The 56,063-nt window shown below is 50.1% G+C and carries 69 protein-coding genes, 1 rRNA gene and 1 other annotated feature; of the genes, 1 reads left to right on the top strand and 69 read right to left on the bottom strand.

Annotated elements, in window-relative coordinates; translation table 11 throughout:
* Positions 1-129: 129 nt before the first annotated feature.
* The 60 genes from truA to EV294_RS28795 form a co-directional block, all read right to left on the bottom strand.
* On the bottom strand, positions 130-876 hold the full coding sequence (gene truA / locus EV294_RS29090) for a tRNA pseudouridine(38-40) synthase TruA (RefSeq protein WP_132313344.1): 747 nt from the start codon (positions 874-876) through the stop codon (positions 130-132).
* 389 nt (positions 877-1,265) lie between these two features.
* Entirely contained in the window at positions 1,266-1,631 is a 366-nt protein-coding gene (gene rplQ / locus EV294_RS29085) for a 50S ribosomal protein L17 (RefSeq protein WP_091190749.1), read from the bottom strand.
* Positions 1,632-1,679: 48 nt separating this feature from the next.
* Positions 1,680-2,624, bottom strand: coding sequence for a DNA-directed RNA polymerase subunit alpha (locus tag EV294_RS29080; RefSeq protein WP_015847197.1), 945 nt, complete (start codon positions 2,622-2,624; stop codon positions 1,680-1,682).
* A gap of 126 nt (positions 2,625-2,750) precedes the next feature.
* Positions 2,751-3,146: a 30S ribosomal protein S11 gene (rpsK, locus tag EV294_RS29075; protein WP_015847198.1), complete on the bottom strand. Its 396-nt coding sequence runs from the start codon at positions 3,144-3,146 to the stop codon at positions 2,751-2,753.
* Between the two features lie 20 nt (positions 3,147-3,166).
* Entirely contained in the window at positions 3,167-3,535 is a 369-nt protein-coding gene (gene rpsM / locus EV294_RS29070; RefSeq protein ID WP_015847199.1) for a 30S ribosomal protein S13, read from the bottom strand.
* 18 nt (positions 3,536-3,553) lie between these two features.
* On the bottom strand, positions 3,554-3,667 hold the full coding sequence (gene rpmJ, locus EV294_RS29065) for a 50S ribosomal protein L36 (protein ID WP_003333770.1): 114 nt from the start codon (positions 3,665-3,667) through the stop codon (positions 3,554-3,556).
* Between the two features lie 45 nt (positions 3,668-3,712).
* A complete protein-coding gene (gene infA, locus EV294_RS29060) occupies positions 3,713-3,928 on the bottom strand; it encodes a translation initiation factor IF-1 (RefSeq protein ID WP_015847200.1) in 216 nt (71 codons plus the stop codon).
* A gap of 2 nt (positions 3,929-3,930) precedes the next feature.
* Positions 3,931-4,212 (bottom strand): KOW domain-containing RNA-binding protein, encoded by a 282-nt coding sequence (locus tag EV294_RS29055; protein ID WP_015847201.1) that lies wholly within the window; start codon positions 4,210-4,212, stop codon positions 3,931-3,933.
* A 6-nt stretch (positions 4,213-4,218) separates the two neighbouring features.
* On the bottom strand, positions 4,219-4,977 hold the full coding sequence (gene map, locus EV294_RS29050) for a type I methionyl aminopeptidase (RefSeq protein WP_132313342.1): 759 nt from the start codon (positions 4,975-4,977) through the stop codon (positions 4,219-4,221).
* Positions 4,977-5,627, bottom strand: coding sequence for an adenylate kinase (locus EV294_RS29045; protein ID WP_132313340.1), 651 nt, complete (start codon positions 5,625-5,627; stop codon positions 4,977-4,979). The genes map and EV294_RS29045 overlap by 1 nt, the downstream gene beginning before the upstream one ends.
* A gap of 89 nt (positions 5,628-5,716) precedes the next feature.
* Positions 5,717-7,018 carry a preprotein translocase subunit SecY gene (secY, locus tag EV294_RS29040; protein WP_132313338.1) on the bottom strand — a complete coding sequence of 434 codons (1,302 nt, stop codon included), beginning with the start codon at positions 7,016-7,018 and terminating at the stop codon, positions 5,717-5,719.
* The gene (gene rplO / locus EV294_RS29035; RefSeq protein ID WP_015847205.1) at positions 7,019-7,459 is read right to left on the bottom strand and encodes a 50S ribosomal protein L15; all 441 of its coding nucleotides are present in this window, start codon (positions 7,457-7,459) and stop codon (positions 7,019-7,021) included. It lies immediately after the preceding gene.
* Between the two features lie 44 nt (positions 7,460-7,503).
* Positions 7,504-7,683 carry a 50S ribosomal protein L30 gene (rpmD, locus tag EV294_RS29030; protein ID WP_015847206.1) on the bottom strand — a complete coding sequence of 60 codons (180 nt, stop codon included), beginning with the start codon at positions 7,681-7,683 and terminating at the stop codon, positions 7,504-7,506.
* Positions 7,684-7,696: 13 nt separating this feature from the next.
* On the bottom strand, positions 7,697-8,194 hold the full coding sequence (rpsE, locus tag EV294_RS29025; protein WP_015847207.1) for a 30S ribosomal protein S5: 498 nt from the start codon (positions 8,192-8,194) through the stop codon (positions 7,697-7,699).
* A 30-nt stretch (positions 8,195-8,224) separates the two neighbouring features.
* A complete protein-coding gene (gene rplR / locus EV294_RS29020; RefSeq protein WP_132313336.1) occupies positions 8,225-8,593 on the bottom strand; it encodes a 50S ribosomal protein L18 in 369 nt (122 codons plus the stop codon).
* Positions 8,594-8,654: 61 nt separating this feature from the next.
* On the bottom strand, positions 8,655-9,197 hold the full coding sequence (rplF, locus tag EV294_RS29015) for a 50S ribosomal protein L6 (protein WP_132313334.1): 543 nt from the start codon (positions 9,195-9,197) through the stop codon (positions 8,655-8,657).
* Positions 9,198-9,227: 30 nt separating this feature from the next.
* Positions 9,228-9,626, bottom strand: coding sequence for a 30S ribosomal protein S8 (rpsH, locus tag EV294_RS29010; RefSeq protein WP_015847210.1), 399 nt, complete (start codon positions 9,624-9,626; stop codon positions 9,228-9,230).
* Positions 9,627-9,657: 31 nt separating this feature from the next.
* Complete coding sequence (locus EV294_RS29005; RefSeq protein ID WP_015847211.1) at positions 9,658-9,843, bottom strand: type Z 30S ribosomal protein S14; 186 nt, start codon at positions 9,841-9,843, stop codon at positions 9,658-9,660.
* Positions 9,844-9,869: 26 nt separating this feature from the next.
* Positions 9,870-10,412 carry a 50S ribosomal protein L5 gene (gene rplE / locus EV294_RS29000; RefSeq protein ID WP_091190722.1) on the bottom strand — a complete coding sequence of 181 codons (543 nt, stop codon included), beginning with the start codon at positions 10,410-10,412 and terminating at the stop codon, positions 9,870-9,872.
* Positions 10,413-10,443: 31 nt separating this feature from the next.
* The gene (gene rplX, locus EV294_RS28995; protein ID WP_208403667.1) at positions 10,444-10,797 is read right to left on the bottom strand and encodes a 50S ribosomal protein L24; all 354 of its coding nucleotides are present in this window, start codon (positions 10,795-10,797) and stop codon (positions 10,444-10,446) included.
* A 68-nt stretch (positions 10,798-10,865) separates the two neighbouring features.
* Positions 10,866-11,234: a 50S ribosomal protein L14 gene (gene rplN / locus EV294_RS28990; protein WP_015847214.1), complete on the bottom strand. Its 369-nt coding sequence runs from the start codon at positions 11,232-11,234 to the stop codon at positions 10,866-10,868.
* Between the two features lie 48 nt (positions 11,235-11,282).
* The gene (rpsQ, locus tag EV294_RS28985; RefSeq protein ID WP_015847215.1) at positions 11,283-11,546 is read right to left on the bottom strand and encodes a 30S ribosomal protein S17; all 264 of its coding nucleotides are present in this window, start codon (positions 11,544-11,546) and stop codon (positions 11,283-11,285) included.
* Between the two features lie 58 nt (positions 11,547-11,604).
* On the bottom strand, positions 11,605-11,805 hold the full coding sequence (gene rpmC, locus EV294_RS28980; RefSeq protein ID WP_091190718.1) for a 50S ribosomal protein L29: 201 nt from the start codon (positions 11,803-11,805) through the stop codon (positions 11,605-11,607).
* Positions 11,795-12,229, bottom strand: coding sequence for a 50S ribosomal protein L16 (gene rplP, locus EV294_RS28975; protein WP_015847217.1), 435 nt, complete (start codon positions 12,227-12,229; stop codon positions 11,795-11,797). Before rplP ends, rpmC begins: the two co-directional genes overlap by 11 nt.
* A 2-nt stretch (positions 12,230-12,231) precedes the next feature.
* The gene (gene rpsC, locus EV294_RS28970; protein ID WP_015847218.1) at positions 12,232-12,894 is read right to left on the bottom strand and encodes a 30S ribosomal protein S3; all 663 of its coding nucleotides are present in this window, start codon (positions 12,892-12,894) and stop codon (positions 12,232-12,234) included.
* A 13-nt stretch (positions 12,895-12,907) separates the two neighbouring features.
* The gene (gene rplV, locus EV294_RS28965; RefSeq protein ID WP_015847219.1) at positions 12,908-13,243 is read right to left on the bottom strand and encodes a 50S ribosomal protein L22; all 336 of its coding nucleotides are present in this window, start codon (positions 13,241-13,243) and stop codon (positions 12,908-12,910) included.
* Positions 13,244-13,285: 42 nt separating this feature from the next.
* A complete protein-coding gene (rpsS, locus tag EV294_RS28960) occupies positions 13,286-13,564 on the bottom strand; it encodes a 30S ribosomal protein S19 (protein WP_127497498.1) in 279 nt (92 codons plus the stop codon).
* A 66-nt stretch (positions 13,565-13,630) separates the two neighbouring features.
* Positions 13,631-14,461: a 50S ribosomal protein L2 gene (rplB, locus tag EV294_RS28955; protein ID WP_132313332.1), complete on the bottom strand. Its 831-nt coding sequence runs from the start codon at positions 14,459-14,461 to the stop codon at positions 13,631-13,633.
* Between the two features lie 17 nt (positions 14,462-14,478).
* The gene (gene rplW / locus EV294_RS28950; protein WP_127497493.1) at positions 14,479-14,772 is read right to left on the bottom strand and encodes a 50S ribosomal protein L23; all 294 of its coding nucleotides are present in this window, start codon (positions 14,770-14,772) and stop codon (positions 14,479-14,481) included.
* Positions 14,772-15,395: a 50S ribosomal protein L4 gene (rplD, locus tag EV294_RS28945; RefSeq protein ID WP_132313330.1), complete on the bottom strand. Its 624-nt coding sequence runs from the start codon at positions 15,393-15,395 to the stop codon at positions 14,772-14,774. Before rplD ends, rplW begins: the two co-directional genes overlap by 1 nt.
* 27 nt (positions 15,396-15,422) lie before the next feature.
* Positions 15,423-16,046, bottom strand: coding sequence for a 50S ribosomal protein L3 (gene rplC, locus EV294_RS28940; RefSeq protein WP_132313328.1), 624 nt, complete (start codon positions 16,044-16,046; stop codon positions 15,423-15,425).
* 39 nt (positions 16,047-16,085) lie between these two features.
* Positions 16,086-16,394: a 30S ribosomal protein S10 gene (gene rpsJ, locus EV294_RS28935; protein WP_006676490.1), complete on the bottom strand. Its 309-nt coding sequence runs from the start codon at positions 16,392-16,394 to the stop codon at positions 16,086-16,088.
* A 415-nt stretch (positions 16,395-16,809) separates the two neighbouring features.
* Positions 16,810-17,604 (bottom strand): ABC transporter ATP-binding protein, encoded by a 795-nt coding sequence (locus EV294_RS28930; RefSeq protein ID WP_015847225.1) that lies wholly within the window; start codon positions 17,602-17,604, stop codon positions 16,810-16,812.
* Complete coding sequence (locus tag EV294_RS28925; protein ID WP_208403675.1) at positions 17,604-18,467, bottom strand: ABC transporter permease; 864 nt, start codon at positions 18,465-18,467, stop codon at positions 17,604-17,606. The genes EV294_RS28930 and EV294_RS28925 overlap by 1 nt, the downstream gene beginning before the upstream one ends.
* A gap of 121 nt (positions 18,468-18,588) precedes the next feature.
* Complete coding sequence (locus tag EV294_RS28920; protein WP_132313324.1) at positions 18,589-19,647, bottom strand: ABC transporter substrate-binding protein; 1,059 nt, start codon at positions 19,645-19,647, stop codon at positions 18,589-18,591.
* Positions 19,648-19,828: 181 nt separating this feature from the next.
* On the bottom strand, positions 19,829-21,019 hold the full coding sequence (tuf, locus tag EV294_RS28915; protein ID WP_127497486.1) for an elongation factor Tu: 1,191 nt from the start codon (positions 21,017-21,019) through the stop codon (positions 19,829-19,831).
* Between the two features lie 115 nt (positions 21,020-21,134).
* A complete protein-coding gene (gene fusA, locus EV294_RS28910; RefSeq protein ID WP_132313322.1) occupies positions 21,135-23,210 on the bottom strand; it encodes an elongation factor G in 2,076 nt (691 codons plus the stop codon).
* A 53-nt stretch (positions 23,211-23,263) separates the two neighbouring features.
* Positions 23,264-23,734 (bottom strand): 30S ribosomal protein S7, encoded by a 471-nt coding sequence (rpsG, locus tag EV294_RS28905; protein ID WP_132313320.1) that lies wholly within the window; start codon positions 23,732-23,734, stop codon positions 23,264-23,266.
* Between the two features lie 64 nt (positions 23,735-23,798).
* Positions 23,799-24,218 carry a 30S ribosomal protein S12 gene (gene rpsL, locus EV294_RS28900; RefSeq protein ID WP_132313318.1) on the bottom strand — a complete coding sequence of 140 codons (420 nt, stop codon included), beginning with the start codon at positions 24,216-24,218 and terminating at the stop codon, positions 23,799-23,801.
* Between the two features lie 156 nt (positions 24,219-24,374).
* Positions 24,375-24,605: a ribosomal L7Ae/L30e/S12e/Gadd45 family protein gene (locus tag EV294_RS28895; protein WP_132313316.1), complete on the bottom strand. Its 231-nt coding sequence runs from the start codon at positions 24,603-24,605 to the stop codon at positions 24,375-24,377.
* A gap of 251 nt (positions 24,606-24,856) precedes the next feature.
* Positions 24,857-28,456, bottom strand: coding sequence for a DNA-directed RNA polymerase subunit beta' (rpoC, locus tag EV294_RS28890; protein ID WP_481856100.1), 3,600 nt, complete (start codon positions 28,454-28,456; stop codon positions 24,857-24,859).
* A gap of 122 nt (positions 28,457-28,578) precedes the next feature.
* The gene (rpoB, locus tag EV294_RS28885; protein ID WP_127497477.1) at positions 28,579-32,142 is read right to left on the bottom strand and encodes a DNA-directed RNA polymerase subunit beta; all 3,564 of its coding nucleotides are present in this window, start codon (positions 32,140-32,142) and stop codon (positions 28,579-28,581) included.
* A 293-nt stretch (positions 32,143-32,435) separates the two neighbouring features.
* On the bottom strand, positions 32,436-33,041 hold the full coding sequence (locus EV294_RS28880) for a class I SAM-dependent methyltransferase (protein ID WP_132313312.1): 606 nt from the start codon (positions 33,039-33,041) through the stop codon (positions 32,436-32,438).
* A gap of 101 nt (positions 33,042-33,142) precedes the next feature.
* The gene (rplL, locus tag EV294_RS28875) at positions 33,143-33,502 is read right to left on the bottom strand and encodes a 50S ribosomal protein L7/L12 (RefSeq protein WP_127497473.1); all 360 of its coding nucleotides are present in this window, start codon (positions 33,500-33,502) and stop codon (positions 33,143-33,145) included.
* Positions 33,503-33,593: 91 nt separating this feature from the next.
* Positions 33,594-34,097 (bottom strand): 50S ribosomal protein L10, encoded by a 504-nt coding sequence (rplJ, locus tag EV294_RS28870; RefSeq protein WP_015847237.1) that lies wholly within the window; start codon positions 34,095-34,097, stop codon positions 33,594-33,596.
* Positions 34,098-34,157: 60 nt separating this feature from the next.
* Positions 34,158-34,310, bottom strand: a sequence feature (ribosomal protein L10 leader region).
* Between the two features lie 19 nt (positions 34,311-34,329).
* A complete protein-coding gene (gene rplA / locus EV294_RS28865) occupies positions 34,330-35,022 on the bottom strand; it encodes a 50S ribosomal protein L1 (protein WP_132313310.1) in 693 nt (230 codons plus the stop codon).
* Positions 35,023-35,162: 140 nt separating this feature from the next.
* Positions 35,163-35,588, bottom strand: a complete 426-nt coding sequence (rplK, locus tag EV294_RS28860; RefSeq protein WP_015847239.1) for a 50S ribosomal protein L11 — start codon at positions 35,586-35,588, stop codon at positions 35,163-35,165.
* 51 nt (positions 35,589-35,639) lie between these two features.
* Positions 35,640-36,173: a transcription termination/antitermination protein NusG gene (nusG, locus tag EV294_RS28855; protein ID WP_015847240.1), complete on the bottom strand. Its 534-nt coding sequence runs from the start codon at positions 36,171-36,173 to the stop codon at positions 35,640-35,642.
* A gap of 23 nt (positions 36,174-36,196) precedes the next feature.
* On the bottom strand, positions 36,197-36,406 hold the full coding sequence (secE, locus tag EV294_RS28850) for a preprotein translocase subunit SecE (RefSeq protein ID WP_091190672.1): 210 nt from the start codon (positions 36,404-36,406) through the stop codon (positions 36,197-36,199).
* A 17-nt stretch (positions 36,407-36,423) separates the two neighbouring features.
* Positions 36,424-36,573, bottom strand: a complete 150-nt coding sequence (rpmG, locus tag EV294_RS28845; protein WP_015847242.1) for a 50S ribosomal protein L33 — start codon at positions 36,571-36,573, stop codon at positions 36,424-36,426.
* A 325-nt stretch (positions 36,574-36,898) separates the two neighbouring features.
* Positions 36,899-37,549: an RNA polymerase sporulation sigma factor SigH gene (sigH, locus tag EV294_RS28840; protein WP_015847243.1), complete on the bottom strand. Its 651-nt coding sequence runs from the start codon at positions 37,547-37,549 to the stop codon at positions 36,899-36,901.
* Positions 37,550-37,780: 231 nt separating this feature from the next.
* A complete protein-coding gene (locus tag EV294_RS28835; RefSeq protein WP_132313308.1) occupies positions 37,781-38,305 on the bottom strand; it encodes an NYN domain-containing protein in 525 nt (174 codons plus the stop codon).
* Between the two features lie 3 nt (positions 38,306-38,308).
* The gene (gene rlmB, locus EV294_RS28830) at positions 38,309-39,037 is read right to left on the bottom strand and encodes a 23S rRNA (guanosine(2251)-2'-O)-methyltransferase RlmB (RefSeq protein ID WP_041614742.1); all 729 of its coding nucleotides are present in this window, start codon (positions 39,035-39,037) and stop codon (positions 38,309-38,311) included.
* A gap of 23 nt (positions 39,038-39,060) precedes the next feature.
* Positions 39,061-39,558 carry a Mini-ribonuclease 3 gene (locus EV294_RS28825; RefSeq protein ID WP_243711833.1) on the bottom strand — a complete coding sequence of 166 codons (498 nt, stop codon included), beginning with the start codon at positions 39,556-39,558 and terminating at the stop codon, positions 39,061-39,063.
* A gap of 35 nt (positions 39,559-39,593) precedes the next feature.
* Entirely contained in the window at positions 39,594-41,006 is a 1,413-nt protein-coding gene (cysS, locus tag EV294_RS28820; protein ID WP_132313306.1) for a cysteine--tRNA ligase, read from the bottom strand.
* A complete protein-coding gene (gene cysE / locus EV294_RS28815; protein ID WP_132313304.1) occupies positions 41,003-41,665 on the bottom strand; it encodes a serine O-acetyltransferase in 663 nt (220 codons plus the stop codon). Before cysE ends, cysS begins: the two co-directional genes overlap by 4 nt.
* Before the next feature lie 551 nt (positions 41,666-42,216).
* Positions 42,217-43,680, bottom strand: coding sequence for a glutamate--tRNA ligase (gene gltX / locus EV294_RS28810; RefSeq protein ID WP_132313302.1), 1,464 nt, complete (start codon positions 43,678-43,680; stop codon positions 42,217-42,219).
* Between the two features lie 31 nt (positions 43,681-43,711).
* Positions 43,712-44,200 (bottom strand): 2-C-methyl-D-erythritol 2,4-cyclodiphosphate synthase, encoded by a 489-nt coding sequence (gene ispF / locus EV294_RS28805; RefSeq protein ID WP_015847249.1) that lies wholly within the window; start codon positions 44,198-44,200, stop codon positions 43,712-43,714.
* Positions 44,197-44,907 (bottom strand): 2-C-methyl-D-erythritol 4-phosphate cytidylyltransferase, encoded by a 711-nt coding sequence (gene ispD / locus EV294_RS28800; protein ID WP_132313300.1) that lies wholly within the window; start codon positions 44,905-44,907, stop codon positions 44,197-44,199. Before ispD ends, ispF begins: the two co-directional genes overlap by 4 nt.
* 49 nt (positions 44,908-44,956) lie before the next feature.
* Positions 44,957-46,048: a PIN/TRAM domain-containing protein gene (locus EV294_RS28795; RefSeq protein ID WP_132313298.1), complete on the bottom strand. Its 1,092-nt coding sequence runs from the start codon at positions 46,046-46,048 to the stop codon at positions 44,957-44,959.
* 150 nt (positions 46,049-46,198) lie between these two features.
* Between EV294_RS28795 and EV294_RS28790 the strand changes: the two genes are divergently transcribed.
* Entirely contained in the window at positions 46,199-46,594 is a 396-nt protein-coding gene (locus tag EV294_RS28790; protein ID WP_132313359.1) for a nucleoside triphosphate pyrophosphohydrolase family protein, read from the top strand.
* Between the two features lie 168 nt (positions 46,595-46,762).
* Here the strand turns inward: EV294_RS28790 and pssA are convergent, their stop codons facing one another.
* The 9 genes from pssA to rrf form a co-directional block, all read right to left on the bottom strand.
* On the bottom strand, positions 46,763-47,506 hold the full coding sequence (pssA, locus tag EV294_RS28785) for a CDP-diacylglycerol--serine O-phosphatidyltransferase (RefSeq protein ID WP_132313296.1): 744 nt from the start codon (positions 47,504-47,506) through the stop codon (positions 46,763-46,765).
* Positions 47,507-47,593: 87 nt separating this feature from the next.
* A complete protein-coding gene (gene disA, locus EV294_RS28780; protein ID WP_132313294.1) occupies positions 47,594-48,670 on the bottom strand; it encodes a DNA integrity scanning diadenylate cyclase DisA in 1,077 nt (358 codons plus the stop codon).
* A gap of 9 nt (positions 48,671-48,679) precedes the next feature.
* Positions 48,680-50,047, bottom strand: a complete 1,368-nt coding sequence (gene radA / locus EV294_RS28775; protein ID WP_132313292.1) for a DNA repair protein RadA — start codon at positions 50,045-50,047, stop codon at positions 48,680-48,682.
* 183 nt (positions 50,048-50,230) lie between these two features.
* The gene (locus tag EV294_RS28770) at positions 50,231-50,587 is read right to left on the bottom strand and encodes an antibiotic biosynthesis monooxygenase (RefSeq protein ID WP_132313290.1); all 357 of its coding nucleotides are present in this window, start codon (positions 50,585-50,587) and stop codon (positions 50,231-50,233) included.
* 165 nt (positions 50,588-50,752) lie between these two features.
* Positions 50,753-53,206 carry an ATP-dependent protease ATP-binding subunit ClpC gene (gene clpC / locus EV294_RS28765; RefSeq protein WP_132313288.1) on the bottom strand — a complete coding sequence of 818 codons (2,454 nt, stop codon included), beginning with the start codon at positions 53,204-53,206 and terminating at the stop codon, positions 50,753-50,755.
* A gap of 3 nt (positions 53,207-53,209) precedes the next feature.
* Entirely contained in the window at positions 53,210-54,247 is a 1,038-nt protein-coding gene (gene mcsB, locus EV294_RS28760) for a protein-arginine kinase McsB (RefSeq protein ID WP_481856099.1), read from the bottom strand.
* Positions 54,248-54,311: 64 nt separating this feature from the next.
* Positions 54,312-54,836: a protein-arginine kinase activator protein McsA gene (gene mcsA, locus EV294_RS28755; protein ID WP_132313284.1), complete on the bottom strand. Its 525-nt coding sequence runs from the start codon at positions 54,834-54,836 to the stop codon at positions 54,312-54,314.
* A 38-nt stretch (positions 54,837-54,874) separates the two neighbouring features.
* Positions 54,875-55,336 carry a CtsR family transcriptional regulator gene (locus tag EV294_RS28750; protein WP_132313282.1) on the bottom strand — a complete coding sequence of 154 codons (462 nt, stop codon included), beginning with the start codon at positions 55,334-55,336 and terminating at the stop codon, positions 54,875-54,877.
* Between the two features lie 638 nt (positions 55,337-55,974).
* Positions 55,975-56,063, bottom strand: a 5S ribosomal RNA gene (rrf, locus tag EV294_RS28745); the annotation flags it as partial.

Raw genomic sequence — 56,063 nt, 5'->3', positions numbered from 1 at the left:
TGTTAATTTCAGGTGTTGCATGCCAAGTTTGCGACAATCTTAGTCGGGGCTGTGGGAGAGCCACTAAGAAAGCACAAGTTATATTCTACTATAGATAATGGCCTAAATCAAGAAGTTATTAAATGTAAATTACATTTCTTCCGGATATTCAACCTTCATCAGCATTAATCCGTGAGGCATCGCCGTAGGGCCGGCCAAAGAACGCTTGCGGCCTTTCAAAATGCGCGCCATATCTTCCGGCTTCAGCTTTCCGTGGCCGACATGAAGCAGCGTACCCATCACGATTCTGATCATGTTATAGAGAAATCCGTTGCCTGTCATATACATATGGAGCATTTGCCCTTCACGCTCGAAATAAGCCTCGTAGATGGTCCGAACATGATGCGGCTTAGTCGAGTGTATAGACGTAAACGATGTGAAGTCATGTTCCCCAACAAGGAAGCTAAGCCCCTTCTGCATGGCTTCGACATTAAGCGGTGTAGGATGATGGAACGCATAGCGCCGGTAGAATACATCCGGAAACTTCCCCATGTCAATCGTGTAGCGATAGGTTTTCCGCTTCGCAGAACGCCGGGAGTGAAAGGCTTCCGGCACTTCATGCGCTTCGAGAATAACGATATCCTTCGGCAGACGCGTATTCAGGGCAATAGCCCAGCGCTCGGCGGGAATCGTTGATTCCGTCAAAAAGTTGAACACTTGTCCCGTTGCATGCACGCCTGCGTCCGTTCTGCCCGATCCGAGAATAATAATGTCCTCTCCGGTCAGCTTTTTGATAGCCAGTTCGATTTCCTGCTGGATGGTCCGTCCGTACGGCTGAGACTGAAACCCGTTAAAGTCCGTCCCGTCGTAGCTTACCGTCGCTGCTATATTCCTCATCCTTCATCACTTCCCCATCTGTTAACAACAAACGCAATTAACATTCAATCCCCTTAATCATTCAAAAGGGTGGTCCCTTTTCGGTCTCTCTCTTTTCTTTGCCTGTTTGAAAAGGTGTGCTATCGGGGAAGTCGTGTGCGGAATGAAAGGTTTTGTCCGGAGAAGCGTAGCGTTCGCCTTTGTTCACAGATTTCAACCGCTTAAGCGTGTTGTGATGAAGAAATCTGTGAACAACAGCGATCGGAGAACAAACCTTTCATGCAGCACACCTGACACTCCCATAGCTCTTTTCACTGCAGGCAATAAAAAAAGGTGGCCTCAAGGGTCCACCCTTTCTCACCGCGAAACGTAGCTCAACCGCTTAGAGCGGCGAGCTGATTACGCTTGTGTTACGCACGGTCAACCAGTTCCAGGTACACCATAGGCGCAGCGTCGCCACGGCGAGGTCCCAGTTTCAAAATCCGTGTGTATCCGCCCGCACGTTCCGAGTAACGGGTGGCCAGCTCGGAGAACAGCTTTTGGATTGCATCTTGCTCTCCATCAACAGTTTCACGACGAACGTATGCAGCTACTTGACGACGAGCGTGCAAGTCACCTTTTTTCGCTTTCGTGATCAGCTTTTCAGCGATAGAACGAACCTCTTTCGCTTTAGCTTCTGTTGTTTGAATGCGCTCATACAGGAACAGGTCAGTAACGAGGTCACGGAACAATGCTTTCCGCGCGCTAGCGTCACGGCCCAATTTTTGATATGCCATTTTGTTTTCCCCTCCCTTGCCTATAGTCTGTTCTAGATGTTCAAGCTACTACTCTTCCATGCGCAGGCCAAGGCCCAGCTCTTCCAGCTTCTCTTGAACTTCCTCGAGGGATTTACGGCCCAGGTTACGAACCTTCATCATGTCCTCTTCGGATTTCGTGATCAGCTCTTGAACGGTATTAATGCCTGCACGTTTCAAGCAGTTGTAGGAACGAACAGACAGATCCAGTTCTTCGATTGTCATCTCCAGAACTTTCTCTTTCTTGTCCTCTTCCTTCTCGACCATGATTTCCGCGTCTTTGGCTTCATCGGTCAATCCGACGAACAGGTCCAAATGCTCTGTCAAAATTTTAGCGCCAAGGCTTACAGCCTCTTCCGGTCTAATACTGCCGTCAGTCCATACTTCAAGCGTAAGCTTGTCGTAGTTGGTTACTTGACCAACGCGGGTATTTTCAACGCTGTAATTGACACGGGTAATTGGCGTGTAAATCGAATCAACGGGAATAACCCCAATCGGTTGATCGTCCCGCTTGTTACGGTCCGCCTGGACGTAACCACGTCCGCGATTGGCAAAAATTCGCAAATGGAGCCGCGCGCCGGAGGCCAAGGTTGCGATGTGAAGATCAGGGTTCAAAATCTCGACATCGCTGTCTGCTCGAATATCCCCTGCCGTAACGATTCCTTCGCCTTCAGCGTCGATTTCCAACACCTTTTCTTCATCGGAGTGGATTTTCAACGAGAGGCCTTTCAAGTTCAAAATGATCTCAGTTACGTCTTCGATCACTCCAGGAACCGTAGAGAACTCGTGAAGCACTCCGTCGATCTGAACGGATGTTACTGCCGCACCCGGCAGCGAGGACAACAAAATTCGGCGAAGCGAATTTCCAAGCGTCGTGCCATATCCACGCTCGAGCGGTTCTACTACGAAACGCCCGTAAGTTCCATCCTCATTCAAATCTACGGTCTCGATTTTCGGCTTTTCGATCTCAATCACTAATAGTACCCTCCTTCAAACGTCGCTCCGTTACCATTCGTATTGTTTAGTCAAATCTCGTAGTATGCCAAACCTTCACAACCATTATTCACAAGTTGTTGTTATTTGATACCACAGCGGATCCAACTATACGCGACGACGTTTCGGCGGACGGCATCCGTTGTGAGGAACTGGCGTTACGTCTTTAATCAGGTTAACTTCCAGACCAGCTGCTTGAAGCGAACGGATCGCTGCTTCGCGGCCTGCGCCAGGACCTTTAACCATAACCTCAACAGCTTTCATGCCATGCTCCATCGCTGCTTTAGCTGCTGCTTCAGCTGCCATTTGCGCTGCGAAAGGCGTGGATTTACGCGAACCCTTGAAGCCCAGGTTACCGGAGCTTGCCCAAGAGATTGCGTTGCCATGAGGGTCAGTGATCGTTACGATCGTGTTATTGAATGTCGAACGGATGTGTGCTACGCCCGACTCAATATTTTTCCGGTCACGACGTTTTGTACGAACGACTTTTTTAGGTTTAGCCATTGCCCTATTTCACCCCTTTATTATTTCTTCTTGTTAGCTACAGTCCGACGAGGACCTTTACGCGTACGCGCATTTGTTTTCGTACGTTGACCGCGAACAGGCAAGCCACGACGATGACGAACGCCACGGTAGCAGCCGATCTCAATCAGACGTTTAATGTTAAGCGAAATCTCACGACGAAGGTCGCCTTCCACTTTAACGGATTTGTCAATTGCTTCGCGCAATTTAGCAAGTTCGTCTTCTGTCAGATCGCGAACGCGAGTATCAGGGTTCACGCCAGTAGAAGCCAGAATCTTTTGCGAAGTTGTCTTGCCAATACCGAAAATGTACGTCAGGGCGATTTCAACGCGTTTATCACGCGGAATATCTACACCAGCAATACGTGCCATAAGCCATTGTCCCTCCTTTTATCCTTGTTTTTGTTTGTGTTTCGGATTTTCACAAATTACCATAACGTTGCCTTTGCGACGAATGACTTTGCATTTTTCGCAAATCGGCTTTACCGAAGGTCTAACCTTCATTGTGAATTACCTCCCGAATCCTTCGAGAGCAAACCGCGAGGCGGCCTACTTCCGATAGGTGATGCGCCCTCTTGATAAATCATAAGGCGATAACTGTATAACCACTTTGTCCCCAGTCAGAATACGGATGAAATGCATTCTGAGCTTACCGGAAACATGTGCGAGAATTTGATGACCGTTCTCCAGCTCCACCTTGAACATGGCATTCGGCAGCGGTTCGATTACCGTACCTTCGACCTCAATGACGTCTTCCTTAGCCACCGTCATTCTCCTTTCGCATGTGCGTACTTCTGAATCACATAACGTAACTTGGCATTGGTCACCCTGCCCGTTTCAAGCAAGCTGCTTGTAACTTCGCTGCTTATAGCGGGTTGTAACTCGAGATGCAGAACGTTCTTTTTCTTCGGTTGATCAAACCTCCGCTTATCGCCATCGACGATCAGTACGAAGCGTTCGTCAACAATTTCAATAATAACAGCATAGCTGTTCTCATCTTTGCCCCGAAGCACCTTAACGATTTGACCGATTTGCGGTTGCTTATCCATAACAGATTACACCGACTGCGGTAGTTTCGTCAAAATTTCGAATCCGTCCTCCGTTACGGCAACCGTGTGCTCGAAGTGAGCGCACCAAGAGCCGTCTTCCGTTACGACCGTCCAATTGTCTTCAAGCGTGCGAACGTAACGTTCGCCGATGTTGACCATAGGTTCGATGCAAAGCACCATTCCTGGCTTAAGACGCGGCCCGCGATCCGGAATGCCGTAATTCGGAATTTGCGGTTCCTCATGGAGGTCCTTGCCAATACCGTGTCCGACAAATTCCCGTACAATCGAAAAGCCCGCCGCTTCGGCAACCTGTTGAACCGCATGCGATATTGTAAATAAACGAACATCTGGGCGGATCAGATTAACCCCTGCGTACAGAGACTCTTCTGTCACCTCAAGCAACCGCTTGACTTCATCCGATACGTTGCCGACTGGATAAGTCCAGGCCGAGTCGCCATGATAGCCTTTGTACTCGGCTCCAATGTCGATGCTTATAATATCGCCTTCGTTCAACTTACGAGGTCCGGGAAAACCGTGTACCAGCTCGTCATTTACAGAAGCGCAAATGCTGGCAGGAAAACCATTGTAACCTTTGAAGGATGGCTCAGCGCCTTGGCTGCGAATGTACGCCTCGGCCAGCTGATCGAGCTCCAGGGTCGTAACCCCGGGCTTTACCGCTTCAGCCATAATCCGGTGCGTCTCCGCTACAATGCGGCCGGCTTCCCTCATATATCGCAGCTCCGAATCGGATTTGCAAATGATCATTACAATGAACCTCGCAAGCAGGAAACAATCTCGGCCGTAACCGTATCGATTTCCTTCTCGCCGTCGACTTCGCGTAGTAGACCTTTACCGTTGTAGTAGTCAAGAAGCGGCGCGGTTTTCGAGATATACTCGTCAAGACGCGTTCCGACTTTCTCTTCCGTGTCATCCGACCGTTGGTACAATTCGCCGCCGCATTTGTCGCAGACGTCTTCTTGTTTCGGTGGGTTGAACATTACGTGGTATGTCGATCCGCAGGCTTTACAAATGCGTCTGCCAGTCAGACGGGCAAGCAGCAAGCCGCGGTCTACCTTCAAATTAACAACATGGTCAATGCTGCGGTTCAGTTCGGTGAGCATAACATCAAGCGCTTCGGCTTGCTGCAGCGTACGCGGAAAACCGTCAAGCAAGAAACCTTTATTGCAATCGTCTTGAGCAAGACGTTCTTTGACAATACCGTTCGTAATCTCATCGGGAACGAGCAAGCCTTGATCGACAAACTCTTTCGCTTTAAGACCGAGCGGAGTCCCCTGTTTCATCGCAAGACGGAATGCATCGCCAGTCGAGATGTGCGGAATGCCAAACTCTTCAACGATACGTTCTGCCTGCGTCCCTTTACCGGCCCCCGGAGGACCCATGAATAAAATGTTCATTCATTCTTCCTCGCTTTAAGCACAATAGGCTCGTGCGGGTTCCGTCCATCGCGCCTGCGACGTTACGGAATCCCGGTCGGAACCTATTGTTATTTATTGATAAACCCTTTGTAATGGCGTTTTATCAACTGGCTCTCAATTTGCTTCATCGTATCAAGCGCAACGCCGATTACGATAAGAAGCGAGGTACCGCCAAGTCTTACCGAAGCAGGCAATCCGGCGATTTCGCCGAACACCACTGGCAACAAGGAGATAACGGCCAGGAAAATCGCACCCGTCAGCGTAATCCGCGACAATACGCGAGTCAAATAAGAGGAAGTTGGTTTGCCAGGACGAATGCCTGGGATGTAACCGCCATTCTTCTTCATCTGATCCGCCATCTGAACCGGATTGATCTGTACGAATGTATAGAAGAACGTGAACCCGATGATCAGCAGAACATACAGTACCATGCCAAGCGGCTGCGTGTACGTCAGGTTATGCATGATCCAATTCGCCCAAGCGGCACCAGACCAGAACTGGGCGATTGTTGCCGGGAACATCAATAACGAAATTGCGAAAATGACCGGAATAACACCTGCGCCGTTCACTTTCATTGGTATGTGAGTCGATTGACCGCCATACATCTTCCGGCCAACTACGCGTTTAGCATATTGAACCGGAATCTTACGGATGCCTTGTTGTACGAAGATTACCCCTACAATAATCAGTACAATCGCCACTGCGATCAGTACAACTTTGCCAATGCTCCAGAACATATTGCCGTCTTGCGACGCGAATTCTGTCGTATAGATCGTACGGATATGCTGCGGAATGCTTGCTGCGATAGCGGCAAAGATCAGAATCGAGATACCGTTGCCGATACCGCGCTCTGTGATTTGCTCGCCAAGCCACATCAGGAATGATACGCCCGCTGTCAAAACGAGAGCGATGAGCAAGTAATCGACAAAATTCGCATTAGGAACCATTTCGTAGTTGTATTGACGATTGAAGCCGATTGCTGTTGCAAAACCTTGCAATAAACCAAGGATTACCGTGCCGTAACGTGTAATCTGCGCGAGCTTTTTCTTCCCGTTCTCGCCTTCCTTCGCCCATTCAGCGAATTTAGGGATAACGTCCATCGATAACAGCTGTACGATGATCGAAGCCGTAATGTAAGGAGCGATACCAATCGCGAAAATGGAGAAGTGGTACAACGCACCGCCGGAGAACGTGTTAAGCAAACCGAACAGATTCACACCGGATTGGTCAACCTGTTTGAATACATCTTTGTCAACGCCTGGCGCCGGAATAAAAGCTCCGATGCGATAAACAAGCAGTATGAAAAGGGTGAAAAGGATCCGCTTGCGCAAATCCGCCACTTTCCAAATGTTGGACACGGTGTTAAACAATTAGATCACCTCGGTTTTACCGCCGGCAGCCTGGATTTTCTCTACCGCAGATTGAGAGAACTTGTTTGCTTTTACAGTCAATTGAACCTTAACTTCGCCATTACCCAAGATCTTAATGCCCGCCAAAGGATTTTTGATGATCCCTTGCTCAAGAAGAACTTCTGGAGTAACTTCGGAACCTGCTGCAAATTTGTTCAGCTCTTCAATGTTAACGATAGCGTACTCAGTGCGGAAACGGTTATTGAAACCGCGTTTCGGCAAACGACGGTACAATGGGTTTTGGCCACCCTCGAAACCAGGGCGTACACCGCCGCCGGAACGAGCGTTTTGACCTTTATGACCCTTACCAGATGTTTTACCGTTACCGGAGCCAATACCGCGACCTTTGCGCTTTGCCACTTGCGTGGAGCCTGGTGCTGGTGCGAGTTCATGCAATTTCATCGTTCTTGCACCTCCTTATTTATTTCTTATAGCAAGCGAGTTGCTTACACTTCTTCTACTTTGATCAAGTGGCTTACGGCATTGATCATGCCGCGAACAGCCGGGCTGTCGTTCAAAACAACGGATTGGTGAATTTTCTTCAAGCCGAAGGATTCAACAGTCGCGCGTTGTTTCTCGTTACGGCCGATCACACTGCGAACGAGGGTGATTTGCAATTTTGCCATCCTATTCCCCTCCTTAACCTAACAGCTCTTCGACAGTTTTTCCACGAAGCTTCGCAACATCTTCCGCGCGCTTCAGGCGGGAAAGACCTTCAAGCGTTGCGTTAACCATGTTCATGGAGTTCGAAGAACCAAGCGATTTCGTCAGGATATCGCCTACACCAGCCAGTTCGAGCACTGCACGAACAGGACCGCCGGCGATAACACCTGTACCTTTGGATGCCGGTTTCAGAAGAACTTCACCTGCACCGAAATGTCCAACTACAAGATGGGGAATTGTTGTTCCTACGAGTGGAACGTGGATCAGGTTTTTCTTAGCGTCTTCGATACCTTTGCGAATCGCATCAGGTACTTCGCCCGCTTTACCGATCCCTGCGCCTACGTAGCCTTTGCCGTCGCCGACAACTACGAGTGCACTAAAGCTGAAACGACGTCCGCCTTTAACAACTTTAGCAACGCGGTTGATGTGGACAACTTTTTCAGTCAGTTCTAACGTATTTGGATCTACACGCAAGTCGATTAACCTCCTTATAAGTAAATTCGACTAGAATTCCAGACCAGCTTCGCGTGCTGCTTCAGCAAGCGCCTGAATTCTGCCATGATACAAGTAACCACCACGGTCAAATACGATTTGGGATACCCCTTTCGCTTGAGCGCGTTTTGCGATCAATTCGCCAACTTTGCGAGCTGCTTCAACGCTGCCGCCGTTGCCGATAGCTTCTGCCAGTTCTTTATCCACTGTGGATGCGGATGCAAGCGTTACGCCTTGTACGTCATCGATCAGTTGAGCATAGATATGCTTCGACGAACGGAATACAGAGAGACGTGGACGAGCTACCGTTCCGTTGATTTTTTTACGAACACGCAAGTGTCTTTTCAGACGAGCCTTGTTTTTATCGCCTTTCGTAATCATTCAAGGTTCACTCCTTTCCTTCTGCCTTATACCGCTATTTTAAGCAGCCCAATCAGACTGCTTATTTCTTCTTACCAGCTTTACCTTCTTTGCGGATGATGCGTTCGCCTTCGTACTTGATACCTTTGCCTTTGTAAGGCTCTGGCTCACGAACGGAGCGGATTTGAGCAGCAACAGCGCCTACGCGCTCTTTGTCGATACCACGAACAGTGATTTTCGTATTCGATGGTACTTCGAACTCAATGCCAGCCTCGGGAACAATCTCCACTGGGTGGGAATAACCAACGTTAAGAACGATCTTATCGCCAGTTTTATTCGCACGGTAACCTACGCCTACCAGCTCAAGGTTTCTGGAGAAACCTTCGGTAACACCGCTCACCATGTTAGCGATGATGCTGCGAGTTGTGCCGTGCAAAGAACGATGCAATTTATTGTCAGAAGGACGTTCGACTACGATCTCGTTCTCAGCGATGTTCACTTTCATGTCTTTGTGAATTTCACGAGTAAGGGATCCTTTCGGTCCTTTTACAGTAATAACCGAGTTCTCCAAGTTAATGTTAACGCCGTTAGGCACTTGGATCGGTTTGCGACCAATACGGGACATTGTTACACCTCCAATCTTGTGACTAGTTAATTACCAAACGTAGCAAACGACTTCGCCGCCTGCTTTGCCTTGGCGTGCTTCTTTATCGGTCATAACCCCTTTGGATGTGGAAATGATAGCAATTCCCAGACCACCCAAAACGCGAGGGATTTCAGTCGATTTCGTGTAAACGCGCAGACCTGGTTTAGAAATACGTTTCAGACCAGTGATAACGCGCTCTTGGTTAGGGCCGTATTTCAAGAAAATACGGATAATCCCTTGTTTGTTGTCTTCGATATATTCAGCATCGCGGATGAAGCCCTCGCGTTTCAGAATTTCTGCGATTTGCTTCTTAACTTTCGAAGCGGGCAATTCCACGGTTTCGTGACGAACGACATTCGCGTTGCGAATACGTGTCAGCATATCTGCAATCGGATCAGACATAACCATTTGTGTTAACCTCCTTCCCGAACTAGGCTGATTACCAGCTTGCTTTTTTAACGCCAGGAATCTGGCCTTTGTATGCTAATTCGCGGAAACAAATCCGGCAAATTTTAAACTTTTGCAAAACAGAGTGCGGACGGCCGCAACGTTCACAGCGCGTATAGGCACGCACTTGAAATTTCGGTGTACGTTGTTGCTTCACTTTCATCGAAGTTTTTGCCACTTGGTATTACACCTCCTAGAAGTGGATTACTTCGCAAACGGCATGCCCATTTGGGTAAGCAGTTCACGAGATTCTTCGTCCGTTTTTGCCGTCGTGACGATGACGATGTCCATACCACGAACTTTATCAACTTTATCATACTCGATCTCTGGGAAGATGAGTTGCTCTTTCAGGCCAAGCGTGTAGTTACCGCGACCGTCGAATGCTTTCGTCGATACACCGCGGAAGTCACGTACGCGTGGAAGTGAGATGTTGAACAGCTTGTCAAGGAAGTAGTACATGCGCTCGCCGCGCAGTGTTACTTTAACCCCGATTGGCATGTTCTCACGAAGCTTAAAGCCCGCGATGGACTTCTTCGCACGAGTTACTACCGGCTTTTGACCGGAGATTTGACGAAGCTCGTCGACAGCGACATCAAGCACTTTGGAGTTAGCAACCGCTTCGCCAACACCCATGTTGATGACAACTTTCTCGATCTTCGGCACTTGCATTACAGTCGTATAGTTAAACTTCTGCATCAATGCAGGCGTAATTTCGTTAAGAAATTTATCTTTCAATCTTGCTGCCATTTTTTATGGACCTCCTTTCCTACAGTAACGATTAGTCGATCACTTCGCCGGAACGTTTTGCGACCCGGACTTTTTTGCCGTTGTCCAGCACTTTGTATCCGATACGAGTAACTTTACCGCTCTTCGGATCAATGTGCATCACGTTGGAAACGTGAATTGGAGCTTCTTGCTCGATAATTCCGCCTTGTGGGTTCACTTGGGACGGACGAGTGTGCTTTTTAACAAAGTTCACGCCTTCTACGAGTACGCGGTTCTCACGCGGATACGCAGCGATTACACGGCCTTTTTTGCCTTTGTCCTTACCGGAGATGACGATAACCGTGTCGTCCTTTTTAACGTGCAGCTTGTTGTTGTGCGATTCAAGAATCTTTTTCAGTCTTGGCATTGATTACACCTCCTGCTCACTAAGCTTTCAGGCTATATCGCGATCCCTGTTAAACCAGGGCACTTGTCTTAGATAACCTCTGGTGCAAGCGATACGATTTTCATGAAATCTTTATCGCGAAGCTCACGGGCAACAGGTCCAAAAATACGAGTACCGCGCGGGCTCTTATCTTCTTTAACGATTACAGCTGCGTTCTCATCGAATGCGATGTAAGAACCGTCTTTACGACGAACTGCACGCTTCGTACGAACGATAACAGCTTTAACAACGTCACCTTTTTTGACAACGCCGCCTGGTGTTGCTTGTTTTACAGAGCACACAATCAGGTCACCGATTGCGCCTACGCGACGGCCAGTACCGCCAAGAACACGAATACACATCAGTTCTTTAGCTCCGGAGTTGTCAGCAACACGCAAACGAGTAAATGGTTGAATCATCTCAACGTCCTCCTTCCGGGAAAATGCTCATTCACTGATTATAACATCTTAAAGGACAACTGCCACTTCAACAACTTCTACCAGTCTGAAGCGTTTGTCTTTCGAAAGTGGACGAGTCTCCATGATTTTCACGATATCGCCAATTTTCGCTTGATTGTTCTCATCATGCGCTTTGAACTTTTTCGTGTATTTGATGCGTTTATGGTACAGATCGTGTTTTTTGTATGTTTCAACAGCAACTACGATTGTTTTGTCCATTTTATCGCTAACGACTTTACCGATTTGAACTTTGCGGGCATTACGTTCGCTCATGTTCTTCCTCCTTCCTTAAACCTTGGTAACCCTAAGTCAAGAGTCAAGGACAGCTAAATTAGCTGCTGATACCGAGTTGTCTTTCATGCAAAATGGTTTTAGCGCGAGCGATATTCTTACGCACGTCACGAATACGTGTCGGGCTTTCCAGTTGGCCAGTAGCCAGTTGGAAACGAAGGTTGAAAAGCTCTTCTTTAAAACCAGCGATTTTTTGTTCAATCTCAGCAGAGGTTAGGTTGCGAAATTCACTAGCTTTCATTTGCTTCACCACCTACTTCTTCGCGTTTCACGAACTTCGTTTTGATCGGCAGTTTGTGGGACGCGAGGCGCATCGCTTCACGAGCGACTTCTTCGGAAACACCAGCCAGTTCGAACATGATCTTGCCTGGTTTCACGACTGCAACCCATTTCTCAACGTTACCTTTACCGCTACCCATCCGAACTTCGAGAGGCTTTTGAGTGATCGGTTTATGAGGGAAGATTTTAATCCACACTTTACCGCCACGTTTGATATAACGAGTCATTGCGATACGAGCCGCTTCAATTTGACGGTTCGTAATCCAAGTTGGTTCAAGAGCTTGCAAGCCGTATTCGCCGAAAGCTACTTCAGTGCCGCCTTTAGCGCGACCTCTCATATTTCCGCGTTGTTGCTTACGGTGTTTGACACGTTTAGGTACCAACATGATTAGTTGCCTCCTTCCTGGGGAGCTTTCTTCTTAGCTGGAAGGACTTCGCCGCGATAGATCCATACTTTTACGCCGATACGGCCGTAAGTTGTATGTGCTTCAGCTGTGCCGTAGTCGATGTCTGCGCGCAGTGTATGAAGCGGTACTGTACCTTCGCTGTAGCCTTCCGAACGAGCAATTTCAGCACCGCCGAGACGACCGCTGACAGCAGTCTTAATCCCTTTAGCGCCTGCACGCATCGAACGTTGGATCGCTTGTTTCAAAGCACGACGGAAAGAAACACGACGCTCCAGTTGTTGCGCGATGCTTTCAGCTACAAGAATAGCGTCCAGATCTGCTTGTTTGATTTCGGAAATGTTAATGTGAACTTTTTTGCCTTTAGTGATTTTGCCAAGCTCCGTACGAAGGCTTTCTACTTCAGAACCGCCTTTGCCGATAACCATGCCTGGCTTAGCAGTGTTAATCGTTACGTTAACGCGGTTAGCCGCGCGCTCGATCTCGATGTGGGATACTGCTGCATCCTTCAGTTTGTTCTTCAGGTATTCACGAATTTTCACGTCTTCCAACAGAAGATCGCCGAAGTCTTTGCCAGCGTACCATTTGGATTCCCAATCACGGATAATCCCGATACGAAGACCGACCGGATTTACCTTTTGACCCACACGTTATCCCTCCTTATTTTTCAGATACAACCAATGTGATGTGGCTGGTTCTTTTGTTGATCCGGCTTGCGCGTCCCATTGCACGAGGGCGGAAACGTTTCATTGTCGGACCTTGGTTCACGAATGCTTGCGTGATAACCAGTTTGTTCACGTCCAATTGGTAGTTATGCTCAGCGTTAGCAATAGCAGAGTTCAGCAACTTCTCCAGGATTGGGGAAGCAGATTTCGGTGTATGACGCAAAATCGCGATCGCTTCACCTACTTGCTTGCCACGGATCAAGTCCGCAACCAGCTGCGCTTTACGAGGAGCAATGCGTACGAAATTAGCGTGCGCTTTAGCTTCTGGCATGGATGAACCTCCTCTCATACATTAAAAAATAATTCAGGCAGATTATCTCTTACCTGTTTTCTTGTCATCGTCATGGCCTTTGTAGGTACGAGTCGGTGCAAACTCACCGAACTTGTGTCCAACCATATCTTCCGTTACATAAACCGGTACATGCTTGCGGCCGTCATAGACTGCAATGGTGTGACCGATGAATTGTGGGAAAATTGTCGAGCGACGGGACCAAGTCTTGATCACGACTTTCTTGTTCGTTTCGTTCAATTCCTCGACCTTTTTGAGCAGGTGGCCGTCGATAAACGGACCTTTTTTCAAACTGCGACCCATTTGGAGTCCTCCCTTCGCGGAAACGTAGCGCGACCATCGGTCACGCAGCTTGCAACCAAGCGATTATTACTTCGTACGACGACGAATAATATATTGGCTCGATGCTTTTTTCTTCTTGCGTGTTTTGAAACCAAGAGTCGGTTTGCCCCAAGGAGACATAGGGGATTTACGACCGATTGGAGCACGGCCTTCACCACCACCGTGTGGGTGATCGTTCGGGTTCATTACTACGCCGCGAACTTCAGGACGTTTGCCCATCCAACGGGAACGGCCGGCTTTACCGATTTTCACGAGTTCGTGATCTTCGTTGCCAACGGAACCGATTGTTGCACGGCAAGTGCTCAGAATACGACGAACTTCGCCGGAGGACAGACGGATCGATACATAGTCGCCTTCTTTACCAAGAAGTTGAGCTTCTGTACCAGCCGCGCGAACCAATTGTCCGCCTTTGCCTGGTTTCAGTTCGATGTTGTGGATAACTGTACCCACTGGAATGTTGATAAGTGGCAAAGCGTTACCGATTTTGATGTCAGCATCAGGACCGGAAACAACTTGATCGCCGACTTTCAGACCTTTAGGTGCGATGATGTAAGCTTTCTCACCATCAACGTAGTGAATCAGAGCGATGTTGGAAGTACGGTTTGGATCGTACTCGACCGAAGCAACTTTACCTACAACACCATCTTTTGTACGTTTGAAGTCGATGATACGGTATTTACGTTTATGTCCGCCGCCATGGTGACGAACTGTAATTTTACCTTGGTTATTACGACCAGCTTTTTTGAAAAGCGGAGCAAGCAAGGATTTCTCCGGTGTGCTTGTTGTGATCTCTTCAAAAGTCGAAACGGACATGTTACGACGAGCCGGGGAAGTCGGTTTATACTTTTTGATTGGCACTTTGTTTCCCTCCTTTTCTATACAGACGTTTCAAAGAACTCAAGCTCTTTGCTGTCAGCGCTCAGCTGAACGATTGCTTTTTTCCAATCAGGACGGTAGCCGTTGTACTTGCCGTAACGCTTCGGCTTACCTGCAACACGCATTGTATTAACGCTCGTTACTTTTACTTTAAAGATTTGCTCGATAGCATCTTTAATTTCGGTTTTGTTCGCACGAAGGTCAACTTCGAACACGTAGCGTTTAACCGCCATGAAGTCGCTAGTGCGCTCCGTAATAACAGGGCGTTTGATAATATCGCGAGGATTTTTCATTATGCAAACACCTCCTGTACTTTCTCTACCGCTTCTTTCGTGATGATGAGCTTGTCATGCACTAATACGTCCAGAACATTAATGCCGTCAGCAGCGACGAATTTCACGCCTGGGATATTGCGAGCGGACAATGCTACATTGTCATCATAAGCTGGCAAAACAACAAGCGCTTTGCGATCAGCTTTCAGGTTGTTCAAGATTGCTGCGAATTCCTTCGTTTTAGGAGCCGCGAATGCTAATTGATCAAGAACGACGATCTCGTTAGCGATCACTTTGGAAGACAATGCGGATTTAATCGCCAGACGGCGAACCTTCTTAGGAAGTTTAAAGCCATAAGAGCGCGGAGTCGGTCCAAATACTGTACCGCCGCCAACCCATTGTGGCGAACGAATGCTACCTTGACGAGCACGGCCAGTACCTTTTTGTTTCCAAGGCTTACGACCGCCGCCGCGTACTTCGGAGCGTCCTTTTGTTTTGTGCGTGCCTGCACGCTCAGCAGCTTGCTGAAGCAGTACAGCGCTATGCAGAACATGAGAGTTAGGCTCGATACCGAATACGCTGTCCGCCAATTCGATTTCACCAACTTCAGAGCCACTCACGTTAAATACTGTAACTTTAGGCATTTCTTGTTCCTCCTTTCTTGTAAGCAATTAGTTCTTAACTGTTTGTTTTACTTTTACGAAACCGTTTTTAGGACCTGGAATGGAGCCTTTAACAAGGATCACATTGCGCTCAGCGTCTACACGGATAATTTCGAGTTTTTGAATCGTAACTGTCTCATGGCCCATGTGACCAGGAAGGTGTTTGCCTTTTGGTACGCGGTTCGCTTGAATCGAACCCATGGAACCAGGACCACGATGGTAACGGGAACCGTGAGCCATAGGACCCGTGCTTTGTCCCCAACGTTTGATAACGCCGGCGAAGCCTTTACCTTTCGAAATACCTGTTACGTCAACAAACTCGCCCTCTGCGAACAAATCAGCCTTCACTTCTTGGCCAACTTCATATTCGCCCAAGTTAATTCCGCGAATTTCACGAACGTAGCGCTTAGGAGCTGCATTAGCTTTCTTTGCGTGGCCGATTTCCGGCTTGATCGCTCTAGCTTCTTTCTTATCGGAGAAACCGAGTTGTACGGCTTCATAACCATCGTTCTCTTGATCTTTCTTCTGGAGAACTACACAAGGACCAGCTTCGATAACCGTTACAGGAACGACGTTACCTTCAGCGGTAAACACTTGCGTCATACCAAGTTTTTTCCCTAAGATACCTTTCATGTTGACACCTCTTTTCCTTTCAATGATCAGTTATGCTTATTACAGTTTGATTTCGATATCTACACCGGATGGTAAATCCAGGCGCATCAACGCATCAACCGTTTGCGGCGTTGGGTTAACAATATCGATCAAGCGTTTATGTGTACGCATTTCGAATTGCTCCCGGGAATCCTTGTACTTGTGCACCGCACGGAGAATTGTGATGACTTGCTTTTCCGTAGGAAGCGGAATCGGCCCGGATACGCCTGCACCGGAACGTTTTGCTGTTTCCACGATTTTCTCAGCGGATTGATCAAGAATTCTGTGATCGTATGCTTTCAAGCGAATACGAATCTTTTGCTTTGCCATATAAGTCCCTCCTTCTATCGCCCAATTTATTATCGGACATACTCCGTGAGAAAACCCGGCACATGCCCCATGGCAAAGGGGCCGGGTGTGTCGGCAACCTCTCACATCATCGCAACGTCACAGACCAACAGTCAATATTATACCGAAACAGCTGGGCAAATGCAAGGGAAAAGTTATCTCTTTTCCTATCTTTACTCAGCTTGGCGCAACAACGATTTATGTTCGACTTTCCCGCGTCCGCCGCCTTGGACGAACCGTGTTTTCCACTTCGCCTATATTACACGATTATGTACAAACTCTCAAATCCATTTTTGACCTAATAAATAGCTTCTATATATTTGACCTAATAAATAGCTTCTATATAATAGAAGAAACGCAACAGCGAAATTCGCCATTGCGTCTCTTGAAAGAACGATTAGCCAAGGACGACACGGTCGTCGGCCATTTTTTTGCCGCTGATCTGTTCGAACTCGCCAAGCAGACGTTCTACCGTCAGATCTTTTTTCCTGTCTTCGTTAACCTCAAGAATGATTCTGCCTTTATCCATCATGATGAGCCGGTTGCCGAGACGGATCGCCTGTTCCATGTTGTGAGTCACCATCAAGGTTGTCAGGTTCATCTCGCGCACAAGCGTTTCGGTTAATGTCGTGATGAGCTCCGCACGTGCCGGGTCAAGAGCAGCCGTATGCTCGTCGAGCAAAAGAATCTGCGGTTTCGTAAAGGTAGCCATCAGAAGGCTAAGCGCCTGACGTTCACCGCCGGACAAGAGGCCAACCTTGGCGCTTAAGCGATTCTCGAGTCCGATACCGAGACGAGAAAGCTGCTCCCGGAAAATAGCGCGCCGTCCACGGTTGATGCTAAGCGAGAAACCGCGCTGCTTCCCGCGTGTATAGGCCATCGCCAGATTCTCCTCAATGGACATCCGTGGCGCGGTACCGGCCATAGGATCCTGGAACACGCGGCCAATCCATTTGCTTCTGCGGAATTCCGGCAGATTGCTAATATTTTTGCCCTCGATTCGGACCTCTCCTGTGTCGGGCTTCATTACGCCTGAAATGATATTCATCAGTGTCGACTTGCCCGCGCCATTACTGCCGATAACCGTAATGAAATCTCCCGGCTTCATCGCCAGGTTCGTATTCACGAGTGCCGTCTTTTCATCTAATGTCCCCGGGTTAAAAAGCTTTGATACCTTGGATATTTCCAGCATCAGCGTCCGCCCCCCTTTTGTTCAACGCTATTCAAAAGAGACGCTGTGCGTTTTTGGGCCAATCTCTTTTGTTTCCACGATTTCTGCAAAGACGGGAAGACAAGCGCGATAATGACGATAACCGCTGTGATCAGTTTAAGATCGGATGCTTCGAAGAAATCGCTTTGATAAGCAAGGCCGATAATAATGCGGTAGACAATCGAGCCTAGCACAACGGCCAGCGTCGCCCGGAATACGGTTTTTGCTCCAAACAGAGCTTCACCGATAATAACCGATGCGAGACCGATAACGATCATCCCGACACCCATCGTAATATCGGCGAATCCGCTTTGCTGGGCTACGAAAGAACCCGACAATGCAACCAAACCGTTCGATAAAGCAATGCCCATAATCTTTGTCGTGTCTGTATTGGTGCCAAAGCTGCGGATCATCCGCTCGTTGTCGCCTGTTGCGCGAAGACTCAAACCAAGATCCGTCTTGAAGAACAAATCAAGCAGTACCTTAATAATAACAACGACAATCGGCATAAGCACAAGTACCTTGACTCCCGAAAAAACAGTCGAGATATCCGATCCCATAAGTCCGATGTTCGGCTTGCCCATAATCCGCATGTTGACGGAATAGAGCGCGATCATCATTAGAATACCGGATAACAATCCGTTGATTTTGCCTTTCGTGTGCAGCAAGCCTGTAATCGCACCTGCGGCAGCTCCGGCGCCAAATGCCGCAAGGCATGCGAGCCATGGCGAAGTGCCGTTCGTTATGAGAACTGCTGCTACCCCTGCTCCGGTTGTAAAGCTTGCGTCAACCGTGAGATCGGGAAAATCAAGGATGCGAAATGTAATATAGACGCCTAGAGCCATTAAGGAATAAAGCAAACCTAGCTCAAAAGCACCATTTAACCATACTGGCACCGGGGCACCTCCTCCACATAATAAGAGAACGGGATGAACGCAAGGGAGCGTTTACCCCGTTCTCAACTTGTTATTGAATGATATTGTTATCCGGATCTTTAACTCCGGCTTTCATGGCGTCCGTTACCGTGATACCTTCATCGGCAGCCGCCTTCAGGTTCAGAATCAGATCCAGCTTGTCCGGCTTCGTCACTTTCATCTCGCCCGGATTTTTACCCTTCAGGATTTCAGCGGCCATTTGGCCTACTTGGTATCCATGGTCGTAGTATTTGAAGCCTACAGTAGCAAAAGCGCCTTTCTCAACCGTATCGCGGTCACTGGAGAAGAACGGGATATGGTTTTGCTTCGCCAATTGCAATAGCGCGTCTACGCCGGATACGACTACGTTATCAAGCGTGATGTACATGGCGTCTACTTTACCGATCAGCGATTCACCGGCTTGTTTTACTTCGGAAGTGTTTGTAACCGGTGCCTCGATCAATTCGATGTTGTGTTTAGCAAGTGCTTCTTTAGCGGTAGCAGCCATAACAACCGCGTTGCTCTCGCCTTTGTTGATAACCAAGCCAACCTTCTTCACGTTAGGGAAATTAGCTGCAATGAAATCCATCAGCTGTACGGCCGCATCTGGATTCGTATCGGAAGCGCCAGTTACGTTGCCTCCGGGAGCATCCAGATCGGAAACCAGATCAGCGGAAAGCGGATCCGTTACGGCTGCGAACAATACCGGACCCTTGTTGCCCGCATTCGTGTAGGCTTGCACAAGCGCCTGTGCCGATGGAGTTGCGATACCAAGAGCCAGATCGGCTTTTGCGCCGGCGATTTTTTGAGCGATCGACAGGTTATTCGTTTGATCGCCTTGCGCGGTGTTAAAGTCTACCGTCAAATTATCCCCTTCAACAAAACCGGCATCCTTCAACGCTGCAAGAAAACCTTCCTTCGTTGCGTCGAGCGAAGGATGTTCAACAATCTGAGAAATCGAGATCTTATACGATTTCTTCGCATCCGAATTAGCTGCGTTTGCGGCGTTGCCGGAGCTGCTGTTTTCGTTGTTGCTTTTGCCACTGTTTCCACATGCTGCTGTAACGAGCAAAAGTACTAAAGCAAGCGGTACCAACCATTTCTTTTTCATTTCTAGTTTGCCCCTCCCAGTTGGATATTTGTCTGAATACTTCGAATAACGTCGATAGACGCTTATCCATTAATTCTAATGGCATGTAAAGATATACGTCAATGGTGGGTTTTATCTGGAAATTAAAAAACCCTCTGCCGAGGCAGAGGGTTTCTTAAAGCGCGGCTAATGCCGCACCTAATTATTTTTGGATAGTTGCAACAGCGCCAGCGCCTACAGTACGGCCGCCTTCACGGATGGAGAAACGAGTTCCTTCTTCAACCGCGATTGGAGCGATCAGTTCTACAGTAACTGTGATGTTGTCGCCAGGCATAACCATTTCTGTACCTTCTGGCAGGTTGATGATACCTGTTACGTCAGTTGTACGGAAATAGAATTGTGGACGGTAACCAGTGAAGAAAGGCTTATGACGGCCACCCTCTTCTTTAGTCAGAACGTAGATTTGAGCAGTGAAGTTAGTGTGTGGTTTAACCGAAGCCGGTTTAGCCAGTACTTGACCACGCTCGATGTCTTTACGGTCTACACCACGAAGCAGTGCGCCGATGTTGTCGCCCGCTTGAGCGGAATCCATCAGTTTACGGAACATTTCTACGCCCGTAACAACGGATTTGCGAGTTTCTTCAGCCAGACCAACGATTTCAACCTCGTCGCCAACTTTAACCACACCACGGTCGATACGGCCAGTAGCAACTGTACCGCGGCCAGTGATTGTGAATACGTCCTCGACAGGCATCAGGAAAGGCTTAGCTGTGTCGCGCTCAGGAGTTGGGATGTAAGTGTCAACTTGTTCGAACAGTTCAACGATTTTGTCAGCCCAAGGACCATCTGGGTTTTGCAGAGCTTCACGAGCTGCACCACGGATGATTGGAGTGTCGTCGCCTGGGAACTCGTACTCGTTAAGAAGGTCGCGAACTTCCATCTCAACCAGTTCAAGAAGCTCTTCGTCTTCAACCATGTCGCATTTGTTCAGGAATACAACGATGTAAGGTACGCCTACTTGGCGGGACAGAAGGATGTGCTCGCGAGTTTGCGGCATAGGGCCGTCAGCTGCGGATACAACCAGGATAGCGCCGTCCATTTGAGCAGCACCAGTGATCATGTTTTTAACGTAGTCGGCGTGACCTGGGCAGTCAACGTGAGCATAGTGACGGTTAGGAGTCTCATACTCAACGTGAGCTGTCGAGATCGTGATACCGCGCTCGCGCTCTTCAGGAGCTTTGTCGATTTGGTCGAAAGCGATTGCCGCGCCACCGTATTTTTTGGAAAGTACAGTAGTGATAGCAGCAGTCAAAGTAGTTTTACCATGGTCGACGTGACCGATAGTACCGATATTTACGTGCGGTTTATTACGTTCAAATTTAGCCTTTGCCATTGAACTTAATCCTCCTTAATATAACTGAAATTTTATGTGTGGGCCAAACACAAATGCCTAAAGGTATTTGTGCCCGGCCTTGCATACCAAAGGTATGAATTTAAGGGCTTAAAAATTAAGCGCCTTTGTTTTTCGCGATAATCTCTTCCGAGATCGAACGTGGTACTTCTTCATAGTGCGAGAGCTCCATGGAGAATACGCCACGGCCTTGCGTACCGGAACGAAGAGTTGTGGAGTAACCGAACATCTCTGCAAGAGGTACCTTAGCACGGATGATTTGTGCGCCTGCACGAGTATCCATACCTTCGATACGACCGCGACGGGAGTTCAGCATGCCCATAACGTCGCCCATGTACTCTTCTGGTACTGTAACTTCAACCTTCATGATTGGCTCAAGAAGAACTGGGTTACATTTTTCCTTAGCAGCTTTAAGCGCCATGGAACCAGCGATTTTGAACGCCATCTCCGAGGAGTCAACGTCATGGTACGATCCGTCGAATACAGTTGCTTTAACATCAACGAGCGGGAAGCCAGCGAGTACGCCGTTCTTCATCGACTCTTCGATACCAGCTTGGATTGGAGCGATAAATTCACGAGGAATCGATCCACCAACAACTTTATTCTCGAATACGAAGCCTTGACCTGGCTCTTGCGGAGTGAATTCAACCCAACAATGACCATATTGACCTTTACCGCCGGACTGACGAACGAATTTACCTTCAACTTTAGCCGCAGTACGGAACGTCTCGCGGTAAGCTACTTGAGGTTTACCAACGTTAGTCTCAACTTTGAATTCGCGAAGCATACGGTCAACCAGGATTTCAAGGTGAAGCTCACCCATACCGGAGATGATCGTTTGGTTCGTTTCTTCATCCGTGTGAGCACGGAACGTTGGATCTTCTTCAGCCAGTTTGGAGATTGCGATACCAAGCTTGTCTTGGTCAGCTTTCGTTTTTGGTTCGATAGCTACCGAGATAACCGGCTCAGGGAAGTTCATCGATTCAAGAATGATCGGGTTCTTCTCATCGCACAGCGTGTCGCCTGTAATGGTATCTTTCAGACCTACTGCAGCAGCGATATCGCCGGAGTAAACTTCCGAAATCTCTTGACGGCTGTTCGCATGCATCTGCAGGATACGTCCGATCCGCTCACGTTTGTTCTTAGTTGCGTTAAGAACATACGAACCGGACTTCAGGATACCCGAGTATACACGGAAGAACGTCAATTTACCAACGTAAGGGTCAGTCATGATTTTGAACGCGAGTGCCGCGAACGGCTCTTCGTCGGAAGAATGACGTACCGACTCTTCGCCGTCTTCGAGTGTACCTTTGATAGCAGGTACGTCGAGCGGGGATGGCAGGTAGTCTACTACTGCGTCCAGCATCATTTGAACACCTTTGTTACGGTACGAGGAACCTGCGATAACCGGGAAGATCTTAACTTCACAAACGCCTTTGCGAAGCGCTGCTTTAATTTCTGGAATCGTAATTTCTTCGCCTTCCAGATATTTCATAGTCAATTCTTCGTCCAGCTCGGCTACCTTTTCGATCAGCTCCGTGCGAAGCTCTTCTACTTGGTCAACCAACTCGGCAGGAATCTCAACTTGCTCAGGATCTCTTCCGAGATCGTCTTTGTACTTGTAAGCTACGCGTTCGATAATGTCGACAACGCCGAGGAAATCACTCTCAGCGCCGATCGGCAATTGAATCGCGACAGCATTCGCCTGCAGACGCTCGCGCATGTCTTTAACAACATTTAGGAAGTCTGCACCGATGATGTCCATCTTGTTGATGTAGGCGATCCGTGGAACGCCGTAACGGTCAGCTTGACGCCATACCGTTTCAGACTGTGGCTCAACGCCTTCTTTGGCACTGAATACGCCAACGGCCCCATCCAATACGCGCAGGGAACGTTCAACTTCTACTGTGAAGTCAACGTGCCCCGGGGTGTCGATAATATTGATGCGGTTGCCTTTCCATTGAGCAGTAGTCGCGGCAGACGTAATTGTGATACCGCGCTCTTGCTCTTGCTCCATCCAGTCCATCGTTGCAGCGCCTTCATGCACTTCACCGATTTTATGAGTACGGCCTGTATAGAACAAGATACGCTCAGTGGTTGTTGTTTTACCAGCATCGATATGCGCCATGATCCCGATGTTACGCGTATTATTCAAGGAGAACTCTCTAGACATGAATTTGTCTCCTCTCGTGTTTTGAGTTAAACTCAAACATTTTGGTTAGAATCCTACCAACGGTAGTGAGCAAACGCTTTGTTCGCTTCTGCCATTTTGTGTGTGTCTTCGCGCTTCTTCACGGATGCGCCAGTGTTGTTCGATGCGTCCATGATTTCAGCTGCCAGACGCTCTTCCATCGTTTTTTCGCCGCGGTTACGCGAATAGTTCACGAGCCAACGGAGACCAAGCGATGTACGACGCTCTGGTTTAACTTCAACCGGTACTTGGTAGTTAGAACCGCCGACACGACGAGCTTTAACCTCGAGTACAGGCATGATGTTTTTCAACGCTTCTTCGAACACTTCCATTGGATCTTTACCCGTGCGTTCTTGGATCAGCGTGAAAGCATCATACAACAGCGTTTGAGCAACGCCGCGTTTGCCGTCGATCATGATGCGGTTGATAAGGCGGGTAACCAGTTTGCTATTGTAAACCGGATCCGGCAATACGTCGCGTTTTGTAACAGGACCTTTGCGTGGCATGAGAAAGTCCCCCTTTCTTAGTTAGTCGCAATATCCGAATATTTATCCGAACTAGTTGCTAATATTATTTTTTAACTTTAGGACGTTTAGTACCGTATTTCGAACGAGCTTGGTTACGGTTGTTAACACCCGCAGTATCCAATGCGCCGCGAACGATATGGTAACGTACACCCGGAAGGTCTTTTACGCGTCCACCACGGATCAATACAACGCTGTGTTCTTGCAGGTTGTGACCGATACCTGGAATGTACGCCGTTACTTCTACGCGGTTCGTCAAACGTACGCGCGCGTATTTACGAAGTGCGGAGTTCGGTTTCTTCGGAGTCATTGTACCTACACGAGTGCACACACCGCGTTTTTGCGGAGCGCTGATGTTCGTTGCTTCACGTTTCAAGGCGTTAAAACCTCTTTGCAAAGCAGGCGATTTGGATTTTACGACTTTAGCTTGGCGGCCTTTGCGGACCAGCTGGTTAATTGTTGGCATGTTGCCACCCCCTTCCCATGATTATGTCTTATTAATGGCAAGACATTTTACCCAATTAATTAAGCCCACAGATCCAGGCGGTTCATAAAAGAACAAATAAAAATTTCTGTCAGCCCATCATCTTTCAATTCTGCACCAACAAAAATAGAGTCTACTTTATTCTTCATCAAGTATGAGCGCTGCCATAGCGGCTCCGACATCAATCCCGCAGGTTTCCCCGAGTTCTTGCATCGTATCTATCCACTTGACCGGAACACTCAACCGCTCGCACAGATGAACGATCTTCTCTCTCATCCGCGGATCTGCATCACGAGCCACATAGACTTCGATAGCTTTACTCTGTTCAAGCATCTTAGTCGTCTGTTTCGCGCCAACCTTAAACTGCATGAAATCACCTTTCCTTTTGCGGTAGAGCGATCATACAATTAGGCACACTTCGATATAGTATCACTTACAACTAGAAGTGTCAAGCTGTAATGTACTCTGTCCGATTGCAAAGTTTTGGTTAACTCATTTACACGGTTAAAGGTAAGGCCCATCAATTATTATACATGTAAAAGAGCGGGCATCAACAGGGAAGACCAACCATCCCTGCCGAATGCCGCGCTCTCCTCATCTATTGCAACAATATGCGGTTCCTATTCGATCGTTACGGGTTCGGATTCCAATTCGCCTTCTGCAGTTGCTTCCGGCTCGTCTTCAAGGCCTACCAGCTTGATGCTGCGGTAACGGTTCATACCCGTACCAGCTGGGATCAGCTTACCGATAATAACGTTCTCTTTCAGGCCTAACAATTGGTCGACTTTGCCTTTGATAGCAGCGTCGGTCAGGACGCGGGTCGTTTCTTGGAACGATGCCGCGGACAAGAACGAATCTGTCTCAAGGGACGCCTTCGTAATACCAAGCAATACCGGCTTCGCAACCGCAGGCTCGAGACCCGCAAAGATCGCTTCGCGGTTAGCCGCTTCGTATTCGTGGATGTCAACAAATGCGCCTGGAAGAAGCGTAGTGTCGCCTGCGTCGACAATACGGATTTTGCGAAGCATTTGCTTAACCATAACCTCAACGTGCTTGTCGTTGATTTCTACGCCTTGGTTACGGTATACGCGCTGTACTTCTTGCAAAATGTAGTTTTGCACGCCGCGGATACCTTTAATGCGCAGCATATCTTTAGGGTCGATCGAACCGTCTGTAAGCTCGTCGCCTGCTTCGATTTGCTGGCCTTCGGTTACGCGGATACGCGAGCCGTACGTAATCGCGTAGACTTTCGTTTCCGCTTCGCCTTGCACTTCGATTTCGCGGCGGTCTTTCGCCTCGCGAATTTCTTTAACTACACCGTCGAGCTCGGTAATGATCGCTTGACCTTTCGGATTACGCGCCTCGAAAAGCTCCTGGATACGCGGCAAACCTTGCGTAATATCGTCGCCGGCAACGCCGCCGGTATGGAATGTACGCATCGTCAGCTGTGTTCCCGGTTCGCCGATGGATTGCGCAGCGATAATGCCAACCGCTTCGCCGATCTCTACGTGCTTGCCAGTCGCCAAGTTACGGCCATAGCATACTTTACATACGCCATGACGCGCGCGACAGCTAAGAACGGAACGGATTTGAAGCTTCTCGATACCTGCATCGATAATCGCATCGGCTTTGCCGGAGTCGATCAGCTCGCTTTTCTTAACGATAACCTCACCCGTTTTCGGATGACGAATCGTTTCGAACGAGTAACGGCCTTCGATACGGTCGTACAGATCCTCGATAACCTCTTTGCCGTCTTGAATTTTGCTAACCGTAAAGCCTTTGTCGGTACCGCAATCGTCTTCGCGGACGATAACGTCCTGCGCAACGTCTACGAGACGACGGGTCAAGTAACCCGAGTCAGCTGTACGAAGCGCCGTATCGGCCAGACCTTTACGCGCACCGTGCGTCGAGATGAAGTACTCGAGGACGGTAAGGCCTTCACGGAAGTTCGATTTGATTGGCAACTCGATGATACGGCCGGACGGGTTCGCCATCAGACCGCGCATACCGCCAAGCTGGGCGATCTGCGATTTGTTACCCCGTGCTTTGGAGTCCACCATGAGCATGATGGAATTGTAACGGTCCATCGATTTCATGAGGATATCGGTAATTTGGTCTTTCGATTTGCTCCAAATTTCGATAACACGGTCATAACGTTCGTCGTTTGTAATCAGACCGCGACGGTACTGATTCATAACGACTGCTACTTTAGCATCCGATTCCTTCAGAATCTCGACTTTTTCCTCCGGAACGACAACGTCCGCTACCGCAACGGTAATGCCGGCACGGGTGGAGTACGTAAAGCCAAGCTGCTTGATCCGGTCAAGAATAACCGATGTCAAAGTTGTATGGTAGATACGGAAACACTCGCCGATGATGTTGCCGAGATACTCCTTGCCGACACCGCCGGCAATTGGCAACTCATTCATGATTTTGTTCAAGTCGCTGCCTTTTTCATAAACAAAATACTTATCCGGCGTACCTTGCAGCAAGTTCACTTTGGAAGCTTCGTTGATGTAAGGGAAATCCTCCGGGAAGATTTCGTTGAAAATGACTTTACCGACAGTCGTACAAATCAGGGAGTTCTGCTGCTGCTCCGTAAAGATGGTTTTCTTCAGTACTTTAGCAGGCACGAATACGCGCGCATGAAGCGATACAATACCGCGTTGATACGCGGAAATTGCTTCGTTCACGGTAGCGAACACCGAGCCGGAGCCTTTTGCTTCTTTGTTGTCCATCGTCAAGTAGTATGATCCGAGAACCATATCCTGGGATGGCGTAACAACCGGCTTGCCGTCTTTCGGGTTCAAAATGTTGCCCGATGCGAGCATCAGGAGTCGTGCTTCGGCTTGTGCCTCTGCCGACAACGGTACGTGAACGGCCATTTGGTCACCGTCGAAGTCCGCGTTATAAGCGGTACATACGAGCGGGTGAAGCTTAATGGCGCGGCCTTCAACCAGAATCGGTTCGAACGCCTGGATACCGAGACGGTGAAGCGTAGGGGCACGGTTAAGAAGAACCGGATGCTCCTTGATGACTTCTTCAAGAACGTCCCAAACTTCCGGGCTTACGCGTTCAACTTTGCGTTTTGCGCTCTTGATATTGTGAGCCAGACCTTTATTCACAAGCTCTTTCATAACGAAAGGCTTGAACAGCTCCAGCGCCATTTCTTTCGGAAGACCGCACTGGAACATTTTCAGGTTTGGACCTACGACGATAACGGAACGACCAGAGTAGTCAACCCGTTTACCGAGCAAGTTCTGACGGAAACGGCCTTGTTTACCTTTCAGCATGTGGCTGAGAGATTTCAAAGGACGATTGCCCGGGCCTGTTACCGGACGGCCGCGACGGCCGTTATCGATGAGAGCGTCAACGGCTTCTTGCAGCATGCGCTTCTCGTTCTGAACGATAATGTCCGGAGCGCCCAGGTCAAGCAAGCGTTTCAAACGGTTGTTACGGTTGATAACGCGGCGGTACAGGTCGTTCAGGTCAGACGTTGCAAAACGTCCGCCGTCCAGCTGCACCATCGGACGAAGCTCTGGCGGAATAACCGGAAGCACGTCGAGAATCATCCATTCCGGCTCATTGCCGGAGTTACGGAAGGCTTCGATGACTTCAAGACGCTTAATCGCACGATTGCGTCGTTGGCCTTGGGCCGTACGCAATTCTTCTTTCAGTGTCTCCAGTTCTTTCTCTACATCGATGTCCTGAAGCAATTTCTTAACGGCTTCGGCACCCATGCTCGCTTGGAAGCCATAACCGTATTTTTCACGGTAGCTGCGGTATTCTTTCTCCGACAGCAGCTGTTTTTTCTCAAGCGGCGTATCACCTGGATCGGTCACAACATAGGATGCAAAATAAATGATCTCCTCGAGGGAACGAGGCGACATATCAAGCGCAAGGCCCATACGGCTTGGAATGCCTTTAAAGTACCAGATATGAGATACTGGAGCAGCAAGCTCGATATGGCCCATACGCTCGCGGCGTACTTTCGCGCGTGTAACTTCAACGCCGCAGCGGTCGCAGACAACGCCTTTATAACGAACGCGTTTGTATTTACCGCAATGACATTCCCAGTCTTTTGTAGGCCCGAAGATCTTTTCGCAGAAAAGACCCTCTTTCTCCGGTTTTAACGTCCTATAGTTGATCGTCTCCGGTTTTTTGACTTCTCCGCGGGACCAAGAGCGAATTTTATCAGGCGAGGCAAGCCCGATTTTCATATACTCGAAGTTGTTCACGTCCAACAAGGAGCAACCCTCCTTCGTCATGTATGGCTATGTCGTACAAATTGGCGGCTGCACGCCCTCCGGTTAAGAAGGACGAGCAGCCTTTTATTCAAAGCTTATTCAGCGCCGGCTTCGGCACCTTCTAAGTTGAGGTTAAGCTTATCGCTTGTTCCGTCATCTTCGTCATCGATTTCTTTCATTTCGATCTCTTCTTCATTCTCGGTAAGGATCTTGACGTCCATACCAAGGGACTGAAGCTCTTTGATCAATACCTTGAACGATTCTGGAACGCCTGGCTCCGGAACGTTCTCGCCCTTCACGATCGATTCGTACGTCTTCACGCGGCCGACCACGTCGTCGGATTTGACCGTAAGAATCTCTTGAAGCGTGTAGGCTGCGCCATAGGCCTCAAGCGCCCAAACCTCCATCTCGCCGAAGCGCTGGCCGCCGAATTGAGCTTTACCGCCCAGAGGCTGCTGCGTAACGAGAGAGTAAGGACCCGTCGAGCGGGCATGGATTTTATCGTCGACCATGTGCGCCAGTTTGATCATGTACATGACGCCAACCGTAACTTCGCGTTCAAACGATTCGCCCGTACGTCCATCGTACAGAATCGTTTTACCGTTGCGCTGCATGCCGGCTTCTTCCATCGTATCGAATACGTCATACTCGCGCGCGCCGTCGAATACCGGCGTTGCGGCATGAAGACCAAGACGCTTACAAGCCATACCAAGATGGACTTCGAGTACCTGACCGATGTTCATCCGCGATGGTACGCCGAGCGGGTTCAACACGACTTCGACCGGCGTGCCGTCTGGCAAGAACGGCATATCTTCCTCCGGCATAATGCGGGCGATAACCCCTTTATTACCGTGGCGTCCTGCCATTTTGTCGCCTTCGGAAATTTTACGTTTTTGAGCAATATATACACGAACCAGCTGATTCACGCCCGGTGGAAGCTCATCGCCGTTCTCGCGGGTAAATACTTTAACGTCTACGACGATACCGTCGGTACCATGCGGTACGCGAAGCGATGTATCGCGCACTTCACGAGCTTTCTCGCCAAAGATTGCGTGAAGAAGGCGCTCTTCCGCCGTCAGCTCCGTAACGCCTTTAGGAGTTACTTTACCAACGAGGATATCGCCGGCGCCGATCTCTGCACCAACGCGGATAATGCCGCGTTCGTCGAGGTTTTTCAGCGCTTCTTCGCCGACATTCGGAATGTCGCGCGTAATTTCTTCCGGTCCAAGCTTCGTATCGCGGGCTTCGGATTCGTATTCTTCAATGTGAATGGAGGTGTAAACATCCTCTTTCACCAGCTTCTCGCTAAGAAGAATCGCATCCTCGTAGTTGTAGCCTTCCCAAGTCATGAACGCAACGACAACGTTGCGGCCCAGCGCCAATTCGCCTTGCTCCGTAGAAGGACCGTCAGCGAGAATATCGCCTTTCTTGATCACTTCGCCTTTGCGCACAAGCGGACGTTGGTTAATACATGTTCCTTGGTTGGAACGCATAAACTTATGCAGCTTATGTTTCACGAGATCGCCAACCACTTGCTTGCCATCCAGCATTTCCGTACGGCGCAGCCAAATTTCGTTTGCCGATACTCGTTCAATAACACCGTCATATTTGGATACAATACATACACCGGAGTCTTTCGCCGATTTGTGTTCCATTCCCGTACCAACGAGTGGCGCTTTAGGAATAAGAAGCGGAACGGCCTGACGCTGCATGTTGGATCCCATGAGCGCACGGTTGGAGTCGTCATTTTCCAAGAACGGAATGAGCGCCGTCGCAACCGACACAACCTGCTTAGGCGATACGTCCATATAGTCAACGCGTTCGCTTGGCATGGTCAAGATGTTATCTGCTTGCTTATTGTAACGTACGATGACACTGTCATCGACAAATTTGCCTTCTTCCGTCAACTTCGCGTTCGCTTGCGCTACTACGTAGTTGTCTTCTTCGTCAGCCGTCAAATACGAGATTTGCTCGGTTACGATGCCCGTCTTCGGATCTACCCAACGATAAGGCGCTTCGATGAAGCCATACTCGTTAATGCGTGCAAACGTCGACAAGGAGTTGATCAGACCGATGTTCGGACCCTCCGGCGTTTCGATTGGACACATACGCCCGTAGTGGGAGTGATGGACGTCCCGCACTTCGAAGCCAGCGCGCTCACGCGTCAAACCGCCCGGACCGAGAGCAGACAAACGACGTTTGTGCGTCAGTTCCGCCAGCGGGTTCGTTTGGTCCATGAACTGCGAGAGCTGAGAGGAGCCGAAGAACTCTTTGATCGATGCGATTACAGGGCGAATGTTGATCAAGGCTTGAGGCGTAATCGCGTTAGCATCTTGAATCGACATTCTTTCGCGCACAACGCGCTCCATACGGGAAAGACCGATACGGAATTGATTCTGAAGCAGTTCGCCTACAGAACGCAGACGACGGTTGCCCAGATGGTCGATATCGTCCGTATTGCCTACTCCGTGAAGGAGGTTGATGAAATAGTTGATGGACGAAATGATGTCCGCCGGCGTAATATGCTTAACGGATTTATCAATAACGCCATTGGAGATGACTTTGATAACCTTTGCGTCGTCAAGCGGCGAGTATACACTGATCGCTTGAAGTGGAATGCTATCAGCATCCAGCACACCATTAGCAACATGGTAGGTTTTGAAGCCGACGTTCTTCTCCAGCTTGTCGAGGATCTCGTCCAGCAGGCGGCGGTCAATCATTTGGCCAGCTTCCGCGATAATCTCGCCCGTACCCGGATCAACCAGCGTCTCAGCAAGACGTTGGTTAAACAGTCGGTTCTTGATGTGAAGCTTTTTGTTTATTTTGTAACGGCCGACGTTAGCCAGGTCGTAACGCTTTGGATCAAAGAAACGAGCAACAAGCAAGCTCTTCGCATTGTCCAAAGTAGGCGGTTCGCCTGGACGAAGGCGTTCATAGATTTCAATTAACGCTTTCTCCGTCGAATCTGTGTTGTCTTTATCCAGCGTGTTGCGAATATACTCGTCATGGCCGAGCAATTCTAAGATCTCAGCGTCGGTTCCGAAACCAAGAGCGCGCAAAAGCACCGTCACCGGTATTTTCCGGGTCCGGTCAATACGAACGTAAATGATGTCCTTAGCATCCGTCTCAAGCTCGAGCCAAGCTCCGCGATTCGGAATTACCGTTGCCGTGTATGTTTTCTTCCCGTTCTTATCAACCTTCGTGCTGAAGTACACACTTGGGGATCGAACCAACTGGCTGACAATAACACGTTCCGCCCCGTTAATAATGAACGTACCGGTCTCTGTCATCAGCGGGAAGTCGCCCATGAACACTTCTTGTTCCTTCACTTCGCCGGTTTCTTTGTTGAAGAGCCGTACTTTAACGCGCAGTGGAGCAGCGTACGTCACATCGCGTTCCTTTGATTCATCGACCGAATATTTCGGTTCGCCCAAGCTATAGTCGATAAACTCAAGCGATAGATTGCCCGTAAAGTCCTGAATCGGCGAAATATCCTGGAACAACTCAAGCAAGTCGTTATCCAAGAATTTTTCGTACGATTTTTGTTGGATTTCAATCAGGTTCGGGACTTCCAGCACCTCGTTGATCCGGGCGTAACTTCTCCGCGTGCGCCGACCATACTGAACAAGTTGTCCTGCCAACTTAACCTCACCCCTCATGTCTGTCTCACAGCATCGATATCTACTGCGTCACTACTTTAAATAAAGAAAAGCCCTTATCGAATAGTTCGAAAAAAGAGCGTGTTCCGGCAGCCAACCAAACGCAGCGCGGCGCGATGGTTCCATATCAAGTAATTTTGCCCAAAATGTAAACATTATACGTCAAATGTGCAAGAAATATGCATTCCGCGCCAAAATTCGCACTTGACATTTTAGTTAGCTAAAGAGATTGAGCCCAATTTAATGCTGACATTTAATAATACTATCATATCTGAAAAGTCAAGTCAAGAAAATCAAGCCATAGATTTTGTTGCTAAAAATATCCGATAGCCTTTTTCCTTCGTTACTTCTTCCACATCGCCAAACAGCGCTTCCAGCTTGGCCTCCGCTGAAGGTGCGCCCTGCTTCTTCTGAATAACGACCCACATCTTGCCGCCGGGATTTAATAGGTTGTACCCCTCTTCAAAAATACGATGGACGACCTGTTTGCCTGCCCTGATAGGAGGGTTGGTCAAGATCACATCGTAACGGTTATCCTTCACCGATTCATAGATATCGCTTTGGACAACCGTAACATTCGTAATGCCGTTAAGCTTTGCATTCTCTTTCGACAGTTCAACCGCACGTTCATTAATGTCGATCATGGTTACATGCCCCTCCGGCGCAAGCTTAGCCGCGGTTAATCCGATGGGCCCGTAACCGCACCCGACATCAAGCACTCTAGCAGACGGCTCCAGAACGAGCGCATCCAGCAGCACGCGGCTGCCATAATCGACGCCAGATTTCGAGAATACGCCAGCATCCGTCACAAACCGCAGAGCGAATCCCCGAAGCTTTGCTTCATGCACTTGCCTATCATGCTTCACTCCCGGCGTTTGGGAGTAATAGTGGTCCGACATTCTTTTGGCCTCCTGCCTCTTGAGCTACAAGTCTTGAACATGCAACGAACCCCTTGAAACGTGACGTTTCAAGGGGCCCGTTATTATAGCTTGAAGCGAAATTACTTCACTTCTACAGCAGCGCCAGCTTCTTCAAGCTTAGCTTTAACCGCTTCTGCTTCTTCTTTGCCAACTTTTTCTTTGATTGGTTTAGGAGCGCCGTCAACCAGGTCTTTAGCTTCTTTCAGGCCCAGACCAGTGATTTCGCGAACCACTTTGATTACGTTGATTTTGGAAGCGCCAGCGTTGTTAAGGATAACGTCGAATTCAGTTTGCTCAGCAACTTCTGCTGCGCCGCCTGCTACTACTGCAACTGGTGCAGCAGCTGTAACGCCGAATTCTTCTTCGATTGCTTTAACAAGATCGTTCAGTTCAAGAACAGTCATAACTTTGATTGCTTCTAAGATTTGCTCTTTAGACATGGTTATACCTCCGAAAGTGGTTGATTTTTTTTGGTTTTACGCCGCCTTCCGGGGAAGGTCGGCTGTTCGTTTACATAAACGACGGTTTAACTTAAGCTTGTGCTTCTTTTTGCTCGCCGACTGCTTTAACCGCAAGCGCGAAGTTGCGCATTGGAGCTTGCAGGACGCTGAGGAGCATGGAGAGCAAGCCTTCGCGGGACGGAAGTTCCGCCAGTGCTTTAATCTCTTGCGCACCTACTACTTTACCTTCAACAACGCCGCCTTTAAGTTTCAGGGCGTCGTTCTTTTTAGCGAAATCGTTCAAGATTTTCGCTGGTGCTACAGCATCGTTCACGCTGAAAGCAATGGCTGTAGGACCAACCAGAATGCTGTTCAGATCGGACAATTCCGCAGCTTCAGTCGCACGGCGAACGAGCGAGTTTTTCAGAACTTGGAACTCAACACCTGCTTCACGCAGTTGTTTACGAAGTTCAGTTACTTGCGCAACGTTCAATCCGCGGTAGTCAGCAACAACAGTGCTGGAGCTCTCACGAAGCTTCGCTGTGATTTCTTCAACCGCTTGTTGTTTCTCTTGGATGATTTTAACGTTAGCCAAACTGTACACCTCCTGTAATAGTTGTACATCCCGTTTATATGACGAGCTTCCTAAAGCCTAGGGTGCATGAGAAAGGCCTCCACAGCGACTGCGAAGGCCATGATATATCGCTGCCGTGAAGTTAATCACGCGCAAGCTGTATTTATCATAACACCTCGGTAGGAAATTAAGCCTTGCGGCACCTACTGTCTACGGTATGCGTATTCGAATTTAATTTCCGTTCTCGTGAAACTTAGCGGTAAGCCGCTACGTTGACGCGAGCGCCAGGGCCCATTGTCGAAGAAACGGAGATGTTTTTCAGGTAAACCCCTTTAGCTGCTGCCGGTTTAGCACGGTTCAGAGCATCGATCAGAGACTTAAGGTTTTCGTTAAGTTTTTCTGCGTCGAAGGAAACCTTGCCGATAGGAGCATGGATTTGACCTGCTTTATCAAGACGGTATTCGATTTTACCAGCTTTGATTTCTTGAACAGCTTTAGTAACGTCGAATGTTACCGTACCCGCTTTAGGGTTAGGCATAAGGCCTTTACCGCCGAGGATACGACCCAGTTTACCAACTTCAGCCATCATGTCCGGCGTAGCTACGCAGACGTCGAATTCGAACCAGCCTTGTTGGATTTTGTTGATCATGTCGGAATCGCCAACGAAATCAGCGCCAGCAGCTTCAGCTTCTTTTGCTTTATCGCCTTTCGCGAATACCAGAACACGTTTTGTTTTACCAGTACCATGCGGAAGTACAACAACGCCACGAACCGCTTGGTCTTGTTTACGAGGGTCAACGCCCAGACGCACAGCTACTTCAACGGACTCGTCGAATTTCGCTGTAGCGGCTTTCTTCACAAGCTCGATTGCTTCCAAAGACTCGTAAGTAGCTTCGCTGTTAATCAGCTTAGCAGCTTCTACATACTTTTTGCCGTGTTTAGCCATTTGAGTTTTCCTCCTTTGTGGTTGTAGCGGAAAATTCCCCTATTGGGACTCCTCCCACTTAAACGAAGCGCAATGCTTCGCCGGGCTGCGCCTGTTCGGCTGCCCATGTGATAACCGACCGCAAGCGGTCAGTCACACAATTAGTCAACGATTGTAACACCCATGCTGCGTGCAGTACCTTCAATCATAAGCATCGCTGCCTCAACGGAAGCTGCATTCAGGTCAGGCATTTTTTGCTCGGCGATTTCACGAACTTTCGAACGTTTAACCGTAGCAACTTTCTTTTTGTTTGGTTCACCGGAACCTTTTTCGATACCTGCCGCAACGCGGAGCAATACTGCTGCCGGTGGAGTTTTCGTTTCGAAAGTGAAGGAACGGTCTTCAAACACTGTGATAACAACCGGGATAATCAATCCCGCTTGATCTGCAGTACGAGCATTGAATTCTTTACAGAACGCCATAATGTTAACGCCTGCTTGACCAAGTGCCGGACCAATCGGCGGAGCCGGATTAGCTTTACCTGCAGGAACTTGCAGTTTGACCATTTTGATAACCTTTTTTGCCATGACTTACACCTCCTTACACAAGTAATTCCAAACTACGGAAACCGGATATTATTATATCTTCTCCACTTGAGTGTAGTCCAGCTCTAGCGGGGTCTCCCTGCCAAACATGTTGACATGTACCTTAAGCTTGGATTTGTCGAGCAGAATTTCTTCTACCGTACCAACGAAATCCGCAAAAGGACCTACTTTGACGCGCACGGTTTCCTTCAGGTCGAATTCAATCTTCGGCTTAGGCTCTTCCATGCCCATGTGCTTCAGAATTTGTTCTACTTCGTCCGGCATAAGCGCGATTGGCTTGGAACCGGAACCCGTTGACCCTACAAATCCTGTGACGCCCGGCGTATTGCGAACAACATACCATGAATCGTCAGTTTGAACCATCTCCACTAGGACGTAGCCGGGGTAGACTTTACGTTGAACGGTCTTTTTCTTACCGTCCTTCTCTACCACTTCTTCTTCCATCGGAACCAGAACGCGAAAGATCTTATCTTCCATGCCCATCGATTCGAGGCGACGTTCCAAATTGGCCTTCACTTTGTTCTCATAACCGGCGTAAGTGTGTACGACATACCATCTTTTTTCCATTCCAATCCACCTTTGGACCCTTCTTAAACAATCAGTTCAACTAGAGACGAGATCCCGATGTCAAGAAGCCAAAAGTAAATCGTCACAAACGCGATCGTTAGAAGTACGACGATCGAATAGCTTGTCAACTCTTTACGGTTTGGCCAGCGAACCTTCTTAAGTTCTGCCCAGCTGTCGGCAAAGAAACTAAACGTTGTTCCGAAGCTTTGCTTCAGTTTAGCCAAAAATGCCACGTCAACACCTCCAATGACTATCTCGTCTCGCGATGAGGAGTCTGCTCGTTACAGAACTTGCAAAACTTCTTCAACTCGATGCGGTCGGGGTGATTGCGTTTGTTCTTGCTGCTCGCATAGTTTCTCTGTTTGCAGTTTGTGCATGCCAACGTGATTATTACCCGCATTGAATTACACCTCCCGAACTGCTAAATAACGGTTCACAACGCCATATGTATATGACATTGCAACTTCGGCCCCAATACAAAACAAAGCCTCACATCAAGGCCTACCTAAAACAATTTATCACACGGCCTATTCCAATGTCAATGGAAACATAGACTGGGCCATAGCGAATATTATGGAAATATGGCGACACCAGGACGCTCGTCTCTACCATTATCGTCACAATTCCCGCTTTTAAAACTTAAAATGAGCTGCCCTCCGCCTCCGGCCTGATAACCGGACGAGAGAACAGCTCATATCACTTCAGCACGTATTAAGTTTAATAGCTTATCCGCTAAGATCCCGAACTTCCAAGTAACGCTCAAGTTTGCGCTTTACGCGCTGCAGGGCATTGTCAATCGATTTGACATGTCTGTCGAGGTCAACGGCAATTTCCTGATACGATCTGCCGTCCAGATAGAGCATAAGCACCTTCCGCTCCAGATCGCTCAGAATCTCCGACATCTTGTCCTCAAGACCAACAAATTCTTCCTGATTAATGATAAGCTCCTCCGGATCGGAAACCCGGGTACCGCAAATCACGTCAAGAAGAGTACGGTCAGAATCTTCGTCGTAAATAGGCTTGTCCAAAGAAACATAAGAATTAAGCGGAATATGCTTCTGCCGGGTAGCCGTCTTTATCGCCGTAATAATCTGCCGCGTAATGCATAGCTCCGCAAAAGCTTTAAAGCTAGCAAGCTTGTCCCCTTTAAAGTCGCGGATAGATTTATAGAGTCCGATCATGCCTTCCTGCACGATATCTTCCCGGTCTGCCCCGATCAGGAAGTAAGAACGCGCCTTGGCACGGACAAAGTTCTTATATTTGTTGATCAAATATTCAAGAGCCAGACTGTCGCCGTTACGAACCGCTTCCACGATATCCTCGTCAGAACTGCAGTCATACTCAAGCGTACTCCATTTTTTGAGGTCGATGCTCACGAACTATCCCTCCGGCCTGCAAGGCGTACGCCGCTAGATTCATATGCAACCTATCTCCATGGCTTCCTGCCACAACGAATTTAAACAAGACAAAATAGCGATAAAACCGCCGTTCTCATCACTAAATATAGAGCCAGTATACATTATGTAATCTTACACCGTCAACCGATTTGCCGCTAGGATAGAGTCGTTTTAATAGAAATTCTGTAACTTTATGGATAAAAAATACGACTATTTGCCGCCGCGCCGAAGCCGCTCCAGCTTTGTGCGCACCTCAAGGCTGAGATTGCCGTCGAGCGTGTTGCGCTTGACCGGTATGTCCTCCCGCAAAGTCAGCTCGATTTGCTTTCGATTCTGCTGGATATTGATCAGCAGCTCGCGAGCCGATAACCGAAGAGCCCCCTTGCCAAAAGCGACATGCTGTTCGACGAGATCGGAAGTGGCGACAAATACATTGCGCCGTCTGGCCGTTAATTCGGTAACCAGCCGCTCAATGCATTCGTCCGCCGTTTCTTTCTCTTTCGTATAGACAATCGTCAGCTTATGATGCCGGTAAGTTGCGCCGAGTCCGGGCACTTGATGGGCATCAAAAACAACATACACCGTCATGCCCGAGAAGCCTTGGTAATCGGCCAGCATGTCAAGCAGCTTGTCCCGCGCTTCCTCCAGTTCGATCTCCTTCAGCTTCTCAAGCATGGGCCAGGCGCCGATCATATTATAGCCGTCCACCAGCAAAATATCATTGCGCCGATTCATCGGCTATACGCTCCGACGCTGCCTGACCACTTCGTACATCAAAACGCCAGCTGCCACGGATGCGTTCAAAGAATTAAGACGGCCGTGCATCGGCAGCTTGACCAGAAAATCGCATTTTTCTTTAATCAAGCGGCCCATTCCTTTGCCTTCGTTCCCGATTACAATCGCAAGCGGCAGATCAAATTTCGTCTTATAGACATCCTGCGGAGCGCTTACGTCCGTCCCCGCTACCCATACGCCCTCTTCCTTCAAGCGGTCGATGGTTTGGGCAAGGTTCGTCACCCGCGCTACCGGCACATGCTCGGCCGCGCCAGCGGACGTCTTCAGCACGGTTGCCGTCAGGCCAACCGAACGGCGCTTCGGAATAATGACCCCATGGACGCCGGTACATTCTGCCGTACGCAAAATAGAACCCAAATTATGCGGATCCTCAATCTCGTCGAGAATAAGCAGAAACGGCGTTTCGTTCAGCTCGCGGGCTCTCGCAAGCAGATCCTCGATCTCCGCGTAAGCGAAAGCCGCCGCCTGCGCAACAACGCCCTGATGCTGTACGCCCTCCACCATCGTATCCAGCTTGCGCTTGTCCACAAACTGCACGATGACGCCATGCTGCTTGGCCTCGGCCACGATTGGCTGGGTCAGGCTCTTCTGCGCACCCTCGGCGATCCAGATCTTATTGATATCGCGTCCGGAACGAAGCGCCTCCATAACGGGATGCTTGCCCGCAATCATTTCTTCTTGGTTGTAACGTTCGCTCACGCTTGTCCCTCCTTCTCTTCCTGATGGCCCTCCGCCTGCGGCGTGACAGCTGCCGCAAACAATTCATGCAGACGGTCAATCCGTCCTTCGTAGTACAAATACCCGACCAGGCATTCCAGCGCGGTAGCCTGCCGGTAATCGGCCGGGTCTGCGTTCTTTGGCGGCGCTCCGGATTTCGTATTGCGGCCGCGCCTGACGATATCCGCTTCCTCTTCCGTCAGCATCGGCTGCCACTTTTCCAGCAGCTTGCGCTGCGCCTTCGCCGATACGATCTTAGTCGCTTCCTTATGAAGATGATGCGATTTATGATTGGGCAGCGATACCAGGTATTGCCGGACCAACAACTCAAACACGCTGTCTCCTACATAAGCGAGCACAACCGGATTAATAAGCTGCGTTTTCTTGGCCGGACGGTGGAACAGAAGCCCCGCTCCCGCTCCGCTTCCTTGTCCCGCTTCCTCTAAGCTTGCCTGTTCCCGTTCATTGCTGTTCAATATGACACGTCCTCCAATCGATTTGCGGCAGAGCCCTACAGGCGCCGCCAGCGAATCCCTTGCGGAGTGTCCTCTAACGCAATGCCTTTTTCGGTGAGCAGATTGCGGATTTCGTCCGCTCTTGCCCAATTCTTCGTCTTACGAGCTTCCGTTCGCTCTGCAATCAGCGCGTCTATCTCGTCATCCAGCAGCTCGGCATCCGCCCCCGCTTCCGGCAGCAGGCCCAGTACCGCGTTCATCCCCTCAAGCGCTGCCAGCAATGCGGCGATGCCTTCGGCCGAAGCGTCCGCGCGGTTCATGTACTGATTCGCTTCCGTAACCAGCTCGAATACGGCGGTAATCGCATCCGGCGTATTGAAGTCGTCGCCCATCTTCGCTTCGAATTGCGCCTTGAGCTGAGCGATTCTGCCGGCAAGCTCCCCGGGAGCCGCACCCTCCGCTTGACCGCCGAACGCGGAAAGCCGGTGCTTCAGGTTGGCCTCGCAATTCGCGATCCGCTCTACGCTGTTCTCGGCCTGGGCGATGGTCTCGTCCGTGAAGTTAAGCGGGCTGCGGTAATGCGTCGACAAAATAAAGTAACGGATAGCGGCCGGCTTTACGCGCTTTACCAGCTCGTTAACCGTAATCCCGTTGCCAAGCGACTTGGACATCTTTTCATTGTTGATATGAATGTAGCCGTTATGCATCCAGTAGTTCGCAAGCTGCTTGCCCGTCAGCGCCTCGGATTGGGCAACCTCGCACTCATGGTGCGGGAACTGCAGGTCGTGGCCGCCACCGTGAATATCAAGCGTATCGCCCAAATATTCGCGCGCCATCGCCGAGCATTCGATATGCCAGCCGGGGCGTCCAGGTCCCCATGGGCTTTCCCAGTTGATTTCGCCAGGCTTTGCGCCCTTCCACAGGACGAAGTCCTGCGGATTTTCCTTGCGCTCGCCAACCTCGATCCGGATGCCGAATTGCAGCTCCTCCAGATTCTGATGCGACAGCTTGCCGTATTCCTCGAACTTCGAGGTGCGGTAATAGACGTCGCCTTCGCTTGCATAAGCATAGCCTGTGTCGACAAGGCCTTGAATAAACGCAATGATCGCCGGGATATGCTCGGTTACGCGCGGGTTCAGCGTTGCCTTGTGCACGCCCAGCGAAGCGATATCCTCGTTAAACGCGTTAATGAATTTATCGGCAACCTCCGGAACCGTCAGCCCCGATTGCTCCGCTTTCTTGATCAGCTTGTCGTCTACGTCCGTGAAGTTCACGATGTAGTTCACGTCATAACCCGCGTACTCCAAGTAACGGCGCACGACATCGAAGAAAATAACCGGACGCGCGTTGCCGATATGAATATAGTCATAAACCGTTGGTCCGCAGACGTACATTTTTACTTTTCCCGGCTCCTGCGGGACGAATGCTTCCTTTGTTCGGGTCAGCGTATTATAAATTTGAACGTTCATGATCTCGTTTCTCCTCCAGCTACAGGTTCGCGAAGCCTCTCGACCTCGGCCTTTAAACGATCTATTTCCTTTTGCATTTCGCGGAACATCTCGATGACAGGGTCCGGCAGCTGCTTATGGTCCAGCCGGTCTCCAACCCGTTCGCCATTGCGCCTTACGACGCGGCCCGGATTTCCCACGACCGTACAGTTGTCGGGCACCTCGCGCAGGACGACGGCATTGGATCCGATATTCGAATTATCGCCAACGCGGAACGAGCCTAATACTTTCGCGCCGGAACCGATAACGACATTGTTGCCGATGGTAGGATGGCGTTTGCCTTTTTCCTTGCCCGTTCCTCCAAGCGTTACGCCTTGGTAAATAACGACATCATCGCCGATCTCGCATGTTTCTCCAATCACTATACCCATTCCGTGGTCGATGAACAACCGCTCTCCGATCGTGGCTCCCGGGTGAATCTCGATGCCCGTCATAAAACGGCTGAACTGAGAAATAATCCGCGCAACCGTAAACCATCCTCTACGGAAAAATTTATTCGCGATCCGGTGCGCCCATATCGCGTGCAGACCCGAATACGTAAAGACAACCTCAAACCGGCTTCGCGCGGCCGGGTCGTTCTCAAATACTGCCTTAATGTCTGATCTAATATGGCGAAACATGCGTGTTCTCCTCTCCCCCGTGCTGCGGCCCCCCACAGCGAAACAAAGCTAACAAGGTGAAGCTAAATGCCTGAAAAACAAAAAAGCCCCCGCAGCATTTGAAATGCTGCAGAGGCGGGCGTGTAACGTCGCGGTTCCACTCTGCTTGAACGAGACCGGTTTGCGAACCGCGGCCCGATAACGAGCTTAAGCCCAGCCTAACCCGGCTGTCCGTCTTAAAGCCTGTAACGTTGGCTGATACGTTGCTGCCTACCCCGCTCCGCCGGCTCCGGTATACGAAGCGGTAGGATTACGGATCGGAACAAAGCTCCCAGGTGCAATTTTCCGCCCCCCGAACTAGACAACTTGCAGCCCGCATCCCTACCTGCCATTCCTTAGACTGGCAATAGGCAAATGCTGATTGTCCTCTCTGTAAATCCGGCAAAACGTACTTTTCCTGTTCATGGCTTTTTGAGTCATCGAATTGTAATTAGTAACAGTATAGCGAATCCCCGTAAGGGTGACAAGGAATTTATAACACCGCTTGTCAACCTTGTCCGCCCCGGCAATGCTTAGCCCAAACGGTTCTTGAGGCGGTTAATGACTTTATCGCGGCCAAGCAAGGCGATAGACTGGTTCAGGTCGGAGCCATGCGTCTGCCCCGTAAGCGCAGCGCGGATAGGCATAAACAGCTGCTTGCCTTTGAAGCCGGTTTCCTTCTGAACCGCTTTGATCCAGTCTTTAATGCCGTCAACGGTAAAGGCCGATGCCTCGCTCTCTTCGATCTTGCCAAGGAACGCTGTCAGGACAGCCGGTACCTGCTCTTCGGCAAGCACAGCTTTGGCTTCCTCTTCATCCTCCACCGTATCGCGGAAGAACAGCTCCGTAAGCTCTACGATGTCCGATGCGGCGCGGAGCTTCTCTTGGTAGAGAGCTGTCAGCGCCGTCACCCATTCCCGGCCAGCGGCATCCAGCTGTTCGGCCACGCGGCCGGCTTTCTGCAAATGCGGCAGACAAAGGTCGACAAGGCGCTCGAGGTCGATCTTTTTCATATACTCGCCGTTCATCCAGCTCAGCTTCTGCGTGTCGAATACGGCAGGGCTCTTGCTCAGGCGTTCAGCCGTAAATACGTTCACCAGCTCGTCATGAGAGAAAATCTCCTGCTCGCCTTCCGGCGACCAGCCAAGCAAAGCGATAAAATTGAACAACGCTTCAGGCAGATAGCCAAGATCATCGTATTGCTCGATGAACTGGATGATCGACTCGTCGCGTTTGCTGAGCTTCTTGCGGCTCTCGTTCACGATCAGCGTCATATGAGCAAACTTGGGAGCTTCCCAGCCCAGCGCTTCGTAGATCATCAGCTGACGCGGCGTGTTGGAGATATGATCCTCGCCGCGCAGCACGTGGCTGATCTTCATCAGGTAGTCGTCGATGACAACGGCAAAGTTGTAGGTTGGGATGCCGTCCTTCTTCACGATAACGAAGTCGCCCATCTCGGCCGTATCGAAGCTGATGGAACCTTTAACCATATCGTCCCACGCGAAGGTCTTGCCCTCCGGTACGCGGAATCGCACGCTGGCTACGCGGCCTTCGGCTTCAAACGCCTGGCGCTGTTCTTCCGTCAGATTGCGGTGGCGTCCGGAATAACGAGGCGTCTCGCCGCGGTTCATCTGCTCTTCCCGCTCCCGCTCGAGCTCTTCTTCCGTGCAATAGCAGCGGTAAGCAAGACCGCGGTCAATCAGGTCCTGCCAATATTCCTTGTATATTTCAAGGCGCTCGGTCTGACGATACGGACCGTAGCCACCGCCAATATCAATGCTCTCATCCCAGTCGATGCCAAGCCATTTCAAGTATTTCAGCTGGCTTTCTTCCCCGCCCGCCACGTTGCGTTTCACGTCGGTATCTTCAATGCGGATAATGAATTTGCCGCCTTGGCTGCGCGCATACAAATAATTGAATAAGGCCGTTCTGGCATTACCGATATGTAAATGACCCGTCGGGGACGGTGCATAACGGACTCTCACTTCTTGTGTCATCGCTAATAACCCCTCTCGTATAACTAAACCACTACTTGATTATAACATCCTGAATCAAGCAGACAACCGATTGGGAGGCAATTCCTTCGCCTCTGCCGGTAAAACCAAGCTGCTCGGTCGTCGTCGCCTTCACGTTCACTTGCTCGATGTCCGCTTCCAACGCGCGCGCGATAATCTCCGCCATTTGCGGAATGTAAGGCGCCATCTTCGGACGTTGGGCAATAATCGTCGAATCGCAATTGCCAAGCTTGTAGCCCCGCTCCTTCGCAAGCGCCCATACATGCTCAAGCAGCTTCAAACTGTCGGCGTCCTTGAATTCCTCGGATGTATCCGGGAAGTGCTTGCCGATATCGCCAAGACCAAGCGCCCCGAGAATCGCGTCGGTAATCGCATGCAGCAGCACGTCCGCGTCGGAATGACCCAGCAGCCCTTTCTCATAAGGAATCGTCACGCCCCCGATAATGCAGGGACGACCCTCCACCAGCTGATGCACGTCAAAGCCTTGTCCTACTCGAATCATTGCTTGTTCCCCTCTCTCCTCTGTTTCTCCAACAAAAACTCCGCCCACGGCAGATCGTCCGGCGTCGTGATCTTGATATTCGTATAGTCGCCTTCCGCAATAGCGACGGGCGCACCCGTGCGCTCCACCACCATGGCATCGTCCGTGCCGAGAAAATGCTCCGCCGCCGCGCGCTCATGCGCCGCGGTCAGCAAATCACGACGAAAAGCTTGCGGCGTTTGTATCGCCCACAAGCTTCGGCGGTCCGGCGTTGAAACGATCAGACCCGTGTCGTCTACCTGTTTGATTGTATCCTTAACCGGTACGGCCAGGACGGCAGCGCCGCTCCACTCGGCTTTCTCGCAGCAGGCTCGTATCGCCTTCCGCGTGACGAGCGGACGCACGCCGTCATGCACCATGACCCATTCGGCAGCCGGCGACAACGCCTTGATCCCCGCAAAGACCGAATGCTGGCGCTCGCTTCCCCCGGCCACCACGGCCGTCACCTTCCCAAGCTTGTACTCTTCTACAAGCCCGGTGCAGCGTTCCACGTCATCCGCGCCAACCACAAGCGCTATATCTGCAATCTCGTCCATCGACTGGAACAATTCCAGCGTATGCACGAGTATCGGCTTTCCGTGCAGCGGCAAATACTGCTTGCTTTCTTTGGTTCCCATCCGCGAACCGCGTCCGGCCGCAACGACAACCGCTCCCCAATGTGCATTCATCGCCTAATCTCCCTCGTACGTATAAACAACTACTCCCTACTATACAAGGTTACAGCGCTTTTTCCAACAGCTTAGGCTTTGCGAATATCATTCTGCCTGCCGAGGTCTGCAGAACGCTCGTGACGAGCACTTCCATCGTGTTGCCGATATAATCGCGTCCGCCTTCCACAACGATCATCGTACCGTCGTCCAGATAGGCGACGCCTTGCCCATGCTCTTTGCCGTCCTTGATAACTTGTACGATAATTTCCTCACCGGGCAGGACGACGGGCTTCACTGCATTAGCCAAATCATTTATGTTCAGTACCGATACCCCTTGCAGCTCGCATACCTTGTTCAAATTGAAGTCATTGGTAACAACCTTGCCTTTAAGGGCTTTCGCAAGCTTGACTAATTTACTGTCCACTTCGCTTATTTCTTCAAAGTCTCCTTCGTAGATAAGCACCCGAACATCCAATTCCTTTTGGATTTTGTTCAAAATATCAAGTCCGCGGCGTCCCCGGTTTCGCTTCAGCAGATCCGAAGAGTCCGCGATATGCTGCAGCTCCTCAAGCACGAATTCCGGGATGACCAGCGTTCCTTCGATAAATCCGGTTTTGCAGATATCCGCAATCCGGCCGTCGATAATGACGCTGGTATCCAAAATTTTATGCTCTTCAAAGCCCCCCGCTTCACTAGCCGCCGGTACTGCCTTGCGCTGCTCCAGCATCGCCGATGCCGCTGCCGCCAGCTCGTCTTTCTTGCTTAAGCCGATTCGAAGACCCACGTAACCGAAGAACAGGGACATCACTGCCGGAATCAGAAGCCCCGGACCTCCAAGCTTTGCCACCGCCGGGTACAAAAGCGCGGACAAGAACAGTCCCGCAAGAAGCCCGCCGCTGCCGGCCAGCAAATCCTTCATCGGCATTTCGGCCGTTTGCTCAATACCGCGCTGCATAAACTTCATAATCCGTCCTGCAGCCATGCTCGCAACAAGAAGTCCAAAAAGTGCTCCAATCGCGAAATAATACATGCTAGTTCCTTGCCAAATACCAAGCGACGATTGCGTCCAGCCTTCTATGCCATTCGTTTTTCCTTCTACTTCCAGCCCGGCCAATCCGCCAAATAATAGACCGGCCATTTGAATAATTCGTTTCATCATAAATACCACCTCCATTACAATTATGTTCCAATAATGGACGGGCTAAACCGTAGGTTCGTGAATGATTTTTCATTTTGAAATGATGGCAGGGTATGCTTATAATGGAATTAGCAGTTATAGCAGATGAAGCTGATGAAAGAGGTGGAATCGATGAGTGCTCCTACACTGGAACAATTCCAGCAGCAAGTATCAGAACTATTGCTTAGGCATCGGAGCCTGCTGGACGTCATGTCCAAGTTTGGTCAGTCCGGTGCATCCGTAAACCGCGCGGTGACGAAGGCCGTAACGGACTGTGGTTGTATTGAACTCAATGCCCGCAAGCAAGAGTATGCAGATGAACCGAATCTCGAGAGTGCCAAATCTACGCTTCAAAGCCATATCTCAGGCCAAGTATGCGAATCCTGCCGCGATGTGCTCAAATCCGAGCTTGGGAGGAATTTGTTCTACATGACCGCCATGTGCAATCTGCTTGATATTGAATTAGACGAAGTTGTCGCCAAGGAATACGATAAATGCTCTACCCTCGGATTGTTTAATTTAACGTAATAAGCGCAAAAAAGAGCTGCTCCTAATACTCGTCGATTAACGAGTACGGGGAACAGCTCTTTCTTTATTTGCCTTCTAGCTTTTCAGCTTTTTCGGTTTATACACCGGGGCCCCCGCAAAGTACTCGGAATAAGCTCCAGAGCATTTGCTTCACTTTGTGGGGATTGTTTACGCAGTCGTCTCCGATTGTACGTTCTCATCCTGTACATCTTTGCCGCGGCGTTTGCGGACGCGTTTCTTCATGCGGCCGTCAACGTTTTTTTTTAGACCGTAAAGCGCATATAACAGCATCGGAACAAAGATGATTTTGGATAACTGGTCAGGGAATTGGATCCCAAGGAAAATAGCCAGCGCGACTACAAAAGGAATCGCCCAGATCGCACCCTTGGAGATGCCGATTTTTTTAAAGTTCGGATATTTAATCGTGCTTACCATGAGCAAGGAGAGCACCAGTGTGCTCGCTAACAAGACCGAGACTGCAATATCGTCCTGAAACAGCGCAAGCGTGCACAACACGCCTCCGGCAGCAGGAATAGGAAGACCGATAAAGTATCCCGGCTTCCCGGGTATGACATTGAATCGGGCCAGCCTCAATGCACCGCAAATCGGGAACAGTCCGGTAATAATCCAGGCAATGGTCGGGTTAAGCTCTTGAAAGGCAACGACATACATAATAAAAGCCGGCGCCACGCCGAACGAGATCACATCGGATAACGAATCGAGCTCTTTGCCGAACTCGCTTTGCGCGTTCAGCGCACGTGCTACACGGCCGTCCACCCCGTCAAGCAGCATCGCAATAATAACCATCATCGCTGCTGTCTCCGGCTTTTCATTAAACACGAGAATAATGGCGGCTATTCCTAAGAATAAGTTTCCGACCGTGAGAAGGCTCGGTATCGACTTAGTGATCATCTATTCCACCTCTTCTCTACTATGCCCTAAAACCGTTTACTAATGTATGATTGGAATACGGTACACATTCCATCCATTGTATGAGATTTAAATTTGTCTGTCAATGAACATCTGCTCTTGGATCCGCTTCAAGCCATCCTTGATGGCACGGGCGCGAACCTCTCCGATACCGTCCACTTCGTCAAGCTCGTCAATGGTTGCCATGAGAATATGAGGCAGCCGACCGAACCGCTCAATCAGATTATTCATTATAATTAATGGCAGGCGAGGGATTTTATTCAGCAGCCTGAAGCCTCGCGGCGACACCGCTTCCTCCACCATGGCGGCGGTATGCGTATAGCCTAGAAGACGGATAATCGGAGGCGCATCCAGCAGGTCTTCCGCGCTGAGCTTCTTGAGCGCTGCGCGGATTTCGCGGATTTTGTCGTCGGAATTGTCCTTGGCATAGTCCTTCAGGAGATACCAGGCATCTTCGTCAACGCCGTTCACGAGCTCCTCCATCTGCATGGCGATAAGGCGTCCCTCCGTGCCAAGCTCGGTGACGTAACGCTTGATTTCCATTTTGACGCGCAGAACCATTTCGACCCGCTGCACCACATGCGCAACCTCCTGCAGCGTGACCAGCTCCTCGAATTCAAGGGCCGACAGGTTGGTGAGCGATTGGCTAAGTACGACCTTATATTTCTCAAGCGTTTGAATCGCCTGATTGGCCTTCGTCAATATAACGCCCATCTCTTTGAGCGAATAGCGTAAATTGCCTTGGTATAGCGTAATGATATTCCGGCGCTGCGAGATCGACACGACAAGCTTGCCCGTCTGCTTCGCTACCCGCTCCGCTGTGCGGTGGCGGATACCGGTCTCGATGGAAGAAATCGAGTTATTCGGAATAAGCTGCGTATTGGCGTACAAAATCCGTTTCATATCTTCGCTGAGGATGATCGCTCCGTCCATTTTGGCGAGCTCATACAAATAGTTTGGGGAAAAATCGCAGTTGATGGAAAAGCCTCCATCCACGACCTCCATCACTTCGGGACTATACCCGACAACAAGCAGAGCGCCCGTTTTGGCCCGTAGCACATTATCAAGCCCATCACGGAACGGGGTGCCTGGCGCGACTAATTGCAATAGCTGGTTCATTATTTCTAGCTGACTTTGTTCCTTCATATTTGCCCCCTATCCAAGTGCCGCGGACAGCGCTTCTGCTACCGTACTCACGCCGATAATCTCGATGCCTTCCGGCGGCTTCCAGCCCTTTAAGCTTTTCTCCGGCATAATGACCCGCTTGAAGCCAAGCTTCTCCGCTTCCTTCACCCGCTGCTCGGCACGGGATACTGCGCGAACCTCGCCCGTCAGGCCCACTTCGCCGAAGATAACGTCATAAGGGCGAGTAGGTGCATCGCGAAAGCTTGATGCAAGCGAGACTGCAGCAGCAAGGTCAACTGCCGGCTCATCCAGCTTCACGCCGCCCGCCACATTCAAATAGGCATCCTGCGTCTGCAAAAACATGCCGATCCGCTTCTCTAATACTGCGATAATCAATGCCATCCGGTGATGGTCGATCCCTGTGGACATCCGCCGCGGCGACGGGAAATTCGTTGCTGCGACAAGCGCCTGAAGCTCTACCAGAACGGGGCGGGTTCCTTCCATGCTGGCTACAACCGTAGAACCGGATACGCCAAGCGGGCGTTCCGACAGGAACAGCTCCGAAGGATTGGCTACTTCGCGAAGGCCCTCTTCACCCATTTCGAATATGCCGATCTCGTTGGTGGAACCAAATCTGTTCTTTACGGCCCGGAGCAGCCGGTAAGTGTGATGCCGCTCGCCTTCGAAGTACAGCACGCAGTCCACCATATGCTCCAGCAAGCGAGGACCGGCAATGGCGCCTTCCTTCGTGACATGCCCGACAAGGACGGTAGCGATACCGTTGATCTTGGCCACTCTCATAAAATGAGCCGTGCATTCCCTTACCTGGGCTACGCTTCCCGGGGCGGATTGAACATTCGGGTCGTACACCGTTTGAATGGAGTCGATAACGAGAAAGTCCGGCTGGACCGATTCAATCGCATCGTTGATTTGCTCCATATTCGTTTCGCAAAGGACAAAAAGGGATTCCGTCAGAGCACCAAGCCGGTCAGCGCGAAGGCGCGTCTGCCGGACGGACTCCTCCCCGGAAATATACAGCACCTTCAGCCCCTTGGAGGCCAATGCATGCGAGGTTTGCAGCAGCAACGTGGATTTTCCGATTCCGGGATCCCCGCCTACCAGAATGAGAGAGCCCGGCACAACGCCGCCGCCCAGCACCCGGTTAAGCTCCTGCAACCGTGTTTCAATACGCGGTTCCTGCCCACTTTCTATATGTATGATGGATTGCGGCTTTTCTTTCGTCTGAGCCACGCGAAGACCGACACCTTGTGTTTTGATAACGGTCTCTTTTTCCTCCACCATCGTGTTCCAAGACTGGCAGCCCGGACATTTGCCAAGCCATTTCGGCGATTCCGTCCCGCATTCAGTACATACAAACTTTAGTTTTATCTTTGCCATACAAGGCTCCTTTTAACAAGCGTTACCATTCAAAGTTTACCATTTTATCCGTAGGGTATAAACCCCTTCTTGCGAACTAATGTACGGACCAATAGATTCCAGCAAATAAAAAAGCCTCCCTTATTCCATCATCGGAATAAAGAAAGCTTTTGTTAAACGATGCAAAAGTATAAGCTGCAAAAATTATGAGATGACCGCAGCCTCTCTGGATACGAGAATCCGGTGAGTCGTTAGCTGGGAGCCCAGCATAATCCGTTCGCCACCGCCATCCTTTCCTTTGCCGCCTTCGGACTGGTTGTTTCCCCTGTGGGCGTGCGCCTGACGGAAGGAATCGCTGTTCATCCAGCCTTCAAAGGATGCTTTCGTCTCCCAGGTGGTGCTTACCTTCAATTCATCGTAGTCTTCCAACCCTTCGGTCAGCATGACCTCCATGCGAACAAAGCCGGCCGATTGCTCAATGCCTTTCGTTTTCTGGAACCGCTCCGCCACCTCTTCCCCGTGGCCTTTTTTTATTTTTATCGTATTCGTCATAACGATCATCTTAAGTCCCTCCGTCGTCCCAAGCTTCTATATCTGAACCCTTCATCGCTGCAATATCATTACTGCAAGCATATACGATAATGATTATCATTGTCAAACTTCTCTAAGATAAAACAAAAGCTGCCCGGCGAAGGATTCCCTCGCCCGGGCAGCTGGTTGTCTTTCTTATTTTGCAGCCGGCTCTTCCGAAACAGCTTCGGATTTATTAACGGTCAACTCGCCGTCCTTCTCGTCAATCGTGAAGGAATCGCCTTTGCGGATCTTGCCGAGCAAGAGCTCCTCGGAAATCCGGTCCTCGATATGCTTCTGAATCGCGCGGCGCAGCGGACGCGCACCGTATTGCGGATCGAAGCCTTCCTTCGCAAGGAACGCTTTTGCGGCGTCGGTAAGAATGAAATCCACCTCTTGCTCGCGCAGCCGTTTGCGAAGCTCTTCGGACATAAGCGTAACGATTTGAGCGATATGCTCTTGCTCCAGCGAGTGGAACACGATTGTTTCGTCGATCCGGTTCAGGAACTCCGGACGGAAGCTTTTCTTCAGCTCGGCCATCACTTTATCCTTCATTTGGTTGAACTCTCGGCCCGAATCCTGTACGGCTGTGAAGCCAAGCGAAGAATTGCGTTTGATTTGATCCGCGCCAACATTCGAAGTCATGATGATCAGCGTGTTGCGGAAATCAACCACTCTGCCTTTGGAGTCGGTCAGACGGCCGTCCTCGAGCACTTGCAGCAGGATGTTGAACACTTCCGGATGCGCCTTCTCGATTTCGTCAAGGAGGACAACGGAATACGGCTTGCGGCGTACTTTCTCGGTCAATTGACCGCCTTCTTCGTAGCCGACGTATCCCGGAGGCGCTCCGACGAGACGGGACGTGGAGTGTTTCTCCATGTACTCCGACATATCGATGCGGATAACCGCGTTCTCGTCTCCGAACATCGCTTCCGCGAGTGCTCGGGCCAGCTCGGTTTTACCTACCCCTGTAGGACCAAGGAAGATGAACGAACCGATTGGACGCTTCGGATCCTTCAGACCGGCGCGTGCTCTGCGGATGGCTCTCGATACCGCTTTAACCGCATCCTCTTGACCGATTACGCGATCATGCAGAATGTCTTCCATCTTGAGCAGACGCTCGGTTTCTTCCTCCGCCAGCTTGCTGACCGGAATTCCCGTCCAGCTCGCTACGACTTGCGCGATATCTTCTGGCGTTACCTCGGAATCGGTGCGGCCTTGTTTTTCTTTCCACTGGTTCTTCGTTACGTCGAGCTCTTCGCGGATTTTTTGCTCCGTATCGCGAAGGGCTGCCGCTTTCTCGAACTCCTGGCTTTGAACCGCGGCGTCCTTCTCCTTGCGGATATCCTCCAGACGGTTCTCCAGTTGTTTGAGATTAGGCGGTACCGTATACGAATTAAGTCTCACTTTGGAGCTTGCCTCGTCGATTAGGTCGATCGCTTTGTCCGGCAGGAACCGGTCCGTAATGTAACGATCGGACAGCTTCACGGCTTGCACGATTGCATCATCCGTGATTTTCACGCGATGATGAGCCTCATAACGGTCACGCAGGCCGTGCAGAATTTGAATCGCTTCTTCCGGCGACGGCTGATCAACCGTAATCGGTTGGAAACGGCGCTCCAGCGCGGCATCCTTCTCGATGTATTTGCGGTACTCATCCAGCGTCGTTGCGCCGATGCACTGCAGCTCGCCGCGGGCAAGCGCAGGCTTCAGAATATTGGAGGCGTCAATCGCGCCTTCGGCGCCGCCTGCACCAATCAGCGTATGAAGCTCGTCGATGAACAGGATAATGTTGCCGGCCTGGCGGATCTCATCCATGATTTTTTTCAAGCGGTCTTCGAATTCGCCGCGGTACTTCGTACCGGCTACAACGGAGCCCATATCCAGCGTCATGACGCGTTTGTCGCGCAATGTCTCCGGAATTTCGTTTGCAATGATCTTTTGGGCAAGACCTTCGGCAATCGCCGTTTTACCTACGCCCGGCTCACCGATCAGAACAGGATTGTTCTTCGTGCGGCGGCTGAGCACCTGGATGACGCGCTCGATTTCCTTGCTGCGGCCAATCACCGGATCCAGATTGCCTTCGCGAGCATAAGCGGTCAGGTCGCGGGCTAAGCCGTCCAGCGTTGGCGTGCTCACATTGGATGGAGAGCCGTGACTGCTGGATACCGCTTCGCTGCTTCCCAGCAGCTGAAGCACTTGCTGACGAGCTTTATTAAGGCTGATGCCAAGGTTGTTCAGAACACGGGCAGCTACGCCTTCTCCTTCGCGAATCAGGCCAAGCAGGATATGTTCCGTGCCTACGTACGTATGGCCAAGCTTTCTTGCTTCGTCCATCGACAACTCGATTACCTTTTTCGCGCGTGGCGTATAGGCAATGTTTGTCGGCTGCTCTTGACCGCGGCCGATCAATGCTTCGACTTCGTCCTGAATTTTCTCAAGTCCCAGACCAAGCCCGATTAAAGCCTTCGCTGCAATGCCTTCCCCTTCGCGAATCAGTCCGAGGAGAATATGCTCCGTACCAATATTATTGTGACCAAGACGAACCGCTTCCTCCTGCGCCAAGGCAAGAACCTTTTGCGCTCGCTCCGTAAATCGTCCAAACATCATGTTTCATGCACCCCCATGCTCGGTTTGACTCCGCAATTGATTGCGGATTAATTCGGCCCTGCGGTAATCCCGCTGATCGGCGCTCATCTTCTCGTTGAACGTCTGCTGCAGAAACCCGGGCTGCGTCATTACAATTAATTCATTCAAGGATTGGCTCGTGACGTGATCCAAAATCCCCAGATCTACGCCTAGCCTTACATCGGACAACCGCTGCGCGGATTCCTTGGAGTCCATCACCGCCGCATAAGACAATATCCCGTAAGAGCGTCTTACGCGGTCTTCAATCCGAAGCCGGGACTCGGACATCAGCCTTTGCCTTGCTGCCCTCTCATGCTCGATAATCTGCTTGGCTACTCCGTGCAAATTATCGATGATTTCGCCTTCGGTCTGTCCCAGCGTTATCTGGTTCGATATCTGGAACAGATTCCCCAGCGCTTCGCTGCCTTCGCCGTACATCCCACGGACAGCGAGACCAACTTGCGTGACAGCCGATAAAATTCGGTTAATCTGCTGAGTCAGCACAAGTGCCGGCAGATGCATCATAACCGATGCGCGTATTCCCGTTCCCACATTCGTCGGACAGGTGGTTAAATAACCTCTCTTTTCATCGAATGCGTAATTGGTTTCTTCCTCGAAAATATCATCGATCTGATTCGCCAGCGTCCAAGCCTCTTTGACTTGAAAACCCGGATACAGGCACTGTATACGAAGATGATCCTCTTCGTTGATCATGATACTGACCGATTCATTCTCGCTAAGAATGACTGCCCCTCCGCGTGACTCGTTAGCCAGATTGGGGCTAATCAGATGCTTCTCAACCAATACCCTTCTTTCCAGCTCGCTTAGCTCCGATAAAACAATCGTTTCGAAATGTCCTACCGGATCCAGCTTGCCGGATTGCCCTATTGCAGTGAGCTGATTCATGACATCAAGCGACTGCTGATTGGTAGCAAGCATCGGGAAGGGAAACTGCCGCAAGTTTCGCGCAATGCGTACTCGGCTGCTAATGACGATATCGGAGTCAGGTCCAACTCCCTTCATCCAATCGCTTAACGCTTGCTCAGAAAAACGATGACTCGCCAAGAGTAAACCTCCTTCGTGCGCCTTACAGATCTACTATTTTACGCTCCAGCTCACGGATTCGATCACGAATATGAGCCGCGCTTTCAAATTCTTCTCGTTCGATACGGCTTTGCAAATCCCGCCGCAGCTGTTCAATCTCTCGCTTGTACTGAATTTGGCCGCCGGAACGCTTCGGTATTTTACCGACATGGACCGTATTGCCATGTACACGTTTCAGCAGAGGATCTAACTTCTCGGTAAATTGGCGGTAGCAGTTGCTGCAGCCGAACCTGCCGATCTTGCTGAATTGCGTATACGTTAATCCGCAGTTATCGCAGCGGATCATTTGCTGTTGCTTGGCGCTGTTTACGCCGTTAGTGCTGCTCGGATCAAAATCGAGAAGGCCCGACAGCAGACTGTGAATGGAGAACCCGTTTGGAGCGCCGGGGATGCCTTCTCCCCGTTCCCTTGCACAGGATTCACAGATGTGAAATTCGGTCTTTTCACCGTTCACGATTTTCGTAAAATGAAGCGTTGCCGGCTTTTTGCCGCATTCTTGGCAAATCAAGCCGAATCCCCTCCTTTCGGTGTAGCCTTCTCAGGCGCTTATTTGGCTAATAATGCTATCAGCATGGAGCGTAGTAACCTGGCTCTGATCTCATCACGAAGCGGCAGCTTGACGGCGATGGTGTCGCGGTCAACCGCGGACCGAAGCAGGTTCGCTTCCCGTTTCGTAATTAGTCTTGCCTCCTCCAGCTGATAAATCAGCCCCTCCGCCACGCTTTGCTCGACGCAATCGCCAATCGTTTGATGGATATGGAATTGAATCGTCTTAAGCGCCGGCAGGTCTACCCGCTGAATGCGGATATAACCGCCGCCGCCGCGCTTGCTCTCAACCATGTATCCCTTCTCCAAAGTGAACCGGGTACTGATCACATAGTTGATCTGCGACGGAACGCAGGAAAACTTGTCTGCCAGTTCATTGCGTTGAATTTCAACGGCGCCTTCCGGGCTTTCCTGCAACATCTGCTTCAAGTACTGCTCGATGAGATCGGAAATGTTACGCAAATTTACCAACCTCCTGGCGACATGAGCTGTGGATGCATTTGTGGAAATGCTGCCCCAACTGACTTTGACTTTCTTTGACTTTAACTTTATTATACGCAAAAATCAGGAAAGGTCAATACTCGGAATTTCAATTTTCTGATAATTTAACAATCACACTATCGTCATTATCTAGCATGGTGCGGATGGATGCGATTTATACACAGACCATCCCACAAACGCACAGCTGCAGCTGTCCTTCCAGCCCATCATCCACCGACTACTCACATTTGTGAATAAACGGTGTGCAAAACGCTCGAGCTAGCCAAAGGCTCTATATTGTTATTAAACCGTTACGGGGAATTTATAAACAGGGCAAGAAGTAATGGGGAACCGCTTGGTTAGGCGTCAATTGTCTATCCACGCGATTATTCAGTTATCCAGAGCGCAATCACGCATAAAATAAGGAGATTTCACGATTTATACACAATTTTATCTACAAAATACAGATAAGTTGCAATTGAGCGACTATTCACATGTGGATATAAACACAAAAAGGCAGCTGGATCCCAGTGTGGATCAGCTGTTCGGGTTGTGGATGAACGGTTGATAACTTTAACGGAAACAAAAAGCCTGCCGCATAATGCGGCAGGCTCTTCATTGCTTGGCGACGTCCTACTCTCCCAGGACCCTGCGGTCCAAGTACCATCGGCGCTGGAGGGCTTAACGGTCGTGTTCGGTATGGGAACGC

This window comes from Paenibacillus sp. BK033, from assembly GCF_004345425.1.
GTDB lineage: Bacteria > Bacillota > Bacilli > Paenibacillales > Paenibacillaceae > Pristimantibacillus.
This window is presented reverse-complemented; position numbering and strand designations above follow the sequence as displayed.

Coding starts and splice junctions, on each gene's coding strand:
- truA (WP_132313344.1), bottom strand. CDS start 876: ATGAGGAATATAGCAGCGACGGTAAGCTACGACGGGACGGACTTTAAC.
- rplQ (WP_091190749.1), bottom strand. CDS start 1,631: ATGGCATATCAAAAATTGGGCCGTGACGCTAGCGCGCGGAAAGCATTG.
- rpsK (WP_015847198.1), bottom strand. CDS start 3,146: ATGGCTAAACCTAAAAAAGTCGTTCGTACAAAACGTCGTGACCGGAAA.
- rpsM (WP_015847199.1), bottom strand. CDS start 3,535: ATGGCACGTATTGCTGGTGTAGATATTCCGCGTGATAAACGCGTTGAA.
- rpmJ (WP_003333770.1), bottom strand. CDS start 3,667: ATGAAGGTTAGACCTTCGGTAAAGCCGATTTGCGAAAAATGCAAAGTC.
- EV294_RS29055 (WP_015847201.1), bottom strand. CDS start 4,212: ATGGATAAGCAACCGCAAATCGGTCAAATCGTTAAGGTGCTTCGGGGC.
- map (WP_132313342.1), bottom strand. CDS start 4,977: ATGATCATTTGCAAATCCGATTCGGAGCTGCGATATATGAGGGAAGCC.
- EV294_RS29045 (WP_132313340.1), bottom strand. CDS start 5,627: ATGAACATTTTATTCATGGGTCCTCCGGGGGCCGGTAAAGGGACGCAG.
- rplO (WP_015847205.1), bottom strand. CDS start 7,459: ATGAAATTGCATGAACTCGCACCAGCACCAGGCTCCACGCAAGTGGCA.
- rpmD (WP_015847206.1), bottom strand. CDS start 7,683: ATGGCAAAATTGCAAATCACCCTCGTTCGCAGTGTGATCGGCCGTAAC.
- rplR (WP_132313336.1), bottom strand. CDS start 8,593: ATGATTACGAAAGGCGATAAAAACAAGGCTCGTCTGAAAAGACACTTG.
- rplF (WP_132313334.1), bottom strand. CDS start 9,197: ATGTCCCGTATTGGTCGCAAACCGATCCAAGTGCCTAACGGCGTTAAC.
- rpsH (WP_015847210.1), bottom strand. CDS start 9,626: ATGGTTATGTCTGATCCGATTGCAGATATGCTGACACGTATTCGCAAC.
- rplE (WP_091190722.1), bottom strand. CDS start 10,412: ATGGCAGCAAGATTGAAAGATAAATTTCTTAACGAAATTACGCCTGCA.
- rplX (WP_208403667.1), bottom strand. CDS start 10,797: ATGCCAAGACTGAAAAAGATTCTTGAATCGCACAACAACAAGCTGCAC.
- rplN (WP_015847214.1), bottom strand. CDS start 11,234: ATGATTCAACCATTTACTCGTTTGCGTGTTGCTGACAACTCCGGAGCT.
- rpsQ (WP_015847215.1), bottom strand. CDS start 11,546: ATGAGCGAACGTAATGCCCGCAAAGTTCAAATCGGTAAAGTCGTTAGC.
- rpmC (WP_091190718.1), bottom strand. CDS start 11,805: ATGAAAGCTAGTGAATTTCGCAACCTAACCTCTGCTGAGATTGAACAA.
- rplP (WP_015847217.1), bottom strand. CDS start 12,229: ATGTTGGTACCTAAACGTGTCAAACACCGTAAGCAACAACGCGGAAAT.
- rplV (WP_015847219.1), bottom strand. CDS start 13,243: ATGCCAGAAGCTAAAGCGCACGCTAATTTCGTACGCATTGCTCCTCGT.
- rpsS (WP_127497498.1), bottom strand. CDS start 13,564: ATGGGTCGCAGTTTGAAAAAAGGTCCGTTTATCGACGGCCACCTGCTC.
- rplW (WP_127497493.1), bottom strand. CDS start 14,772: ATGAAAAATCCTCGCGATATTATCAAACGCCCTGTTATTACGGAGCGC.
- rplD (WP_132313330.1), bottom strand. CDS start 15,395: ATGCCTAAAGTTACAGTATTTAACGTGAGTGGCTCTGAAGTTGGTGAA.
- rplC (WP_132313328.1), bottom strand. CDS start 16,046: ATGAAAGGTATCTTAGGGAAAAAACTTGGTATGACGCAAGTGTTTACC.
- rpsJ (WP_006676490.1), bottom strand. CDS start 16,394: ATGGCAAAGCAAAAGATTCGTATTCGCTTGAAAGCATACGATCACAGA.
- EV294_RS28930 (WP_015847225.1), bottom strand. CDS start 17,604: ATGCTGGAAATATCCAAGGTATCAAAGCTTTTTAACCCGGGGACATTA.
- EV294_RS28925 (WP_208403675.1), bottom strand. CDS start 18,467: ATGGCTCTAGGCGTCTATATTACATTTCGCATCCTTGATTTTCCCGAT.
- EV294_RS28920 (WP_132313324.1), bottom strand. CDS start 19,647: ATGAAAAAGAAATGGTTGGTACCGCTTGCTTTAGTACTTTTGCTCGTT.
- tuf (WP_127497486.1), bottom strand. CDS start 21,019: ATGGCAAAGGCTAAATTTGAACGTAATAAACCGCACGTAAATATCGGT.
- fusA (WP_132313322.1), bottom strand. CDS start 23,210: ATGTCTAGAGAGTTCTCCTTGAATAATACGCGTAACATCGGGATCATG.
- rpsG (WP_132313320.1), bottom strand. CDS start 23,734: ATGCCACGCAAAGGTCCTGTTACAAAACGCGACGTATTGCCGGATCCG.
- rpsL (WP_132313318.1), bottom strand. CDS start 24,218: ATGCCAACAATTAACCAGCTGGTCCGCAAAGGCCGCCAAGCTAAAGTC.
- EV294_RS28895 (WP_132313316.1), bottom strand. CDS start 24,605: ATGCAGTTTAAGGTTGGCGCGAAACAGACGACTAAGATGCTTGAACAG.
- rpoC (WP_481856100.1), bottom strand. CDS start 28,456: ATGAAAATCGGGCTTGCCTCGCCTGATAAAATTCGCTCTTGGTCCCGC.
- rpoB (WP_127497477.1), bottom strand. CDS start 32,142: ATGAGGGGTGAGGTTAAGTTGGCAGGACAACTTGTTCAGTATGGTCGG.
- EV294_RS28880 (WP_132313312.1), bottom strand. CDS start 33,041: ATGTCGGACCACTATTACTCCCAAACGCCGGGAGTGAAGCATGATAGG.
- rplL (WP_127497473.1), bottom strand. CDS start 33,502: ATGTCTAAAGAGCAAATCTTAGAAGCAATCAAAGTTATGACTGTTCTT.
- rplA (WP_132313310.1), bottom strand. CDS start 35,022: ATGGCTAAACACGGCAAAAAGTATGTAGAAGCTGCTAAGCTGATTAAC.
- rplK (WP_015847239.1), bottom strand. CDS start 35,588: ATGGCAAAAAAGGTTATCAAAATGGTCAAACTGCAAGTTCCTGCAGGT.
- nusG (WP_015847240.1), bottom strand. CDS start 36,173: ATGGAAAAAAGATGGTATGTCGTACACACTTACGCCGGTTATGAGAAC.
- rpmG (WP_015847242.1), bottom strand. CDS start 36,573: ATGCGGGTAATAATCACGTTGGCATGCACAAACTGCAAACAGAGAAAC.
- EV294_RS28835 (WP_132313308.1), bottom strand. CDS start 38,305: ATGAATCGGCGCAATGATATTTTGCTGGTGGACGGCTATAATATGATC.
- rlmB (WP_041614742.1), bottom strand. CDS start 39,037: ATGATTGCGGGCAAGCATCCCGTTATGGAGGCGCTTCGTTCCGGACGC.
- cysS (WP_132313306.1), bottom strand. CDS start 41,006: ATGAACGTTCAAATTTATAATACGCTGACCCGAACAAAGGAAGCATTC.
- cysE (WP_132313304.1), bottom strand. CDS start 41,665: ATGTTTCGCCATATTAGATCAGACATTAAGGCAGTATTTGAGAACGAC.
- gltX (WP_132313302.1), bottom strand. CDS start 43,680: ATGACACAAGAAGTGAGAGTCCGTTATGCACCGTCCCCGACGGGTCAT.
- ispF (WP_015847249.1), bottom strand. CDS start 44,200: ATGATTCGAGTAGGACAAGGCTTTGACGTGCATCAGCTGGTGGAGGGT.
- ispD (WP_132313300.1), bottom strand. CDS start 44,907: ATGAATGCACATTGGGGAGCGGTTGTCGTTGCGGCCGGACGCGGTTCG.
- EV294_RS28795 (WP_132313298.1), bottom strand. CDS start 46,048: ATGATGAAACGAATTATTCAAATGGCCGGTCTATTATTTGGCGGATTG.
- EV294_RS28790 (WP_132313359.1), top strand. CDS start 46,199: ATGAGTGCTCCTACACTGGAACAATTCCAGCAGCAAGTATCAGAACTA.
- pssA (WP_132313296.1), bottom strand. CDS start 47,506: ATGATCACTAAGTCGATACCGAGCCTTCTCACGGTCGGAAACTTATTC.
- disA (WP_132313294.1), bottom strand. CDS start 48,670: ATGAAGGAACAAAGTCAGCTAGAAATAATGAACCAGCTATTGCAATTA.
- radA (WP_132313292.1), bottom strand. CDS start 50,047: ATGGCAAAGATAAAACTAAAGTTTGTATGTACTGAATGCGGGACGGAA.
- EV294_RS28770 (WP_132313290.1), bottom strand. CDS start 50,587: ATGATCGTTATGACGAATACGATAAAAATAAAAAAAGGCCACGGGGAA.
- clpC (WP_132313288.1), bottom strand. CDS start 53,206: ATGATGTTTGGACGATTTACGGAGCGAGCGCAAAAGGTTCTTGCCTTG.
- mcsB (WP_481856099.1), bottom strand. CDS start 54,247: ATGAAGGGAGTTGGACCTGACTCCGATATCGTCATTAGCAGCCGAGTA.